The organism is Pseudomonas sp. E315 (assembly GCF_055406205.1).
The window spans coordinates 57,464-115,134 of the sequence record NZ_JBUZPJ010000016.1; the positions used below are offsets into that span (position 1 = coordinate 57,464).

General features: G+C 57.0%; 43 protein-coding genes (2 of these 43 running past the window's edge). 25 read left to right on the forward strand and 18 right to left on the reverse strand.

Annotation, left to right across the window (positions count from 1 at the left end; translation table 11 throughout):
* A protein-coding gene (locus tag ACZRJQ_RS19280; RefSeq protein ID WP_463979921.1) for a non-ribosomal peptide synthetase crosses the window boundary here: on the forward strand, positions 1-12,468 show its 3' portion. The gene continues 546 nt to the left of window position 1, outside the view; 12,468 of the gene's 13,014 nt are visible here — the last part of the coding sequence; its start codon lies off the left edge, out of view; its stop codon occupies positions 12,466-12,468.
* Between the two features lie 40 nt (positions 12,469-12,508).
* On the opposite strand, the gene ACZRJQ_RS19285 is transcribed toward ACZRJQ_RS19280, so the two are convergent.
* The 4 genes from ACZRJQ_RS19285 to dsbD all read right to left on the reverse strand — a co-directional run bounded on the left by ACZRJQ_RS19285 (position 12,509) and on the right by dsbD (position 16,518).
* The gene (locus ACZRJQ_RS19285) at positions 12,509-13,018 is read right to left on the reverse strand and encodes a hypothetical protein (protein WP_463979922.1); all 510 of its coding nucleotides are present in this window, start codon (positions 13,016-13,018) and stop codon (positions 12,509-12,511) included.
* Between the two features lie 132 nt (positions 13,019-13,150).
* Complete coding sequence (dsbG, locus tag ACZRJQ_RS19290; protein ID WP_463979923.1) at positions 13,151-13,927, reverse strand: thiol:disulfide interchange protein DsbG; 777 nt, start codon at positions 13,925-13,927, stop codon at positions 13,151-13,153.
* Positions 13,906-14,778: a TlpA family protein disulfide reductase gene (locus tag ACZRJQ_RS19295; protein WP_463979924.1), complete on the reverse strand. Its 873-nt coding sequence runs from the start codon at positions 14,776-14,778 to the stop codon at positions 13,906-13,908. The genes dsbG and ACZRJQ_RS19295 overlap by 22 nt, the downstream gene beginning before the upstream one ends.
* A complete protein-coding gene (gene dsbD / locus ACZRJQ_RS19300; RefSeq protein WP_463979925.1) occupies positions 14,779-16,518 on the reverse strand; it encodes a protein-disulfide reductase DsbD in 1,740 nt (579 codons plus the stop codon). It abuts the gene before it with no gap.
* A gap of 161 nt (positions 16,519-16,679) precedes the next feature.
* Here dsbD and ACZRJQ_RS19305 point away from each other — a divergent pair, with 161 nt between their 5' ends.
* The 4 genes from ACZRJQ_RS19305 (at position 16,680) to ACZRJQ_RS19320 (ending at position 20,914) form a co-directional block, all read left to right on the forward strand.
* The gene (locus tag ACZRJQ_RS19305) at positions 16,680-17,360 is read left to right on the forward strand and encodes a response regulator (RefSeq protein WP_463979926.1); all 681 of its coding nucleotides are present in this window, start codon (positions 16,680-16,682) and stop codon (positions 17,358-17,360) included.
* Positions 17,357-18,688 (forward strand): ATP-binding protein, encoded by a 1,332-nt coding sequence (locus tag ACZRJQ_RS19310; protein WP_463979927.1) that lies wholly within the window; start codon positions 17,357-17,359, stop codon positions 18,686-18,688. Before ACZRJQ_RS19305 ends, ACZRJQ_RS19310 begins: the two co-directional genes overlap by 4 nt.
* Before the next feature lie 524 nt (positions 18,689-19,212).
* A complete protein-coding gene (locus ACZRJQ_RS19315; protein ID WP_463979928.1) occupies positions 19,213-20,610 on the forward strand; it encodes a diaminobutyrate--2-oxoglutarate transaminase in 1,398 nt (465 codons plus the stop codon).
* An 82-nt stretch (positions 20,611-20,692) separates the two neighbouring features.
* Positions 20,693-20,914 carry an MbtH family protein gene (locus ACZRJQ_RS19320; protein ID WP_463979929.1) on the forward strand — a complete coding sequence of 74 codons (222 nt, stop codon included), beginning with the start codon at positions 20,693-20,695 and terminating at the stop codon, positions 20,912-20,914.
* A 309-nt stretch (positions 20,915-21,223) separates the two neighbouring features.
* Here ACZRJQ_RS19320 and ACZRJQ_RS19325 read toward each other — a convergent pair whose 3' ends face one another.
* The 9 genes from ACZRJQ_RS19325 to ACZRJQ_RS19365 all read right to left on the reverse strand — a co-directional run bounded on the left by ACZRJQ_RS19325 (position 21,224) and on the right by ACZRJQ_RS19365 (position 27,937).
* The gene (locus tag ACZRJQ_RS19325; RefSeq protein WP_463979930.1) at positions 21,224-21,394 is read right to left on the reverse strand and encodes a hypothetical protein; all 171 of its coding nucleotides are present in this window, start codon (positions 21,392-21,394) and stop codon (positions 21,224-21,226) included.
* A gap of 367 nt (positions 21,395-21,761) precedes the next feature.
* The gene (locus ACZRJQ_RS19330) at positions 21,762-22,670 is read right to left on the reverse strand and encodes a metal ABC transporter solute-binding protein, Zn/Mn family (RefSeq protein WP_463979931.1); all 909 of its coding nucleotides are present in this window, start codon (positions 22,668-22,670) and stop codon (positions 21,762-21,764) included.
* Positions 22,671-23,570, reverse strand: coding sequence for a metal ABC transporter permease (locus ACZRJQ_RS19335; RefSeq protein WP_463979932.1), 900 nt, complete (start codon positions 23,568-23,570; stop codon positions 22,671-22,673).
* Positions 23,570-24,322 carry a metal ABC transporter ATP-binding protein gene (locus ACZRJQ_RS19340; protein WP_463979933.1) on the reverse strand — a complete coding sequence of 251 codons (753 nt, stop codon included), beginning with the start codon at positions 24,320-24,322 and terminating at the stop codon, positions 23,570-23,572. The genes ACZRJQ_RS19335 and ACZRJQ_RS19340 overlap by 1 nt, the downstream gene beginning before the upstream one ends.
* Entirely contained in the window at positions 24,319-25,263 is a 945-nt protein-coding gene (locus ACZRJQ_RS19345; protein WP_463979934.1) for a metal ABC transporter substrate-binding protein, read from the reverse strand. The genes ACZRJQ_RS19340 and ACZRJQ_RS19345 overlap by 4 nt, the downstream gene beginning before the upstream one ends.
* Positions 25,264-25,297: 34 nt before the next feature.
* Positions 25,298-25,852, reverse strand: coding sequence for a DUF6162 family protein (locus tag ACZRJQ_RS19350; protein WP_463979935.1), 555 nt, complete (start codon positions 25,850-25,852; stop codon positions 25,298-25,300).
* Entirely contained in the window at positions 25,849-26,193 is a 345-nt protein-coding gene (locus ACZRJQ_RS19355; RefSeq protein WP_463979936.1) for a hypothetical protein, read from the reverse strand. The genes ACZRJQ_RS19350 and ACZRJQ_RS19355 overlap by 4 nt, the downstream gene beginning before the upstream one ends.
* Positions 26,193-26,732, reverse strand: a complete 540-nt coding sequence (locus ACZRJQ_RS19360) for a thiamine pyrophosphate-binding protein (protein WP_463979937.1) — start codon at positions 26,730-26,732, stop codon at positions 26,193-26,195. Before ACZRJQ_RS19360 ends, ACZRJQ_RS19355 begins: the two co-directional genes overlap by 1 nt.
* Positions 26,729-27,937 (reverse strand): PepSY-associated TM helix domain-containing protein, encoded by a 1,209-nt coding sequence (locus tag ACZRJQ_RS19365; protein WP_463979938.1) that lies wholly within the window; start codon positions 27,935-27,937, stop codon positions 26,729-26,731. Before ACZRJQ_RS19365 ends, ACZRJQ_RS19360 begins: the two co-directional genes overlap by 4 nt.
* Before the next feature lie 621 nt (positions 27,938-28,558).
* Between ACZRJQ_RS19365 and ACZRJQ_RS19370 the strand changes: the two genes are divergently transcribed.
* The 12 genes from ACZRJQ_RS19370 (at position 28,559) to ACZRJQ_RS19425 (ending at position 46,309) form a co-directional block, all read left to right on the forward strand.
* On the forward strand, positions 28,559-29,533 hold the full coding sequence (locus ACZRJQ_RS19370) for a WD40/YVTN/BNR-like repeat-containing protein (protein ID WP_463979939.1): 975 nt from the start codon (positions 28,559-28,561) through the stop codon (positions 29,531-29,533).
* 10 nt (positions 29,534-29,543) lie between these two features.
* Entirely contained in the window at positions 29,544-31,970 is a 2,427-nt protein-coding gene (locus ACZRJQ_RS19375; protein ID WP_463979940.1) for an efflux RND transporter permease subunit, read from the forward strand.
* Positions 31,971-32,102: 132 nt separating this feature from the next.
* Positions 32,103-33,347, forward strand: a complete 1,245-nt coding sequence (locus tag ACZRJQ_RS19380) for a helix-turn-helix transcriptional regulator (RefSeq protein ID WP_463979941.1) — start codon at positions 32,103-32,105, stop codon at positions 33,345-33,347.
* 101 nt (positions 33,348-33,448) lie between these two features.
* A complete protein-coding gene (locus ACZRJQ_RS19385) occupies positions 33,449-34,216 on the forward strand; it encodes an SDR family oxidoreductase (protein WP_463979942.1) in 768 nt (255 codons plus the stop codon).
* A gap of 27 nt (positions 34,217-34,243) precedes the next feature.
* On the forward strand, positions 34,244-35,077 hold the full coding sequence (locus ACZRJQ_RS19390; RefSeq protein WP_463979943.1) for an SDR family NAD(P)-dependent oxidoreductase: 834 nt from the start codon (positions 34,244-34,246) through the stop codon (positions 35,075-35,077).
* 182 nt (positions 35,078-35,259) lie between these two features.
* Entirely contained in the window at positions 35,260-36,297 is a 1,038-nt protein-coding gene (locus ACZRJQ_RS19395; protein ID WP_463979944.1) for a Rieske 2Fe-2S domain-containing protein, read from the forward strand.
* 315 nt (positions 36,298-36,612) lie between these two features.
* Positions 36,613-37,635, forward strand: a complete 1,023-nt coding sequence (locus ACZRJQ_RS19400) for an AraC family transcriptional regulator (protein ID WP_463979945.1) — start codon at positions 36,613-36,615, stop codon at positions 37,633-37,635.
* A gap of 145 nt (positions 37,636-37,780) precedes the next feature.
* The gene (locus tag ACZRJQ_RS19405; RefSeq protein ID WP_463979946.1) at positions 37,781-39,829 is read left to right on the forward strand and encodes a type VI secretion system Vgr family protein; all 2,049 of its coding nucleotides are present in this window, start codon (positions 37,781-37,783) and stop codon (positions 39,827-39,829) included.
* Positions 39,816-40,703 (forward strand): DUF4123 domain-containing protein, encoded by an 888-nt coding sequence (locus tag ACZRJQ_RS19410; protein ID WP_463979947.1) that lies wholly within the window; start codon positions 39,816-39,818, stop codon positions 40,701-40,703. Before ACZRJQ_RS19405 ends, ACZRJQ_RS19410 begins: the two co-directional genes overlap by 14 nt.
* Positions 40,700-44,104 (forward strand): toxin VasX, encoded by a 3,405-nt coding sequence (locus tag ACZRJQ_RS19415; RefSeq protein ID WP_463979948.1) that lies wholly within the window; start codon positions 40,700-40,702, stop codon positions 44,102-44,104. Before ACZRJQ_RS19410 ends, ACZRJQ_RS19415 begins: the two co-directional genes overlap by 4 nt.
* A complete protein-coding gene (locus ACZRJQ_RS19420; RefSeq protein ID WP_463979949.1) occupies positions 44,097-45,152 on the forward strand; it encodes a DUF6708 domain-containing protein in 1,056 nt (351 codons plus the stop codon). The genes ACZRJQ_RS19415 and ACZRJQ_RS19420 overlap by 8 nt, the downstream gene beginning before the upstream one ends.
* A 107-nt stretch (positions 45,153-45,259) precedes the next feature.
* Complete coding sequence (locus tag ACZRJQ_RS19425) at positions 45,260-46,309, forward strand: DUF6708 domain-containing protein (protein WP_463979950.1); 1,050 nt, start codon at positions 45,260-45,262, stop codon at positions 46,307-46,309.
* An 82-nt stretch (positions 46,310-46,391) separates the two neighbouring features.
* Here ACZRJQ_RS19425 and ACZRJQ_RS19430 read toward each other — a convergent pair whose 3' ends face one another.
* Both ACZRJQ_RS19430 and ACZRJQ_RS19435 read right to left on the reverse strand, forming a co-directional pair.
* Positions 46,392-47,447 (reverse strand): permease, encoded by a 1,056-nt coding sequence (locus tag ACZRJQ_RS19430; RefSeq protein WP_463979951.1) that lies wholly within the window; start codon positions 47,445-47,447, stop codon positions 46,392-46,394.
* 77 nt (positions 47,448-47,524) lie between these two features.
* Positions 47,525-48,301, reverse strand: coding sequence for an IclR family transcriptional regulator (locus ACZRJQ_RS19435; RefSeq protein ID WP_463979952.1), 777 nt, complete (start codon positions 48,299-48,301; stop codon positions 47,525-47,527).
* A 171-nt stretch (positions 48,302-48,472) separates the two neighbouring features.
* On the opposite strand from ACZRJQ_RS19435, the gene ACZRJQ_RS19440 reads away from it, so the two are divergent.
* The 4 genes from ACZRJQ_RS19440 to ACZRJQ_RS19455 are packed head-to-tail and all read left to right on the forward strand — an operon-like array spanning position 48,473 to position 51,979.
* Positions 48,473-49,234 (forward strand): ABC transporter substrate-binding protein, encoded by a 762-nt coding sequence (locus ACZRJQ_RS19440; RefSeq protein ID WP_463979953.1) that lies wholly within the window; start codon positions 48,473-48,475, stop codon positions 49,232-49,234.
* A 59-nt stretch (positions 49,235-49,293) separates the two neighbouring features.
* Positions 49,294-49,950: an amino acid ABC transporter permease gene (locus tag ACZRJQ_RS19445; protein ID WP_463979954.1), complete on the forward strand. Its 657-nt coding sequence runs from the start codon at positions 49,294-49,296 to the stop codon at positions 49,948-49,950.
* A complete protein-coding gene (locus tag ACZRJQ_RS19450) occupies positions 49,947-50,693 on the forward strand; it encodes an amino acid ABC transporter ATP-binding protein (protein ID WP_463979955.1) in 747 nt (248 codons plus the stop codon). The genes ACZRJQ_RS19445 and ACZRJQ_RS19450 overlap by 4 nt, the downstream gene beginning before the upstream one ends.
* Positions 50,690-51,979, forward strand: a complete 1,290-nt coding sequence (locus tag ACZRJQ_RS19455) for an NAD(P)/FAD-dependent oxidoreductase (RefSeq protein ID WP_463979956.1) — start codon at positions 50,690-50,692, stop codon at positions 51,977-51,979. Before ACZRJQ_RS19450 ends, ACZRJQ_RS19455 begins: the two co-directional genes overlap by 4 nt.
* A gap of 41 nt (positions 51,980-52,020) precedes the next feature.
* Here the strand turns inward: ACZRJQ_RS19455 and ACZRJQ_RS19460 are convergent, their stop codons facing one another.
* Both ACZRJQ_RS19460 and ACZRJQ_RS19465 read right to left on the reverse strand, forming a co-directional pair.
* Entirely contained in the window at positions 52,021-52,245 is a 225-nt protein-coding gene (locus tag ACZRJQ_RS19460; protein ID WP_463979957.1) for a YgdI/YgdR family lipoprotein, read from the reverse strand.
* A 14-nt stretch (positions 52,246-52,259) separates the two neighbouring features.
* Positions 52,260-53,180 (reverse strand): LysR substrate-binding domain-containing protein, encoded by a 921-nt coding sequence (locus ACZRJQ_RS19465; protein WP_463979958.1) that lies wholly within the window; start codon positions 53,178-53,180, stop codon positions 52,260-52,262.
* A gap of 132 nt (positions 53,181-53,312) precedes the next feature.
* Between ACZRJQ_RS19465 and ACZRJQ_RS19470 the strand changes: the two genes are divergently transcribed.
* Positions 53,313-54,248, forward strand: a complete 936-nt coding sequence (locus ACZRJQ_RS19470; protein ID WP_463979959.1) for a DMT family transporter — start codon at positions 53,313-53,315, stop codon at positions 54,246-54,248.
* A gap of 8 nt (positions 54,249-54,256) precedes the next feature.
* On the opposite strand, the gene ACZRJQ_RS19475 is transcribed toward ACZRJQ_RS19470, so the two are convergent.
* Positions 54,257-54,937, reverse strand: a complete 681-nt coding sequence (locus tag ACZRJQ_RS19475) for a histidine phosphatase family protein (RefSeq protein ID WP_463979960.1) — start codon at positions 54,935-54,937, stop codon at positions 54,257-54,259.
* 262 nt (positions 54,938-55,199) lie between these two features.
* Between ACZRJQ_RS19475 and ACZRJQ_RS19480 the strand changes: the two genes are divergently transcribed.
* From ACZRJQ_RS19480 to hutU, 3 genes are all read left to right on the forward strand, one after another.
* A complete protein-coding gene (locus tag ACZRJQ_RS19480) occupies positions 55,200-55,904 on the forward strand; it encodes a YoaK family protein (RefSeq protein WP_463979961.1) in 705 nt (234 codons plus the stop codon).
* Positions 55,905-55,984: 80 nt separating this feature from the next.
* Entirely contained in the window at positions 55,985-56,737 is a 753-nt protein-coding gene (gene hutC, locus ACZRJQ_RS19485) for a histidine utilization repressor (protein WP_463979962.1), read from the forward strand.
* Between the two features lie 316 nt (positions 56,738-57,053).
* Positions 57,054-57,671, forward strand: partial view of a urocanate hydratase gene (gene hutU, locus ACZRJQ_RS19490; protein ID WP_463979963.1) — the start only. It continues 1,068 nt past the right edge of the window; only the first 618 of its 1,686 coding nucleotides appear in the window; the start codon lies at positions 57,054-57,056; the stop codon falls past the right edge of the window.

A 57,671-nucleotide genomic window follows, 5' to 3' on the forward strand; every position in this document is an offset into this window, starting at 1 on the left:
GGGGTGCAGGTTACCCACGGCAACCTTGTGGCCAACGAACAGTTGATTCGCCGTGGCTTTGGGATCGACCTCAACCCCGACGACGTGATTGTCAGTTGGTTGCCGCTGTATCACGACATGGGCCTGATTGGGGGGTTGCTGCAACCGATATTCAGTGGCGTACCCTGCGTGCTCATGTCCCCGGCGTATTTTCTGACTCGCCCGTTGCGTTGGCTCGAAGCCATCAGCGAGTACGGTGGCACCATCAGCGGCGGGCCAGACTTCGCCTATCGTTTGTGCAGCGAGCGAGTGAGTGAAAGCGCTTTAGCCGGCCTGGACTTGAGTCGCTGGCGCGTGGCCTATTCGGGCTCCGAACCCATTCGTCAGGACACCCTTGAGCGCTTTGCTGAAAAATTTTCGGCGTGTGGTTTTAGCGCCAACAGTTACTTTGCGTCTTACGGTTTGGCTGAAGCCACGTTGTTTGTTGCCGGCGGCCGGCGCGGCGCTGGTATTTCAGCCTTGTGTGTGGATGAACTGGCGCTGGCTAACCATCACATTGTGGTGGGCGAGGGCAGTCCGGTAATGAGTTGTGGCACGGCTCAGCCTGAGCACGCGGTCATGATTGTCGATGCACAAAGCCTTGCGCCGTTACCGCCAAACCGTGTCGGTGAAGTCTGGGCTAGCGGGCCGAGCATTGCCCACGGTTACTGGCGCAACCCTGAGGCCAGCGCGCAGACGTTTGTCGAGCATCAAGGCTGCACGTGGTTGCGCACCGGCGACTTGGGCTTTATGCGCGAAGGTGAGGTGTACATCACGGGTCGGCTTAAAGACCTGTTGATCGTGCGAGGCCAAAATTTATACCCGCAAGACATCGAAAAAACCATCGAGCGAGACCTTGAGGTGGTGCGTAAAGGGCGGGTGGCTGCGTTTGCAGTCAATGTCAAAGGTGAGGAGGGGATTGGGATTGCCGCTGAAATCAGCCGCAGCGTGCAAAAAATCCTGCCGCCCGAAGCGCTGATCAACGCTATTCGCCAAGCCGTGGCCGACGCCCACCAGCAGGCGCCAAGCGTGGTGGTTTTGCTCAACCCCGGCGCGCTGCCCAAAACCTCAAGCGGCAAGCTGCAACGTTCAGCCTGTCGCAGCCGACTGGCTGATGGCAGCCTCGACAGTTACGCCCGGTTCCCGTCCGAGACAGCGGCTCAAGCCCCAACCGATTCGGCCCAGGGCGTCAGTGAGCTTGAGGCGTTGATTGCCTGTGTCTGGTGCGAACATTTGCAGGTTGAGCAAGTGGCTGCCGATGACCACTTTTTCTTGTTGGGCGGTAACTCGATTTTGGCCACGCAGGTCATCGCCCGTTTGCGCGAAGAATTGAAGCTCGAACTGAGCCTGCGCGTACTGTTTGAAGCCCCCACCCTGAGTGCGTTTGCCGCGCAGGTAGCCGCGTTGAAACAGGCGGGCGGCGAGGAGGTGCAAGGTCACATTACGCGTCTGAGTCGGCACGGCGAACTGCCGCAATCGTTGGCGCAAAACCGCTTGTGGTTTATGTGGCAACTGGACCGACAAAGCAGTGCTTACACCATCCCCGGCGCGTTACGTCTGCGTGGTGAACTGAATGAAGCCGCCTTGTGCAGCAGCTTTGGGCAGTTGGTTGAGCGTCATGAGGCATTGCGAACGCGCTTTTACGAACGCGAAGGTCAGGCGTTGCAGCGCGTCGATGAAGCGGCTGATTTTGACCTGCAAGTGATCGACATCAGTGACCTGCCTGCCGATGAGCGTGAAGCCCGTGCGCAGCAGATTCGTGAAGCCGAAGCACGCACCCAGTTTGATCTGGAAAACGGCCCGCTGTTTTGGGTCACACTGGTCAAGCTGGATGATGAAGAACATCAGCTGCTGCTGACCATGCACCACATCATTGCCGATGGCTGGTCACTGAACCTGTTGATTGAAGAGTTCTCGCACTTGTATGCGGCGGCGTGCCTCGGTCAACCCATAGAGCTGACGCCGCTGGAGCTGCAATACGCCGACTACGGCACTTGGCAGCGCCAATGGCTGGCGCAGGGCGAAGCTGAGCGACAACGCAATTACTGGACGCAGCAACTGGGCGACGAGCACCCTGTGCTCAACCTCGCCACTGATCACCCGCGCCCCCTGAGCGAGCAGCGCAGCGCCGCACGCTACAGCGTCAAACTGGATGCGGCGCTCAGTGCCGCTGTGCGTCAAGCCGCGCAGGCCCACGACGCCACGCCCTTTATGTGGCTGCTGGCCGCGTTTCAAACCGTGCTCTATCGCTACAGCGGCCAGCGCGATATTCGTGTGGGAGTGCCCAGCGCCAACCGACCGCGGCAGGAAACCCACGCCATGCTGGGCTTCTTTATCAATACGTTGGTGCTGCGTGCCGAGCTGGACGGGCGCTTGCCCTTTGCCGAGCTGGTGCGCCAAATCCGCCAAACCACGCTGGACGCCCAAAGCCATCAAGACCTGCCCTTCGAGCAACTGGTCGAGGCTTTCCCTCAGGCGCGCGAGCACGGTTTGTTTCAAGTCATGTTCAACCACCAACAACGCGATCTCAGCGCCTTGCGCCGTCTGCCGGGGTTGATCGCCGAGGAGCTGGAATGGCACAGCCGTGAAGCCAAGTTCGACTTGCAACTGCACAGTGAAGAAGACCGCCAAGGCCGGTTGAAGCTGTCATTTGACTACGCCGATGAGCTGTTTGAGCGCAGCACCATCACGCGTCTGGCCGAGCACTTTGTCAGCTTGCTGCAACAAGTGTGCGCAGACGCCAGCGTGGCCTTGGCGGACGTGAATGTGCTGACATCCGAGCAATCAGGTGAGCAGCAACAGTGGAGCGCAGCGCCGTGCTCCCCTGCCGAACAGTGGCTACCGAACTTGCTTGAGGCCCAAGCACAGCGCACGCCCCATCAGATCGCGCTGATGTGGGACGGCGGCAGTCTCGATTTTGCCAGCCTGCACGTTCAGGCCAACCGCTTGGCCAACTATTTACGTGATAAGGGCGTCGGCCCGGACGTGCCCGTGGCCATTGCGGCTGAGCGTTCGCCGCATCTGTTGATTGGCTTGCTGGCGATCCTCAAGGCCGGAGGCGCTTATGTGCCACTGGACCCGGACTACCCGCCAGAGCGTCTGGCGTACATGTTGCAAGACTGCGGTGCGCCCTTGTTGCTGACCCAAAGCCATTTGCTGGCTAGCCTGCCGAGCGTCGATGGCATCAGCGTGATTGCTATGGACAGCCTCAAGCTTGACCGTTGGCCGAGTCATGCGCCGGGGTTGCATCTACACGGCGACAACCTGGCTTATGTGATTTACACCTCAGGCTCCACTGGGCAGCCCAAAGGCGTTGGCAACACCCATGAGGCCCTCAGCGAACGTTTGCAGTGGATGCAAGCCACTTATGAGCTGGATGCCAGTGACGTGCTGATGCAAAAAGCGCCGATCAGTTTCGACGTGTCGGTGTGGGAGTGCTTCTGGCCGCTGATAACCGGCTGCCGCCTGATATTGGCCGGGCCGGGTGAGCATCGCGACCCGCAGCGTATTGCGCAATTGGTGCAGCAGTTTGGCGTGACCACGCTGCACTTTGTGCCGCCTCTGCTGCGCCTGTTTATTGATGAACCCCTGGCGCAGCAGTGCGCCAGTTTGCGTCGACTGTTCTCGGGCGGTGAGGCCTTGCCTGCCGAGTTGCGCAACCGGGTGTTGCAACAGTTGCCGAACGTGCAGCTGCATAACCGTTATGGCCCGACCGAGACGGCGATCAACGTAACCCATTGGCATTGCCGTCACGAAGATGGCGAGCGCTCGCCAATTGGTCGGCCGTTGGGCAATGTGCTGTGCCGCGTGCTCGACAACGATTTGAATTTGCTGCCTGCTGGCATGCCGGGTGAACTGTGCATTGGGGGCATTGGGCTGGCGCGTGGCTATGTTGATCGTCCGGGGTTAACCGCCGAGCGCTTTATCGCTGACCCGCTGGGAGCGCCGGGTGCGCGCTTGTATCGCACGGGTGATCAGGTGCGTTGGAGCGCCGATGGCGTGCTGGAATACCTCGGGCGGCTTGATCAGCAGGTCAAGTTGCGCGGTTTTCGCGTCGAGCCGCAAGAAATTGAGGCGCGCTTGCTGGCGCAGCCCCGGGTGGCACAGGCGGCGGTGCTTATTCGCGACACCGCGGCGGGGCCGCAATTGATCGGTTATTACACGGCGCCCGATAGCACGCTGGCGCAGGATGAACACAACGCACAGCTCAAAACAGCACTGGCCGCCGAGCTGCCGGAGTACATGGTGCCCGCCCAGTTACTGCGCCTTGATGCCATGCCGTTGAGCCCAAGCGGTAAGCTGGATCGTCGCGCCTTGCCCGAACCTGTGTGGCAAGTGCGTGAGCATGTTGAGCCCAACACCGAGCTTGAACAGCGTATTGCGGCGATCTGGCGAGAAGTGCTGGGGCACACGCAAATCGGCCTGCGCGATGATTTTTTTGCCTTGGGCGGGCATTCGTTGTTAGCCACGCAAATCGTTTCACGAGTACGTCAAGCCTGTGACGTTGAGCTGGCGTTGCGCACCTTGTTTGAGGCCAGCGAGCTGGGCGCATTTGCTGAGCAAGTCGCGCTGATTCAAGCAGCTGGTCAGCGCAACACTCAGCTCGCCATCAATTTAGTCGACCGCAGCCAACCCGTGCCGCTGTCGTACTCCCAGCAACGCATGTGGTTTTTGTGGCAAATGGAGCCCGACAGCCCGGCCTACAACGTCGGCGGTATGGCGCGGCTCAAAGGGATGTTGGATGTGGGGCGCTTCGAGGCGGCATTGCAAGCCTTGATCCTGCGCCACGAAACCCTGCGCACCACCTTTCCGAGCGTTAACGGAGTGGCCTGTCAGAAGGTCCATCGCGAAACCGGGCTGAACATGGCGTGGCTCGATTTGAGCGCACTTGACCCGACAGCCTGCGAGCAGCGCTTGCAAGCTTTGGCCGACCATGAAGCGCACACCCCGTTTGATTTGGAGCGCGGCCCGTTACTGCGCGCGTGCATGGTTAAGGCTGGGGAGCGCGAGCATTACTTTGTGTTGACCTTGCACCACATCGTCACCGAAGGCTGGGCGATGGATATTTTTGCCCGCGAATTGGGCGAGCTGTATGAAGCCTTTCTTGATGATCGCCTGTCACCCTTGGCCCCACTGGCGGTGCAATACCTGGACTACAGCGTGTGGCAGCGCCAGTGGTTGGAGTCGGGCGAGCGTCAGCGTCAGTTGGATTACTGGACCGCCAAATTGGGCCACGAGCACCCGCTGCTCGAATTGCCAAGTGACCGACCACGGCCTTCGGTGCAAAGCCACAAGGGCGGGTTGTACCGCTTCGACCTCAGTGACGAACTGGCCGCACGGGTTCGGGCATTTAACGCCGAGCACGGTCTGACCTTGTTTATGACCATGACCGCGACACTGGCTGTGCTGCTCTATCGCTACAGCGGCCAAACCGATCTGCGCATTGGCGCGCCTGTGGCCAATCGGATCCGCCCTGAAAGCGAAGGGCTGATTGGGGCGTTTCTGAATACCCAAGTGCTGCGCTGCGAGCTGGACGGGCAAATGCGCGTCGGCCAATTGATTGAGCAAGTGCGCCAGACCGTGATCGAAGGCCAGTCCCATCAAGACTTGCCATTCGACCATTTGGTTGAGGCGCTGCAACCCCCGCGCAGCGCCGCTTACAACCCTCTGTTTCAGGTGATGTGCAACGTGCAGCGCTGGGAGTTCCAGCAGCGTCGTCAGTTGGCGGGCATGACTGTTGAGTTTTTGGCTAATGATGCACGGGCCACCAAGTTCGACCTCAATCTGGAAGTGACCGATCTGGATCACCGACTTGGTTGCTGCCTGACCTACAGCACTGACCTGTTTGATGAGCCGCGCATCGCCAAAATGGCCGATCACTGGCGCAATTTGCTTGAGGCGCTCTTGGGCGACCCGCAACAGCGCTTAAGCGAACTGGCATTAATGAGCCCGCACGAGCAACAGGTGCTGCTTGATGGCATGGCTCCTTCGAGCGCTGAGCACAACCTTGACCTGTGCGTTCATACGTTGTTTGCCGAGCAAGCGCGTCTGCGCCCTGAGGCCATTGCCCTGACTTTTGCCGGGCAACACCTGAGTTATGCCGAACTCGACAATAGCGCCAATCGTCTGGCCTGGATGCTGCGCGAACGCGGGGTTGGCCCACAGGTGCGTGTCGGTTTGGCGCTGGAGCGCTCGCTGGAAATGGTGATCGGCTTGCTGGCGATCCTCAAGGCCGGTGGCGCTTATGTGCCACTGGACCCGGAATACCCGCTGGAACGCTTGCATTACATGATTCAGGACAGCGGTATCGGTTTGCTGTTGAGTCATAACGCGCTGTTTGACGCATTGGGCGAACTGCCCGCAGGCGTGGCGCGCTGGAGTCTTGAAGACGATGGCGCCGGGTTGGACGCTTACCCATCGAGTGAACTGCCCTTTATCAGTCTGGCGCAACATCAGGCGTACCTGATTTACACCTCAGGCTCCACTGGCCAGCCGAAGGGCGTGGTGGTGTCCCAAGGTGAAATCGCCATGCACTGCCGTGCGGTGATTGAGCGTTTTGGCATGCGCCCGGACGATTGCGAGCTGCACTTTTATTCGATCAATTTCGATGCCGCCACCGAGCGTTTACTGGTGCCGTTGTTGTGCGGTGCTCGGGTGGTTTTGCGTGCGCAAGGACAGTGGGGCGCAGAAGAAATCTGTCAGCTTATAGCCGAGCAACAGGTCAGCATTTTGGGCTTTACCCCCAGCTATGGCAGCCAGTTGGCGCAATGGCTGGCAACCCGGCAGCAGACCTTGCCCGTGCGCATGTGCATCACCGGTGGCGAAGCGCTGACGGGCGAGCATGTGCAGCGTATTCGTGAAGCTTTCAGGCCGAGTGTGTTTTTTAACGCGTATGGGCCGACCGAGACGGTGGTGATGCCGCTGGCCAGTCAGGTGCCCGAGCAGCTTGAAGCGGGCGCAGCCAGTGTGCCCATCGGGCAAGTGATTGGGGCGCGAGTGGCGTACATTCTCGACGCTGATCTGGCGTTGGTGCCGCAAGGCGCCACGGGTGAGTTGTACATCGGCGGCGCCGGTTTGGCGCAGGGCTATCACCAGCGCCCGGGCATGACCGCTGAACGCTTTGTCGCTGACCCTTTCGCATTGACGGGTGGGCGCCTTTACCGCACGGGGGACTGGGTACGGCAGCGTGCCGATGGCCTGGTTGAGTACGTGGGGCGAATTGACCATCAAGTGAAAATCCGGGGTTTTCGCATCGAGCTGGGCGAAATTGAAACCCATTTGTTGGCGCACCCGCAGGTGCGCGAGGCGGTGGTGCTGGCACTGGACATGCCGGGCGGTAAGCAATTGGCGGCGTATCTGGTGTGTGATGCCGCGCAGCAAGAGGCCGCGCAACAGGCCCTGTTGCGTGAAGCGCTCAAGGCTCAGCTCAACGCGCAACTGCCGGACTACATGGTGCCCGCGCACCTGGTCCTGCTGACCAGCATGCCACTGACCGCCAACGGTAAGCTGGATCGCCGCGCTTTGCCCGCGCCCGACCCCGAGCTTAATCGCCAACACTATGTGGCCCCCAGCACCCCTTTAGAGCAGAGCTTGGTGGGCGTTTGGTGTGAGGTGCTAAACCTCACTCAAGTGGGGCTGAACGACAACTTCTTCGAACTGGGCGGCGACTCGATTCTGTCGATTCAAGTGGTCAGCCGAGCCCGGCAGTTGGGCATTCATTTCAGCCCGCGTGACGTGTTTCAGCACCAAACGGTGCAGGCACTGGCCAGTATTGCCACGCGCACCGAACAGACCCACGCCGAGCAAGGTGTGCTCAGCGGCGAGACGCCCCTGACGCCCATTCAGCACTGGTTCTTCGAAACCGATATGCCGCACCGTGAGCACTGGAATCAATCGTTGTTGCTTGAGCCCACTCAGCAGCTTGATCCGTTGTTGCTCGAAACAGCCTTGCAGGTGTTGCTGGAACATCACGACGCCTTGCGTTTGAGTGTTGAGCAAACAGGCGGGACGTGGCGCGCGCAGTACCGCGCACCCACTGATCAAACTCTGTTATGGCACGCGACGCAATTGGACGCTCAGCAATGCACCGCGTTGTTTTCCGACGCCCAGCGCAGCCTTGACTTGCAACACGGCCCCCTGTTGCGCGCCGTGCTGGTAGATGGCCCGCACGACAAACAGCGCTTGCTGTTGGTGATTCATCACGTGGCCGTGGACGGTGTGTCCTGGCGAGTGTTGCTTGAAGATTTACAAACGGTGTATCACCAACTGGCTGCGCAACAACCCGCCAAACTGGCGAGTAAAACCAGCGCCTTGCGAGCGTGGGCGACGCGTTTACAAGCCTATGCGAGCAGCGATTCATTGCGCCAAGAACTTGGCCTGTGGCAGCAGCAACTTATTGGCCCCGACGCCGAGTTACCCTGCGATCACCCGCAGGGCGCACGGCAAAACCTGCATGGGCAAACGGTCAGTGTGAGTTTGAGCGCCGAGCACACGCGCCAACTGCTGCAACACGCGCCGAGCGCTTACCGCACGCAGGTCAATGACTTGCTGTTAACTGCGCTGGCGCGGGTGATATGCCGTTGGACGGGGCAGGCTTCGACGCTGGTTCAACTGGAAGGGCACGGTCGCGAAACGATGTTTGACGAGATCGATCTGACGCGCACTGTCGGCTGGTTCACCAGCGCTTATCCGTTGCGTTTGACCCCGTCGACCTCGAACGAGCAGGGCGCTTCAATCAAGGCCATCAAAGAGCAATTGCGCGCCGTGCCGCACAAAGGGCTGGGTTACGGCGTGTTGCGCTACCTCACTGACAGCGCCACGCGTGAGGCACTGGCATGCTTGCCGCAAGCGCCGATTACGTTCAATTACCTTGGTCAGTTTGACCAAAGCTTTGCCAGTGACGCACTGTTTCGGCCATTGGATGAGCCGGTGGGCGCGGCCCATGATCCACAGGCGCCATTGCCTAACGAGTTGAGCATCGACAGTCAGGTCTATGGCGGCGAGTTGGTGTTGCGCTGGACCTTCAGTGCCGAGCGCTACAACCCGCAAAGCATTGAAGCGTTAGCCAAGGCTTATCAGGTCGAACTGCAAAGCCTGATCGAGCATTGCGTGAGCCCCGAAGCGGGAGGCCTCACGCCGTCTGACTTCCCGTTGGCCAAGCTCACTCAAGCGCAGCTCGATGCCTTGCCTGTGGCCGCTGGGCATATTGAAGACGTGTACCCGATGACCCCGATGCAAGAGGGCATGCTGCTGCATACCCTGCTGGAGCCGGGTACGGGGCTGTATTACATGCAGGATCGTTATCGCATTAACAGCGTGCTCGACCCACAGCGTTTTGCTCAGGCTTGGCAGGCGGTGGTCGCTCGGCATGAAGCCCTGCGTGCCTCGTTCTGCTGGAACGTGGGGGAGGACATGCTGCAAATCATCCATCGCCCAGGCAGCACGGCGGTTGATTATCTGGACTGGAGCGCCGAGCCCGAAGACGGCCACGAAGAGCGCTTGCAGGCGTTGCTCAAACGCGAGCGTGAAGCGGGGTTTGATTTGTTGAGCCAAGCTCCGTTCCACCTGCGCCTGATTCGTCTGGGCCAAGCGCGTTACTGGTTCATGATGAGCAACCACCACATCCTGATTGACGCTTGGTGTCGCTCGCTGCTGATGAGCGATTTTTTCGAAATTTACAGCGCGCTGGGCGAGAGCCGCAGCCCGCAACTGAGCACGCCGCCGCGCTATCGCGATTACATCGGTTGGCTGCAACAGCAAAACTTGCAACAGGCCAACGACTGGTGGCAGCGCAACCTGCAAGGTTTTGAACACACCACGTATATCCCCAGTGACCGACCGTTTTTGCGCGAGCATGCAGGCCAAAGTGGTGGCATGTTGGTGGGGGATTGCTACACCCGACTTGAGGCGTGCGATGGCGTGCGGCTGCGTGAACTGGCGCAACAGCACAAGCTGACCATCAACACCTTTGCGCAAGCGGCGTGGGCGTTGGTGCTGCGCCGGTTTAGCGGGGAGCGCGACGTGTTGTTTGGCGTGACTGTGGCGGGGCGTCCGGTCGAGTTGCCGCAGATGCAACGTACCGTTGGGCTGTTTATCAACAGCGTGGCGTTGCGTGTGCGCATGCCGGATGACGGTCAGGCCCTGAGTGTGCGCCAGTGGCTGAGCGATTTGCTTGAACGCAACATGGAACTGCGTGAGTACGAATACTTGCCGTTGGTGGCGATTCAAGAACGCAGCGAACTGCCCAAAGGCCAACCGCTGTTTGACAGCTTGTTTGTGTTTGAAAACGCGCCAGTGGACATGTCGGTACTTGATCGTGCGCAAAGCCTGAATGCCACCTCGGACTCGGGGCGTACTCACACCAACTTCCCGTTAACGGCTGTGTGTTATCCCGGCGATGACCTTGGTTTGCACCTGTCTTATGACCAGCGCTTCTTTGAGCACAGCAGTGTGGAACGCCTGCTGAGTGAGTTTAAACGCTTGTTGTTGGCCTTGATGGACGGCCTCAATGGCGACATGGCCGAGCTGCCATTGTTGGGTGCCGGCGAGCAACAATTTTTGATTGAGGGCTGTAATCAGAGCCAGCGTGAATACCCGCTGCAACACAGCTACGCCGAGCTGTTTGAGGCGCAGGTTGTGGCGCATCCGCAACGCATTGCCGCCAGTTGCCTGGATCAGCGCTGGACCTACAACGAACTGAATATGCGCAGCAACCGTTTGGGCCATGCGCTGATAGAGGCGGGTGTTGGGTTGGATCAACCCGTGGCGGTGTTGGCGGAACGCGGGCTGGACTTACTGGGCATGATCATCGGCAGTTTCAAAGCCGGGGCAGGTTACTTGCCGCTGGACCCGACGCTGCCAGGTTCGCGTCTTAATCGCATTATTGAACTGAGTCGCACGCCGTTGTTGGTGTGTACCCAAGCGTGCCATGAACAGGCACAAGCCTTGCTCGATGAATGTGGCTGCGCGACGCGCCCCCGCTTGCTGGTCTGGGAGCAGGTTCAAGCGGCTGCGCTGGCTGAGCACAACCTGCAGGTCTACAGCCAGCCCAATAACCTGGCGTATGTGATTTACACCTCAGGCTCCACCGGCCTGCCCAAAGGGGTGATGGTCGAGCAGCAGGGCATGCTCAATAACCAATTGAGCAAGGTGCCGTATTTGCAGTTGAGCGAGGCGGATGTCATCGCACAGACGGCCTCCCAGAGCTTTGATATTTCAGTGTGGCAATTTCTTGCCGCTACGCTGTTTGGCGCTCGGGTCGACATTGTGCCCAACCTCGTCGCCCATGATCCGAGCGCGCTGCTGGCGCATGTCAACGCACAAGGCATCACGGTGCTCGAAAGCGTGCCGTCGCTGATCCAGGGCATGCTGGCGCAAGAGCGCATTCACCTGCACGGTTTGCGCTGGATGCTGCCAACAGGCGAGGCAATGCCTCCCGAACTGGCTCAACAATGGTTGCTGCGTTACCCCGAAGTGGGTTTGGTCAATGCCTATGGCCCGGCTGAATGTTCAGATGACGTGGCGTTCTTTCGCGTCGATCAAGCCTCAACCCAAGGCAGCTATTTGCCGATTGGTACGCCGACTGACAACAACCGTTTATACCTGCTCGATGGCGCGTTACAACTCGTGCCGCTGGGTGCCGTCGGTGAGCTGTGTGTGGCCGGCACGGGCGTTGGACGCGGCTATGTCAGTGACCCGCTGCGCACGGCCACAGCGTTTGTGCCTAGCCCTTTTGGTACTGCGGGCGAACGTTTATATCGCACCGGGGATTTGGCGCGCCGCCGTATGGATGGCGTGTTGGAGTACGTGGGCCGTATCGACCATCAGGTCAAAATCCGTGGTTATCGCATTGAGCTGGGTGAAATCGAAGCGCGACTTCACGAGCAACCGGCCTTACGCGACGCAGCCGTCAGCGTGCAAGAAGGCCCCAACGGGAAGTATCTGGTGGGTTATGGGGTGGCTGTGCAATCAGCCCTCAACTTGAGCGAGCAGTTGGACCAGATCAAACAGCGGCTGCGTGCGCAACTGCCCGAATACATGGTGCCGTTGCATTGGCTGTGGCTTGAACAACTGCCGCTCAATGCCAACGGCAAACTGGATCGCAAAGCGCTGCCTGAGGTCGCAATTGGCCAACTACAGCGCAACGGCTACCTAGCGCCGCGCACCGAGCTGGAACACACCTTGGCCGATATTTGGGCGCAGGTGCTCAACGTTGAGCAGGTGGGCATTAGGGATAACTTCTTTGAGCTGGGCGGACACTCGCTGCTGGCCACCCAAATCGCCTCACGGGTGCAGAAGGTTTTGCAGCGCAACGTACCGCTGCGGGCAATGTTCGAATGCAGTTGTGTTGAAGAACTGGCGCTGTACATCGAGGGGTTGCAAAGCAGCGAAATCAACGAGGAAAAAGTCGATCGGTTGAGTGATCTGATGGCAGAGTTAGAGGGCTTATAAACGAATGCCGCCGTGGCTGGAGTGTCACGGCGGCATCAGGTTATTCGTCTGATTTGATGAGATAGACATTGTCGAGATAGGACGGGCCCATAAGGCCATCGGCATCACCGGAAAGGGCGATGGCTATGTATAAAGAACGAACCCCTTGCGGGATATCAAACTTGCTCTCAAAGGTCTTTGTTCTTGAACCAATGACTCCAACTCCTTGGCTTACGATGACAGCACCATTGAGTTCTAGTGTTTGATAGAGACACGTCCAAGCCACTACAGGCCGTAGTTCTGGATCTAGAGATGCGTTGTCTGGGGCAATGCAACTTAGACCAAATGTATAGTGTCCTGGCCCGACGTCAGCGGAGTTGAAGATGCTATGGCCATTTTCAATGTACGCCCCGACTTTGGCGTGCCAGCTACCGGCGTACTGCACGACATCCACTTGGCCCATGTTTATTTTCCAGGGCGCTAATACTCCTGTTTCGAAATCGCCATTTGGGACGAAGTTAGGGTTCGCCTGTTTTGTTTTTTTGCCCGTCGACGATGGTGTTTGTTTCACAGAGGTGTTCCTCAATTAATGCGAATCAAGGTGCGCGATGTGTCACAACCACTATGAAATTGTTCAATGTGTGTCGCTACTGATAGAAATACCAGTAGCGACGAGTGGGTAAGTGTTGTCAGAAAGCAATGATTACTTCGGCCCCAAAATTTTCACCAATTTGTCCGGCGACGGCGCGCCTTGTTGCTGTTGCAGGTTGCCTTGTTCGTCGAGGTAGAAAATGGCCGGGGTGGCGGACACGTCTAGGTCAACCATCAGTTGTGCGTTGGCATCAAGCTTGGTTTGAATGTTGGCCGGAATCTTGTTCAGTGGTTTGAGGGCACTGCTTTTGCCCGCTTTTTCGTGATCATGCAGGGCTTTTTGCGGGTCTGAGGCTGCTAGCAGCGCTGCAGATTTTGCCGGACTGTCTTCGCGGATGATGCCCACCATGATATGGCGTAGTTGCACTTTGCCTGCCTCTACCCAAGGGCGCGCCTGCTCCCAGAACATGTTGCAGTACGGGCAGTTTGGGTCGCTGAACAGATAAACGATACGCGGTGCATCTTTGTTGCCATCGGCGATCCAGTTGCTCTTTTCAAAATTGGCCCACACTTGCTTGGCCATCGGTTCGTAAACCAGTTTTTGTAGAGGCGCCAGGCTCAGGTCATTGCCCTCAGCGTCATACAGATTACCGACGATCACGCTCTTGCCGTCCGCAGTCAGGTACAAGGCCATGCCTCGGTTTTGATACTGCGCGGCGTACCCGCGCATACCGCTTGGGGCGTCGAAGCTGCCCATCACCTTTGCACCCTTGGCCTCGATTTTCTGGATTGCAGCAGGCAATTCTTCGGCGTGTACAACAGCTGATTGCAACAAGGCTGCGCCAAGCAGGGTGGTCATGCTCAGGTTTAACAGAGTGCGGTTAAACATGTTTTTGAATTCCTTGCAGGGTCGGCCTGTTGAGCCGACATTGAGTTGTGTTGATCAAAGCTTTCAAGTGCGCGTGCCAGACTGGCTTCTGATAGCTCGCCCAAATGGCTGGCTAACAAGCGACCTTCAGCGTTATAGAAAAGGGTGGTTGGCAGGGCCATAGATCCGACTTTTTGTGCCAGTTGGCCGCCGCTGTCGAACAATACGTTGCTTAGGTTAAGCCCTTGGGTTTCGAGGAAGGTGCTGACGCTTTGCATGCTCTCGCCTTGATTGACGAACAGAAAGGTCACGTTCTGATGCTGGTTTTGCGCCTGTTGCAGCACAGGCATTTCTCGACGACAAGGCGGGCACCAAGTGGCCCACAGGTTGATCACCAAGGGACCGCCTTGATAGCTGCTCAGTTGCACTGACTCGCCACTGGCGTTGCGCAATACCAATTCGGGTAATCGGGTGCCTTGCTCGTAGAGGTTGGAAGACACGCTGGCCAGTAACCAAAACGCCAGCCCGCTGAACAAGCCCCACCCCAAAGGGCGACGTAACCCCGCACGTTTCCAGCCCCATATCACGGCCCCCAGCACCACAGCCAGTAACCCTGGCCAGATCAGGAAACCACCATCGCGCAAATCGAGCATTTTCAGGGGCGTGTTTTGAAAGTAGCGCCAATAGGCGATCACAAAACCGACGCGTGCGGCGAGCAGCCCCAGTAAAAACAGGCTGAACAGCACTGACTCAGGGTTTTCGCCGCCACGTTTGGCTACCCGCCAACCCACCAGCGTCGCCAAGGCGAGGGCCAGTATCAACAGCAGGTGGTTAATGGCCAAGGCAAACGAACCGATGGTCAGGGTGAGCATTTAAGGGGTTTCCCGAGTGACGTTCCAGTTGTTTAAAAAAGTCTCGGCGTTAACTTCGCCGGTGATCCGCTGCCCGCGACGTTCGACGCCATTGGGGCCAATCCAGATGAAACTGGGCGGGCCGGGGACTTGATAGCGGCTGAGCAATTCGCGGCTGGCGACAGTATCGGCGGTCACGTCAAGACGCAACAGGCGTACGTCTTGTAAGGCCTGCATAACCTGAGGTTTGGCGAACACTTGCTTCTCCATGACTTTGCATGACACACACCAGTCAGCGTAGTAATCGAGCAACACCCATTGGCCCTGCGCCTGGGCACTGGCCAGTTCCTGCTCCAGGCTGGCGGGGTCTTTGAGGGTGATAAAAGCATCATGCGCAGTGCTGGAGCTGCTGCCCGCTACCGTTTTGGCGGTGTACACCTGCAAGGGTTGCCACAGCTCGGTGCCACCGCCAGCGGCGCCCACCAACAAGGCGCTGCCCCATAGACCTGCCAACAGGCTTAATGACGTGAACAATGCTTTGGCGCGCCGTGCTGTTTGCGCACTCAGCCACACAGAGCTGGCCAAAATGATCAGCAGCACGCCCCAGAGGCCCACCCACAACGATTCGTCCAAAACCGGCCGAATCAACAGCACCGCGGTGCCCAGGAACAGGAAGCCAAACAGGCCTTTCATCAGGTTCATCCACGCGCCGGGCTTAGGTAGCAAGCGACTGCCGACGGTCACCAGTAGCAACAACGGCATACCTATCCCGATGCCCATCACAAACAACACCAAGCCGCCTTCAATCGCGTTACCACTTTGGGCGATGTAAAGCAGAGCGCCCGCCAACGGTGCGGTCATGCACGGGCCAACCAGCAAGCCCGACAACGCACCTAGGATACCTGCACCCAGCACGCTGCCGCCTTTGCGTCCACGCCCGGCTGTTTCAAGGCGGTCACGCAGGGCCGGAGGTAATTGCAATTCAAAAAAGCCGAACATCGGCAGCGACAGCACCACGAACAACGCGGCGAAACTGCCCAGTAACCATGGCTGTTGCAGCAACGCTTGCAAGTTGGCACCCAACAGGGCGGCTAAAACGCCCAGACCTGCATACACCAACGCCATGCTGATCACGTAACTGCCTGCGACCGCAAAGCCGCGCCCGGCGCTGGCGCCACTGCCGACCACTAGCCCTGCCAGAATGGGCAACATCGGCAGTGAGCAGGGGGTGAACGCCAGCAGCAGCCCTAAGCCGAAGAACAGCAACAAACTCCAGCCCAAAGAGCGTTGCTGCAAACTGGCTGCCAGTGACTGGTCTTGTGCTTGCGCTTGAGCTGCAACAGGCGCGTTGCCGCCTAACTCTACGATCTGGCTTTGTGGCGGGTAGCACAACCCCGCATCGGCGCAGCCCTGCCAGCTCACTTTGACTTGCCCGCTGGCGCCAGCGGGAATTAGCAACTCAACACTCTGGCGGTACACCTGGGTGGCACCAAAAAACTCGTCGCTGTGCGCTTGCCCTTGAGGCAACGCGGGCTGGTGGGCAGCGTCCAGCCCGTCAAATTTGAAGCGCTTCTGATACAGGTAGTAGCGGTCGGCGATTGTCCAGTGCAGACGGGTTTCGCCTGATGCCAAGGCCTCACTGCTGAACACAAATGCTTTGTTAGCGGGCAAGAAATCAGCTTGGGCGAAGGGGTCGCCGGCGGTCTGGGCCTGAGCCAGACCGGCAACACAGGCCAGTAGCAGGGTAATCAGAAGACGCATGAGTGAACCTTGGGCAAATACAAGTGGCGCAACAGTGCGAGTGTGCGATTAACCGATCATTAACCGATGCGCCGCAAGCTGGCTTACTATCAGCCGGGTCGCGGCATAATCGGCCCTTAATCTCATCACTCTTTAATCGGCATATTTACGCGGGTATCAGCATGCACGTACTGGTTTGCGAAGACGATGAACTGATTGCCAGCGGCATTGTGGCCGGGCTGACAGCTCAGGGTATGACCGTCGAGCATGTGAACACTGCCAGTGCGGCGCGAGCCATGCTCAAAGTGGCAGAGTTTGATGTGATGGTGCTCGATTTGGGGCTGCCCGACGAAGATGGCCTCAAATTGCTGCAACAGTTGCGTCAGCAAGGTTTTGAACTGCCGGTGCTGATTTTGACCGCGCGAGACTCCGTCACCGACCGCGTAGATGGCTTGCAAGCCGGAGCAGATGACTACTTACTCAAGCCGTTCGACTTGCGCGAACTTGCTGCCCGTTTGCACACCTTATTGCGCCGGGTAGCGGGGCGCAGCGTTAACCTGATTGAGCACGGCTCATTGAGTTATGACCCCAGCAGTCGTGTCACGCTGCTAGGCGGTCAACCCGTGGACTTATCCCGCCGCGAGCAAGCGCTGCTGCAAGCCTTGCTGCACAACCGAGGCCGGGTGTTATCCAGCGAACAACTCAAGGACAGCATCTACGGTTTTGGCGACGAACTGGAGAGCAACGCCCTGAACGTTCATATTCATCACCTGCGGCGCAAGCTGGGCAATGGCATCGTTGAAACCGTGCGCGGTCTGGGTTATCGCCTTGGCCCTGCCGATGGTCCAGAGCCCAACCCATGATGAGCCTGCGCCTGCGTTTAAGCCTGACCATCGGCTCGGCGTTTATCCTGATTTGGGTGCTGGCCGCCGCGTGGATGCTGAGCGACCTGCGTCAGCAAATGATGTTTTCCCTCGACCAGCGATTGGTGGCATCTGCCCGCATGGTGGCGGGCTTGCTGGAGCAATTGCCGCAACTGCCGGTGAAAGGCGAGGGCACTCACTTCAATGCCGAGCAGTTGACCATTCCGGGCGGTATGGCCTGCCAAGTCAGCTCGTTGCGCGGTGAGGTGTTGGCCCGCAGTCACAACAATCCTGAGCAGCCGATGCAATCGTTGGCCGCCGGTTTTCATGACCAGATGATTGATGGTGCTGCTTGGCGCACCTTCACACTGGATCGCGGTGATGTGCGCATTACCACAGCGGATCGTCAGGTTGAGCGCGAGGCGCTGAATTTGTCGGTGTTACTGGCTGCATCGGTGCCTGTTGGCATGGCGTTGATGGTGTGTTTATTGCTGTTGTGGCTGGGCATCGGCCAAGGCCTGATGCCGCTTAATCGCATGCGCGATGCTTTGATGCGTCGTGATGCGGACTCGTTGCAACCCTTGCAGATAACCCCGTTGCCCAGCGAATTGAAGCCCTTGCTGGACTCGCAGAACCAACTGTTTGCGCGCATCGCCAAAACCATCGAGCGCGAACGACGCCTGACCGGCGATGCGGCCCATGAACTGCGCAGCCCGCTGACAGCGATCAAAACGCACCTGCAAGTGGCCCGCATGACGCAGGGTGAGGCTCGTGAACAATCGCTGGCCCATGCCGAAGCGGGCGCTGATCGCTTGCACCGCACCCTTGAACAACTGTTATTGCTGGCGCGGGTGGAAGGCAGTTTGTCGTTTGACGACGGAGTTAACTGCTCGGCTGAGCAGGTGGCGCAACTGGCCATCCACGATACGGCTTATAGCGGCCGAGACCGCATCCACTTACACGTGCCTGACGATCTGCCAACCACGCCACTGGCCGTGCCTTCGGTCTTGGCCATTGCTGCGTTACGCAACTTGTTGGACAACGCATTGCGTCATACCCCAGCAGACACTGAGGTTGAGTTAACGCTACAACTCAAGGGGGCGGGTGTCGCGTTCACGGTACGTGACCACGGCCCCGGCATTGCAGCCGACACCTTGCAACACATGACTCAACGCTTCTGGCGCAACAGCAACAGCAAGGGTTGCGGCCTGGGGCTGGCGATTGTTCAGGCCATTGTTGAGCGCTGCGGCTGTGAACTGACATTCGACAGCCAGCCAGACGGCCTACGCGCCCAGTTGCGCATGCCGCTGCAAGTTACAACTTTATAGGGAGGCTGCTGTGGTCATGCGCAGTTCAAGGGGCGCAGGTACATTGCGCAGGGGGCACTCCTAAGGGCTGCTACGGCCTCTTTGTCGTTGAAGGTAAAGGCAATACCACGCTGGCCCCGATAACATTACGCTCTCCCAGCAAGGCGGTCAGTGACACGACAGCCGTCGGTGACGAGGAAGGATTTGACAATGCCTTTGACAGGGCGGTCCCTCGGGGTGGCCTGAAGTTGGTTGCGATAACTCTGGGAGAAGCCGTCACCGGGCTGTAGAGGGCGTAAACCGCGACTTGGAGTCATTTACCCGCAGTATTTACACATTTGCGTACGCAGAAGTTGTGCAGTTGCCAAAAAAGCTAAATTTGAAAGCTGGGCTTTTTATAGGCCAAGTATTTTCAAATAGACAGCTCATTTTTTGGCGTTTACAGCAGGTTAATCGTCTCTATGCTCTAAATCCCCGAGGCTCTGATGCGTTTCCAAAACAGCAACGTTTTGGTCAATCTCATCCGCATATTGAGGGCCCCGCAAATGTCAGTCGCTACCCGTCTTGTCGAAGACCCCTCGGCTCAGGCCGAAACGCTTTATGAATTCGAAGAATCCCCTCTGCTGGCCCGCCAAAGTCGTCAGGAATCTAATGCGCGCAGCTACCCGCGACGCATTCCTATAGCGCTCAAGCGGGCCAAAGGTATTTACGTGGAAGACGTTGAAGGTCGACGCTTCATCGACTGCCTGGCCGGTGCGGGTACATTGGCGCTTGGGCATAACCACTCGGTGGTTATCGAGGCCATTCAGCAAGTGCTGGCTGACGAGCTGCCCCTGCACACCCTAGACCTGACCACACCGGTCAAAGATCAGTTTGTTCAAGACCTGTTTGGCCTGCTGCCGCCTGCATTGGCCAGCGAAGCAAAAATCCAGTTCTGCGGCCCTACCGGTACTGATGCGGTAGAAGCTGCCTTGAAACTGGTGCGCACGGCGACTGGGCGCACGACCATTGTGTCGTTTCAGGGCGGTTATCACGGCATGAGCCAAGGTGCGTTGAGCCTGATGGGCAGCCTGGGGCCGAAAAAACCCATCGCCGCGTTGCTCAGCAATGGCGTGCAATTTATGCCGTACCCGTATGACTATCGCTGCCCGTTTGGGCTGGGCGGCAAGCAAGGGGTGCAAGCCAATTTGCACTACCTTGAGAACCTGTTCAGCGACCCGGAAGCCGGGGTGCAGTTACCTGCTGCGGTCATCGTGGAAGTGGTGCAGGGCGAGGGCGGGGTGATCCCGGCTGATCTGGACTGGCTGCGTGGCCTGCGACGTATCACCGAGCAAGCCGGTGTGGCGTTGATTGTTGATGAAATCCAGAGTGGCTTCGCTCGCACTGGCAAGATGTTCGCCTTTGAGCATGCGGGCATCATCCCGGACGTAGTGGTGCTGTCCAAAGCAATCGGTGGCAGCCTGCCGTTGGCTGTGGTGGTGTATCGCGAATGGCTCGATACCTGGTTGCCGGGCGCCCATGCGGGCACCTTTCGCGGAAATCAAATGGCAATGGCCGCCGGATCTGCGGTGATGCGCTACCTCAAGCAACACAACGTGGCCGAGCATGCTGCGGCGATGGGCGAGCGATTGAGTGAGCATTTGCGCATGCTGCAACGTGATTTCCCGCAGTTGGGGGATATTCGAGGTCGCGGTTTGATGCTGGGTGTGGAGCTGGTTGACCCAACCGGCAAGCCCGACGCTTTGGGTCATCCGCCAGTGTTTGCCCAATTGGCGCCTCGGGTGCAGAGAGAATGCCTCAAGCGCGGGCTGATTCTTGAGTTGGGTGGCCGCCAAGGCAGCGTCGTGCGCTTCTTGCCGCCGCTGGTGATTACCGCCAGCGAGATTGACCAGGTTGCCGCTATTTTTGGCAACGCATTGGCGGCAGCCACGGCCGGGCGCTAATTCCTGAGGCCCATCAATCGTTTGTTTTATACCCCTGCTGCGCGTGATCGCGCAGCCGGTTCACAACGACGGAGACTCACCCATGAGTTCAGTATTTGACCGAGACGACATTCTTTTTCAGGTGGTGGTCAACCACGAAGATCAGTACTCGATTTGGCCTGATTACAAAGCGATTCCCAACGGTTGGCGCACGGTGGGTAAAAGTGGTCTCAAGCCTGAGTGTTTGGCCTATATCGAAGAAGTCTGGACAGACATGCGACCTTTGAGCCTGCGTCAGAAGATGGATGCGGTGGTGGCTCCTTAATCTGGGGTTGTGTTGGGCGTTTTGGATGGGGCTCAGGGAAGGCTGCGATCTTTTGATCTTTTGATCTTTTGATTGGTCTGGGTACATATCCATTGGGTGCGCAACGGCTTCTACAGGTTCCGCCCTTACGGCGGGTCCCTTTTGGCAAACAGCCCCAAAAGGAACCAAAAAGGCCTTGCCCCAGCGTTCGGCCTTCGCTGCGCTCAGGTTCCCTCGCTCCAGTTCCGCTGCGTGGGCACGCCGTGACGGGCCATCCTTGGCCCTACACGGCTCTCCCGGCTTCCTGCCGGGAGTCCCACTGCGCAAAACCTACACTCGGCCTCCCGAAGGGGCCTGAAGATCAAAAGCCAAAGCCAAAGCCAAAGCCAAAGCCAAAGCCAAAGCCAAAGCCAAAGCCAAAGCCAAAGCAGGAGCAGAAGTGCAGAAGTGCTTTTGATTTAAAAAACCAACTGCGGCCACCCAATATTCCAGCCGGCTCAAAAGCCCCTTTCCAGCCGGCCGAATGGAATCGTTGCGTAGTGGGTAACCCGGCAGGAGCCGGGTTAGCGCTGTAGGGCATGGATGCCCGTACGGCGCGACCCATGGAGCGGCGATGGAATGAGGGAACCTGAGCGCAGCGAGGGCCAATGGAGGGGCAAGACTTTTTGGTTACTTTTGAGGCGTTTGTCAAAAGTGACGCGCCGTAAGGGCGCAACCCGTAGAGCGCCGTGGCGCACCCAATGGATATGTACCCAACCCAACCCAACCCAACCCAAAGCATCAAAAGATCGCAGCCTACAGCAGCTCCCACATTTGGGTCGCGTAGAAAACCGTGGCAGATAAAACGGATATGCACGCAGCCTACAGGTTAATCACCTTGAACCAGCACACTCACAATCGCATCAATAGTACTGTGCAGTTCAGCCACCGGGTCAGCGCCATCTGAACTGACCACCACCAGTTCACTCCCGCCTTCGGTGATGGCAGCTTTTAACGCATCAGAAGGCACGCGATGGTCGAGCACCAGCGGCACCTCATTGTCTTTCAGCGTTTGGCTCAGTGCTTTAAGGGTTTCAGGCGTCCACGGCTCATCACTTTTGTGATCCACGTCCACGCGCTCCAGGTTCAAGCCGCCGATCAAATAATCCAGTCGATCCGACAAGCTGACCACGCTCAGGTTATCGGCTTTGGCCAGTTGCGCTTCGCTGTTGGCGCTGAGTTTGAGCAAGCGCTGTTTGAGTGTTGCCAGATTGGCTTCAATGACGGGCTTAGCCGTTGGCGCCAGTCGTACCAAATCGGCAGCGATCACATCAGCCATTCGGCCCATGTTATTGCTGGTCAACCATGGCTGGCTGTTCAGGCCGTCATGGGAGGTGCCCGGTTGCACTGCGATGCCCGGCAAACTGCCGTCTACAGGGCGGGCAGCGTCCACTTCAACAATACGGATGTTGCTGCGCCGTGCCATTGGGTACAGCGGGTCGTCGCTCCACAGTGATCGCAGGCCAACCACGGCATCGGCGTCTTGCGCCAACGTGTGCAAGGCTGGAGCGCCACGGCCGCTGAAATAAGCGCTTTGGCGACTGCCCGGCAGGTTGGCAGCGGCGGCACGTTGCAGGGTGACGCCGCTGTCGTTGAGCAACAGCGCGCTCAGCCCGTAGGTGATGGGCAGGCTTGCCAAAATGCGTACCGGTTGCGGTGATGTGTCGGCGGCCAGCAACGGGGTGCTCAGCAGGCCGGTGATGGCCAAGGCCAGGGTCAGTTTGCGCACAGTGAACATTTATCCAATATTCCCTTTTAGGCTGGGCACCACGCCGCGGGCGATAGCGGCCATAGCGAAGGCGATACCGGCCACCAGAATGATCGCGGCGCCGGATGGAATAGGCAGGTCGAATACAATCGGCAGCAAGATCCCGCACAAGGTGCTGACCGTGGCGATAAGCACCGAAATCCAGAAAAAACCCTTGAGCGACTGGCTGAGCAAGCGCGCAGCCGCAGCGGGAATCACCAGCAGGGCACCGACCAAAATGGCGCCGATCACTTTGACAGCGGCAACGGTGATCAGCGTGACCAAAATCACAAACAGGTAATCCAGTGTTTTAACAGCCACTCCGCGCACAGCCGCCAATTGCGGATTAAAGCTGGCCAGCATGATGCGGTTGTACAGCGGCAAACTGAGGCCCAGTACCAGCGCACCGACAATCGCCAATACCAGCAGATCGTTGCCGTTTACAGTCAGTACCGAGCCGAACAGTACGTTTTCGAGGATGTGGACGTTGATCTTGCCCGCCAGAATCAACAACAGGCTGGCGCCCAGCGCCAATGACACGGACAGAAACACGCCAATCAGTGTGTCGGGTGCCAGCCCGGTGCGATTGCGCAGGTAGTTGAGCGACACGCCAAATAGCAGGCAGTAGCCAAACAGGCTGCCGTAAGGCCCGGTGTAGGGTTCGCCGAGCAAAATGCCGATGGCCACGCCGGTCAGCGCCGCGTGACCGACGGCTTCAGAGAAAAACGCGAAACGTTTGACCACCACCAGCGTGCCTAAACCGCCCAGCACTGGGCCGATCAGCAACCCAGCGAGCAGGGCGTTGACCACAAAGCCGTAAGCCAGCACTTGCGGCAGATACCCCGCGCTCGCCCAGGCCTGAATCATTAAACGGAAGGCTTCATAGCTCATTAAAGGGCGCTCCCACGGGCCTTGGGATGGGTAGAAAACAAGCTCAGTAAGCGCTCGGGGCTGAGTGTTTGCTCGGGCGGACCATCGAACAGGATCTGACGATTAAGCCCGGTCACTCGCTGCGCCAAGCGTTTAACGGCGGCCAGATCGTGCTCAATCCACACCACGGTTACGCCGCTCTGGCGCCATTCGTTTAGCAATCGTTCAAACACCTGCGCACCGGCTTCATCCAATGCCGACATCGGTTCGTCGAGCACCAGCAATTGTGGCGCGGGGATCAAACCTTGGGCCAAGAGCACTCGCTGACGTTCGCCCCCGGACAACGCGCCCATTCGGCGCTTGCGTTTGTCCTGCATGCCCACTCGCTCCAGTGCCTCGCCGATGGCTGGGGCGACTTTGCGCGACAGCCCCATAAAAGCTGGGCGGCGTTGGCACATGGCAGCCATGAAGTCGTCGACGGTCATGGGCAGGCCTCGGTCAAACTCCAGCGCTTGCGGCACGTAGCCAATCAAACCCGGCTCGCCGGGCCAGCTCAGGCTTAAGCGGCCGTGGTGGGGCATTTGCCCGAGCAGGGTTTTGATCAGCGAACTTTTGCCGCCGCCATTGGGGCCGACCAGCGCATGCACGCTACCTGGGTGAATGGTGAAGCTGACTTGATCGAGAATGCGCGTACGGCCCAGCGTCAGTGACACGTTGTCGAACTCAACACCGGGCCCGATGGTGGTGGCAATCAGATGTTCAGCGGCGCTCATGCTCCAGCCTCCTGAATCGCCTTGACCACGGTATTGAGGTTGCCGGTCATCTCTTTTTCGTATTTGTCAGCGCTGTAGTCGCCGTAGGAAATGTGCGACAGCGGGTACAGCTTGACCCCGGACTCGCGCTGAATGGTTTCAACGTAAGTGGATGGGAAGTCCATCTCGGAGAAGATCACTTTCACATCCAGCTCGCGCAGTTGGTCGATGGTTTTTTTCAACTGGCTTGGGCTGGGCTCGATGCCATGAGCGGGCTCAACCACGGCGGTCACTTCCAGCCCAAACTCGCGCAGCAGATAGTCGTAGGCGGCGTGAACGGTGGCAACCCGCAAGTCTGCGTTGGGGGCTTGGGTCAGCTTGGCCAAGGCGGCGGCGCGCATCTGGCGCAGGCGTTTGCCGTAGGCACGGGCATTGGCGGTGTAGGTTTTAGCGTTGGCCGGGTCGAGCTTTCCCAGTTCGCGGGCGATGTTATTGACCTGAGCGATCGAGGCGCTGATTGACAGGAAGGTGTGCGGGTTGACCACCTTGCCTGCGCCGCGGGCTGCGTTACCCGTCGCTGCCAGCAGAGGGACGTTTTCATTGGCTTCAATGACTGCGATGTCCGGTTTTTCGCTGGCCTCGATCATGCGATCGGCAAAGTCATCGTGGCCCACACCGTTGAGCACGATCACATCCAGGGTGCCGATACGCTTGATATCTTGCGCCCGGGGCTCATAGGCGTGTGGGTTGAAACCGGCCGGAATCAGCGGCACCACTTCGGCCTTGTCGCCGACGATATTGCTCACGTAGCTGTAATAAGGGTGCAGTGTGATGCCGATACGCAGTGGTTTGGCCAGTGGGGCAGCGTCTGTTGTGGCAGCGCTGAGCAGCGGCGACAGGCAAAAGGTGAACAGGCCAGCGAGCAACAATGTGCGGCGGCGCAAAACAGATGAAATGGACATGGCGAGCAGTCTTCTCTCAGGTCAAGCGATGGGTTCAGTGTCGATGCTGGCGAGTAACGCCGGCGTCAAATTGCGCGACCACTTGCTGCCAGCCGCTCTGACTCAGAGCGCTGTCGCTGAAGTCGGAGGGCGCAGTCACTTCGCTGTTGCGGTTAAGCCACACGTCCGGCTGTGTGCCGACGCGCAATAAAAACGAACCCGCTACTGCCGGGTTCGGGCTGAGGCCCAGATACGCGTTATCGCCCAGCAATTGCCACACATGGCCGCCACGGCTGACCGAACTGGCATCGCTGGCAAAAGGAGCAAAACCTTCAGTGGCCAGCTCAGTCGGCTCGGGCAGGACGTTTGAGTCTTCGCGCAGCAGTTGGATTTCGTCCAGCGTGACCCGCAAGTCGGCGTAGATACCTTGTTCGGCAGCGTTTAAATCACGGCGCGCATCCAATTGATGGGCTGGCACGGATGCCACGTCTTGCGCTTCGTGACGCCAAGCCACCACTGAGCCCGCAACCGTCAGAATCAACAGGCACAACAGCAGCACATACAGGGTTTCATGCCCGGCTCCCGCAGGGCGTACAAGGTGAGTGCTCATGGGGCCTCGATATCGGCTTGGTCAATTTCGACAATGTGGCCGGGGCCTGCATCAAACAGCACGTAAAATTCGGAGGAGGGGCGCTTGAAGGTCAGGGTTGAGTCTGGCCCCAATTTACCGGGCACCAGAATGGTTTCGTCGTAACCGATCACGTCCAGCGTCACCCCCGGCGCGCCGCTGCCATCCGAGAACCCGCCCGTGCAGCGGATTTGCTCCCCTTCAATCTCTGTGCATTCGCACATGGGGTTGTGCGCCAGTGCCTGAGTGCTAAGGCCCATCAAGGCAATAAACCCGGTCGCCAAGACACGGCGCACGGGGTGTTTGAACACGCGTGAAGTCATTACTTGCCTCCTCGTTGGTTCAACCAGGCCACGGTTGCCGGTGAAGCCTGGCTCAAGGGAATGGATGCCTGGTGCATGGAGCCGTCCCACCCTTCAAGGGTGATCCACAACTCGGCGTCTTCTTTGGTGCGCGGCGGGATCGGTACGGTGGCGCCCATGCGATAGGGCGTGCCGAAAAAAATCACACCGGCGGCACGCAAACTGCGAGGTTTACCGATGCGCAGGTAAGTGGCTTTGACCTGCTCAACGCAGGTGTCACACAGCGCCGCGTTGAAACTCTTCATATAGCCTGCCGGGCCGTCAGGACGCGGCGCTTCGTCACGCAACTCGGCCAGTTGCAGGCTCCACGGGCCGACTTGCACGGTGTCTATCTCGCGCTCACCGAGCCCGCTGTCGCCCCTAAACAACGAGGCTTCGGCAAAGTACTTGGGCATAAACCCCAGCGGTACGAGTAACAGCAAAATGTTCAGATGAAAGCGCCATTTATGCCACCACTGGCTCAGGGCAGAAGCGGGCGGGGCCGTCGTTGTCTTGCTCATACATTGGCCTCGCAAGGGGTTTCTGGGCGGGCGATTGGCGCGGGCACTTTGGTCGTGCGGGCAGGTTTGTTGCTGCGCTTGAGGGCATTAGCGGTGGCCAGCGCTGTGCGTTTGGTCCAGATCAACAGACCGCTGAGCACCATCATGCTCAGGATCAACCCGAAGAAAAACCAGATCAGCTTGACCCACAGCCCGCCGAAATCACCGGTGTGCAGTGGGCGCATGGACTCGGTCACCAGCTCTAGCCCGGAACGGTCGGCTATCATCCGTGAGCCTTCAATTGCGCCGTTGTAGGGGTTGATATCAGCAGTTTGGAACAGCAAGGGGTACCAGCCGGGGCCTCCGACTTCGATGTGGCCGTAGGCATTGCTTGGCAGGCTGACAAAGCTGGCTTCAAGGCCGGGGATATTCTCGGCTGCGATCTTGACGGCTTGATCCAGACTGATTTGTGGCGCGGGTTTGCCATCCGCCATGATCGGGACATCCTGGCGCGCAACCACGGGTGGGTTACCTGCGGTAGAGATGGAAATCTGGTTATCGAACATGAAGGCCTGAATCAAAAACCATAGCCCGGTGATTGAAATCACGGCAATAAACCAGATCGACCAGATGCCGCACAAACGATGAAAGTCGCCCCAAAAAATACGTGCGCCGTGTTTAAAGCGCAGGTTGGGTTTAAAAAAGCCCTTCCAGAATTTTTTGTACACCACCAACCCTGTCACCAAAGAGGCCAACAGCGGCAGGCCGAGAAATGACACCAAGTACCAGCCCCAGCTGTAGCCATTGGTGAACGGCACCAGCCACCAGCCATGCAGGGCACGAGTGAATGCCTTGAAATCGAAGCTCGGGCTCTCACCCTGAATAGCCCCGGTGTACGGGTTGACGTACAGCGAAGGTGAGCGGCCATCGGGGTACACCACGTCGGCTACCAGCGCGAAGTGGGCTTCATCGGGGCGGCTGATGGATTGCACGGCGAGCTTGGGTTCGGCGGTATGAATGGCCGTCAGCACCTGCTCGTAGGTCAGCAGGGGCGCATCATCCGAAGGCTGAGTGGCACGTGCTTCTGGGGTGGCTAGCCACACAATCTCCTGGCTGACCACGGCCAATGTGCCGGTGACGCACACAATCAGCACAAAGAACCAGATCGGCAGCGTTAGCCAACTGTGAACCAAAAACCAGAGCTTGGAGCGGGACTTTTTGGACATGGGGAACGGCAAACTCGCGGTTGAGCGGGTGTTAATCGCCATTGAGAAGCGATTGCTTATCCATGTAGGACGGATGAGTGGGGTAAAACCCTAACCTTGAGTTGTAAATAAGTGTTTCATGGGGCGAGGCTGCTTGCGCAAGCGTAGCCACCCTCAAATCAGGTTTTGCTTTTGATCTATAGGCCCTTCGGAAAGCCGTACGCTGGGGCACGAATGTTTTTGTCCCTTATACGGTTGTTCCTCCGTGTGCTTATCTGTCACCTCTGGTGTTCGACTCCACCACTTAAGGGGTCGAAGTTGCTTGGTAAAAGTGACCCACCTTAAGGGTTCAACCCCTAAAAGGCCGTGACACATCAAACCGATATGTACGCCAAAAGATCGCAGCCTGCGGCAGTTCCCACATAAGGCGTGCCTTTCTGAGGCCAGTAAATCCTTGCTTCTTTTATCCCTCCATCCGGGCTAGGCCGTTTGGACGATGTGTGTGTGACCGCTCAGTCCGATGATCGAGCGCAGGTTCTAGCCGCTTGCCAGACGAGTCGCTCAGGACACACAACACAATAAGAAGAGGACTGGCCGCATGAAATTCGTCCAGCAACTGAACCTTGCAGCGAGGCATCAACCATGCGGGCAATGATCGGATATCTGGTTTGCCTGATCGTGGCGGTAACCATCGCATTTACCTTCACCCCTCATAAAACGTCAGATGCTGCCCCGGCCCAGTTGCGCCCGGATCGCTTGCAGATCAACGCCATGCTGTACCTCGATAAACGGGTGGTGGCGGTGGGCGAACGCGGCAATATTTTGCTGAGTGATGATCAGGGCCTGTCCTGGCAAGCCGCGACAGTCAATCCGCAACGTGATTTGACCCTGACCTCGCTGGTGGAGCTGGCCGATAAGAGCCTGTTGGCTGTCGGCCATGATGGCTGGATTTTGCGCTCGCAAGACAAAGGTGAGCACTGGGCCGAAGTTCGCCATGACAAAGAACTCGGCGAGCCTTTGCTGGGAGCCTGGAGCGCAGGCGGCACGCAGGTTCAGGCGTTTGGCAGTTTCGGTAAGTTTTATCAATCCGATGACGATGGCCGTACGTGGCAGTCCACGCCCCTGGAAGTCGACAGCGCCCACCTCAACAGCATGGACGGCGGCCCGGAAGGGCGGCGCATGCTGGTCGGTGAGCAAGGGTTGGTGATGCGCAGTACGGATGCCGGGCAGCATTGGCAAACCCTGCCGGCGTTTTACAACGGCTCATTATTTGGTGTGGTGCGTTTAAGCCCCGAGCGTTGGGTGGCTTACGGCATGCGCGGTCATGTATTTGTCACCCAAAACTTTGGGCAAAGCTGGGATCAGGTGCCAGTCGGTAATCAATTGCCTCTTTACGGCCATGCACTGTTGCCCAATGGCGGCGGGCTGTTGATCGTCGGGGCGGGCAGTTCGATGGTGCGTCTTGATGGCAACGGCCGGCTGGTCAGTGCAACACGTTTGTCAGGGCTGGGCACATTGACGTCGGCCGTTTTAGTCGGCTCACGGCGCTTGTTGGTAGGCGGTGAGCGCGGTGTGTTCCAGGGTACTGATGGCAGCGTTGCTGCTCTTGGCAAGTGAGAGGCACGCAATGAACGCTGACAAAAGCTTGGTTACCCGTCTGGTTGAACGCACTGCTGATTTGTTGATGGGCTGGCGCAAGGGGTTGCTGGCACTGTTTGTCTTGTTGACCCTTGCATTGGGCTACAGCGCCACCCACACGCAACTCGATCCGGGCTTCAATAAGCAGATTCCAGTACGCAACGAGTACATGGTCAACTTCCTCAACTTCAGCCAGTACTTCACGGGCGCCAACCGTTTTTTGGTCAGCGTCAAATGGAAGGGTGAGGGCGACATTTATAACCGGGCCTTTCTTGAAACCCTGAATAAAGTCACCGATGACGTGTTCTTTATTAATGGTGTTAGCCGCGCCAGCGTCACTTCGTTGTTTACGGCGAATGTGCGTTATATCGAAATCACTGAAGACGGCTTTTTTGGTGATGTGGTGGTGCCGCCACGCTTTACCGGCTCGGCAGATGATTTGTCTCAAGTGCGCAGTAACGTGGCGCGCTCCGGGCAAGTCGGGCGGCTGGTGGCCAATGATTTGAAGTCCTCGATGGTACGCGCTGACTTGCAGGATTTAGACCCGCAAACGGGCAAGTCGGTGTCTTACGCTGAAGTCGCCAAGCGGTTGGAGGACATTCGCGCCAAGTACAGCAACGACAACATTGAAATCAACATCGTCGGCTTCGCCAAATTGGTGGGCGATGTGGTGGATGGCTTGAACACAGTGATCGGCTTTTTTGTGATTGCGTTTGTGATCACGGGCGTTTTGCTGTGGCTGTATTCACGTTCGTGGCGCTTGACCGTGGTGGCGCTGTTGGTGGCGTTATTGCCGGTGGTGTGGTTGCTGGGGTTGTTACCACTGCTGGGGTTGGGGATCGACCCGATGTCGATTTTGGTGCCGTTTCTGATTTTTTCGATTGGCGTGTCCCATGCGGTGCAAATGACCAACGCCTGGAAGCAGGACGTGCTGGCAGGAAACACCTCAGTGCAAGCGGCCCGTAGCGCATTTTGCAATATTTTCATTCCTGGCTCGTTGGCGCTGCTGATGAACGCCTTGGGCTTTGGCGTGATCATGTTGATCGACATCCCCATCGTGCATGAACTGGGGGTGACGGCGTGTATTGGTGTGATGCTGATGATCATTACTAACAAACTGATGCTGCCGATCATCTTGTCGTATCTGAACCTTGAACCCCGCGTTTTAAAACAAGGGCTCAAGGCACAAGCCAAGCACCAATTGTGGTGGCGGTTGTCGGCGCTGGCCGAGCCAAAACCTGCGTTGGCGGTGTTTGTGGTCAGCTTGCTGCTCTTAGGTGTGGGCGCTTACAAAGCACGTGACTTGGCTGTTGGCGACATCGGCATGGGCGCACCGGAGTTACGGGCCGACTCACGCTATAACCTGGATAACCAGAAGATCATCAGCAGTTATTCCATCGGTCTTGATGTGATGTCGGTGTTCGTTCACGTCAAAGGCATTGAAGAAGCGTGTTTGGCGCCACAGGTGATGCGGGCGATTGAGTCGTTCGACTTTCAGATTCGCAGTGTGACGGGTGTGCAGTCGGTCCAGAGCGTGGCCGGAATGAGCAAAAACGTGATTGCCGGTAACAATGAGGGCAATCCGCGCTGGTCGGCAATTCCAGGCTCGGAGCGCGGCTTGAGTCAAGGGGCCCGCGCCTATCTGCCGGATGATGGTTTGGTCACTGAAGGCTGTCAGCGCATGCAGATTCTGGTGTTCCTTGCCGACCACGAAGGGCCGACTGTGGCTCATGTGGTGAATGAAACCAAGCGCATCATCGCCGGGCTGCAAACCCCGAGCGTGCAATTTTTGATGGCGGGCGGCAACGTGGGGGTAATGGCGGCATCCAACGATGCGGTCAAGCAGGCCGAGGTGGTGATGCTTGCTGCCTTGTTTGGCTCAGTGGCGCTGTTTTGCTGGCTGACGTTTGGTTCATTCCGGGCGGTGTTGTGCATTTTGGTGCCGTTGGCGATTGTGGCTATTTTGTGTAACGCGCTGATGGCGACCTTGGGCATTGGCCTGAAGGTTGCCACCTTGCCGGTCATGGCGCTGGGCGTCGGCGTGGGGGTCGATTACGGCATTTATTTGTATGAGCGCATTCAGCATGAAATGGCAGAGGGTAAAGACTTACGCCATGCGTTCTATCAGGCCATGTGTCAGCGTGGAACGGCAGCCGTGTTTACCGCTTTGACCATGTCGATCGGGGTGTGTACCTGGGCATTTGCACCGCTCAAGTTTCAGGCGGACATGGGCGTATTGTTAGCGTTCATGTTTTTGGTCAATGTGCTGGGCGCGATCTTTCTGCTGCCAGCGTTGGCGGCCTGGTTCAATCTGGGGCGGCCTTTGGTCAAGGTGCGCGAGCAGGCAAAGGTCACGCCAACCGGGCATTACCCGCTTAAGCAAAGTGTGGCCGCCAAGGATCTTTCAAACCGCTGAAATAGGGCGCTTAACCCGCTTGTGCGAAGGCAGGCATATAGACACACTGAGGCGCTGTTGTGCGTGCTTGCTAGTTAATAAGAACAATAAAAGGGTCGGCCTTTGAGCCATGCCCACTGCGAGGAACCGATCATGGAACCAGTGACGTTGAATCATCAAACCTTGGCGAGTCTTGGGCTGGAGTTGTCTGACTACGATCAAATGGTCGGCAGTTTTTACGACGGTGCTTTAGATCCAAAAGTCATGGGGAAAACGCTGTGTGCTGTACGCACGATGTTTCAGGCCAATTACGCGACACTGATTCTGCGGGTGCCGGATCAACCCGACATGGGTTTGATGATTGTCGCCGGTGATATTGAAGGCGAGGGCGAGCTGACCTATCAGACTTACCCGCAAGCCAATACGCCTTTTTCGGGGCAGGCTTTGGATCAGGTATTTACCGTAGAAGACCTGATGAGCGAGTCCGATTGGGTCAACTCGGCTTACTTCAAAACTTACTGTTCTTGGCAGAACGTCTACCACGTGATGGGGGCCGATATCTCGACACCCGACGGCGGAAAGCTGCGTTTTCGCCTGACTCGCGCCAAAACCGCGCCCAAATTCTCCACTGCCGAACGCGCCCTTTGCAGCATGTTTTTGCCGCATTTACGCCGCGCCTTGCACATGCACAACCTGCTTGATCGCAGCGAGTCCATGAGCGAGTTGTACGCCCAGGCCATCAGTCGCTTGTCGGTCGCAACCATCGTGCTCGACGAAACCGGCAAGGTGTTGCGCCTAAACCCGGTGGCCGAAGAAATCCTCAGCAGTGCCGATGGCTTGAAACTGGTGGGCGGCAGGCTTGAGGCGACTTACCCAAGTGATAACCGTGAGTTGCAACGCTTGGTCAAGCACGCCTTCAGTGCAGAAGTTCGCGAAGGTGGTGTTACGGCCGATGCCATGTCTGTCACTCGCCCTTCGGGTCAAGTCAGTTTGGGGGTGGTGGTCGAGGCCATTCCTTCGCTTGAGTGGGCCGAAGGCAAGAGCAAGCCGGCAGCGGTGGTGTATATCCGCGATGCGGTTGGCAAGTCGCTGGCCAGTGAGGTGGTGACTAAACAGCTGTTCAACCTGACCAAGGCCGAAACGGCGCTGGCGATGGAGTTGGCCAACGGTTTATCCCTGGAAGAAGCCGCCGAAAATCTCAATATTCGACGCAACACGGCCCGCGCCCATTTGCGTTCGATCTTTTCCAAGACCGGCGTACGTCGCCAGACCGAACTGGTAAGGATTCTGCTGAACAGTGTGGTTGCGTTGGGAAAGCCCAAGTGCGCCTTGCGAGCAACTGACTCAGTGATTGTGCCGGCGCCAAAATTGGCACGCCCGATACGTAAAACCGCTTGAGCGCAGGCGGGACTATTGCTGGCTGAACGCAACGCTAAAACGTGGCGTTCAGTTAAATGTTAGTCAGGCCATCAGGGGCCTGCATCCTCAAGGGAAGTCTTATGCCAGTTACAGCTGTCAGTGGTAGTGCGTCAGGGATCGGTGCGGCCGTGTGTGCCGTATTGCGCGCGGCGGGGCATCGGATCATCGGAATCGATCGGTCAAATGCTGAGGTAATTGCCGACTTGTCCACCCGAGATGGGCGCCAAGCCGCTGTGGCGCAGGTACTTGAACAGTCGGGCGGCGTGCTCGACGGCTTAGTGTGCTGCGCCGGACTCGGCGTGACCGCGCCTTCGAGCAGTTTGTTGTTGGCAGTCAACTACTTTGGCGTCAGTGAACTGCTTGATGGCCTAGCCGATGCCTTGGCCAAAGGCGAACACCCGGCGGCATTGGTGATTGGCTCGGTGGCGGCAACGCAGCCGGGTGCCGATCAACAGCCGATGGTCAAGGCCCTGCTGGCCGGTGACGAATCCCAGGCATTAGCGTTGGCCAACGCACTCGGGCAACCACACATTGCCTACGCTTGTTCCAAATATGCTGTGACCTGTGATGCGCGCCGCAAATCGGTGCAGTGGGCAGCCCAAGGTATTCGTCTGAATGTGATCGCGCCGGGGGCAGTGGAAACACCGTTGCATCAAGCGGCCAAGGACGATGCCCGCTACGGCAAGGCTGTCAGTGAGTTTGTCGCGCCTTTGGGCCGTGCCGGGCACCCCGAAGAAATCGCCCAAGCGGTGGCTTTTCTACAATCGACTCAGGCCAGCTTTGTCACGGGCAGCGTGCTGTTTGTGGATGGCGGCATGGACGCAATGGTTCGTGCTCAGCATGTGTAATGGCCGGTTAACCCTTAAGGAATACCCATGAACAAAGTGGCATTTGTGACCGGTGCCAGCCGTGGCATTGGTCGTGAAACGGCGCTGGCCTTTGCGCGCGCAGGTTTTGATCTGGCGATCAGCGCCCGCAGCCTGGGCGAAGGCGAGCAGCATGCTCACGGTTTACGCAACCCTGACGGCACAGCGTTGCCCGGCAGCCTCAACGGCACAGCTGCGGCGATTCGTGAACTGGGCCGCAAGGCGCTGGTGGTGCCTATGGACTTGCTCGACAGCGACTCAGTCATGGCCGCCAGTGCGGCGGTGTTTGCTGAATATGGCCGGGTTGATGTTCTGGTCAACAATGCGATCTACCAAGGCAGCGACCTCAATTCACCGTTTATGCAGTTGCAGCCCGAGACCTTGGAACGCGTGTTTCAAGGTTATGTTATGACGCCGTTTTTGCTCACGCGGGCTGTGGTCGACGGCATGTTGGCGCAGGGCGGCGGGGTCGTGATCAATGTCACATCCGGCGCCGGTGAAACAGACCCGCCCGTGGCGGCGGGCAAAGGCGGGTGGGGCTATGCCTATGGTGCGGGCAAGGCCGTGGTTTCGCGCTTGTCGGGTATTTTGTCAGTGGAGTTGGGCGAACAGGGCATTCGTGCTTTTACCCTCAACCCGGGCGTGGTGACCACCGATGCGTTACGCGCCACCATTGGCGAGAAGGGTGTGATTGCCTTGCGTGCGGGCTCGGCCCCGCCCCACGTGCCGGCTGCCGTGATGGTGTGGTTGGCGACCCACGATGCGGCCGTCGATCACCAGTGCAAAACCATTCATTGCCAGCCCTTTGCGCTGGAACACGGCATTGTTGCTGACTGGCGGTGAGCCGGTTTTGAGGCTTCAGTGCGCGGCGCCCAAGTTGTTTCAACAGGCGCCGCGCAAGTTTGTGCTGCACGCAACGTCAGTGCACAGACCCGCCTAGTCCAAGTGAACGATGAGTTCGCCTCGTGGCTCGGTGAAGATCACTCAGGCAGGCGCCCCAGCCCTTAACCTGAGGAATAATAAAAATGACTAAACTCGCAGAAATCCACGTCGAAAATGCGCTGGCCCCACGCTTTGGTCGTGGCTGGCATTGTTTAGGCGAGGCGGACGAATACCGTGATGGCAAGCTGCATACCCTGAATGTCTTCGGCTCGCGGCTGTTGGCGTTTGCCACCTCAGCAGGCGAAATCAGTGTGTTGGATGCCCATTGCCCGCACATGGGGGCTGACCTGTCCCAAGGCACCATTGAGAACGATCGCGTGGTGTGCGCCTTTCACCATTGGCAATACGACGCCAGCGGCAAATGTGTGGAAATCCCTTACTGCAAACGGATCCCGCCCAAGGCCAAAACCCGCGCTTGGCAAACCTGCGAAGTGAACAGTTTGCTGTTTGTGTGGAACAACCCCGAAGGCAAACCACCTGCTGACGACGTGGTGATCCCGCATCTGCCCGAGATGGACAGCGACGAGTGGCTGCATTCTTGGCACATGGACAAGTTGATCATCAACACCAACCCCCGCGAACTGGTGGATAACCTGGTCGATGCTCAGCACTTTGGGCCGGTACATGGCACACCCACCAAGTACTTTCACAATATTTTCGAGGGCCACATTGCCCACCAAATCTTTCATGGCGACTCTGAACGTTTGGGTGGCGACTTGGTGGCCGAGTCGGCGTATTACGGCCCCGCCACGCACCTGACCCGCATGCGTGCGATGTTTGATGGGCAAGAGATCAACTCAATTCTGCTCAACTGCCACGTACCCATTGGCCCAAACAGTTTCGAACTGCGTTTTGGCTGCATGGTGAAAAAAGTCCCGGGCTGGACCGATGAACAAAACGAAGCACTGGCAATCGATTACGTGCAACGTAATCGCGACTCGTTTTATCAAGACGTCGATATCTGGACCCACAAAGTACGCATCAACAATCCCGTACTGGCTGAAGGTGATGGCCCGGTTTACCAACTGCGTGAGTGGTATCAGCAGTTCTTTACGGATGAGGCCAGCGTGCCGGCGAGCATGGCCGAGCGCCGTGAAATCACGACCGTAGACCACCGCTGATTGACGAGCCGGGTGAAAAACGCGCCGTGCCAATGACCTAGCCCCAACGTTAACTGTTGAGGGGCTGTCAGGGTGCGGCGACGTTGCGTTAAAGGTTGATCTGGCGAAAGACAGTTCCCTTCAAGGCCGTTTTCGCTTCCCGGTGCCTGTGTTTTGGGCGCCGGGTTTTTCTTCGTCAGGGGCGTTGCCATCGGTTTGTAGCGTTGCTTTCGCAATACATCCAGTGCCGGGCCTATATTCAACATTGCTGGCTTTTTGAATCGTGCTGCTTAAGATAGCCGACAGATAAAAACCAGCAGGCTTGGACGAAGGCTCATGTTGAACAAAGACACCATCTCCATTCATCTGGTACGTGAGGCCCTGCTACAGAGCTGTGCGGCAGGCGAGGCAACGGATGAAATTCTGCACAAAGTAGGTATTGCCCCGGCGTTGCTTGAGCAGTTGGATGCCAGAGTGCCTGCCAGCGCCTATGCGCGCTTATGGCGGTTGTTGGCGCGGCGTCTTGATGATGAGTTTTTTGGCATGGACCCTCGCAAGCTCAGGGCTGGCAGCCTGGCGTTTATGTGCCGCTCGGCAATGGCTCAACCCACTCTGGCGCTGGGGCTTGAGCTGGTGTTGGGCTTTGTGTCGTTAATGCTTGAGCGATTGCCTGCCAAACTGGTCCGCCAGCAAAGCGTTGTGGAAGTGGTCTTGCATGAGCCTGATGACGAACCCAGACGTGCCTTCACCTACTTCACGTATTGGATGATTGTGCACGGTGTGGCCTGTTGGCTGGCGGGGCGGCGAATTCCGATTCTAGCCATTGAGTTGCGCTGTGCGGCGCCGAGCTATTGCGAAGACTACGAGGTGATGTTTTCCGAAAACCTGCGCTTTGACCGACCGCGTACGCGCATGGTGTTTGCAGCGGATTGCCTGGATGCGCCGATCAAGCGCAGCCCGCAAGAGTTGCAGCGTTTTCTGGCGCAGGCCCCAGCCAACATCTTGGTCAAGTACCGTGACCCGCAAAGCTTGGCCAGTCAGATCAAGCAAGACCTGAGACAGCTGCCTGCTGCGCAATGGCCTGAGACACAAGGGTTGGCGCAGGTGTTGTGTATGTCCGCCTCGACCTTGCGCAGGCGCTTGGCTGAGGAAGGGCACACCTATCAAGGGCTCAAGGATGGTGTGCGCAAGGAATTGGCCATTGGTTGGTTGGCCGAGCCGCAACTGAGTTTTGCCGACATTGCTCTGAGATTGGGCTTTGCCGACACCAGCTCGTTTTACAAAGCGTTTCGTAAATGGTCCGGCACCAATCCGGGGCATTACCGCAGCTTGATTTTGGAAGAGGCGCAGCCCTTGTAACGCGAAGGGAGCAAACAAGTACGTTTCCTCTTGTTTTTTAGGAATGCTCCTACACGTGCGATTCAGTCCTATCCGTTAGCGTTCACCTCTTTTCTTTGGGGCCACCTTTTTCTAAAGCGTGGCCTTTTTGTTTGAGGAGCCACGGATGCTCACGCCTGCCCGATCCCCCCGTTTCAGCCTTGCCATTCACGCCACGCAACATGCGTTTCATGTGCTCGGATTCACGGGCGATGAAGCCATCAGCACCCCGTATGCGTTCGATGTCCAGTTGGTCAGTGATCGCGCTGATCTGGATATTGAAGCGTTGCTGCATCAGCCTGCCTTTTTAGCCTTTGATGAGCAGGGTTCAGGTGTTCACGGGCAGATCTCCCGCATTGGCATGAGCAGCCCTGGCACACGGCTGACTCACTATCATCTGACGCTTGTGCCGTCTTTAACCTACTTGGGTTATCGCACTAACCACCGCATTTTTCAGAATATGACCGTGCAGCACATCATCGAGAAGCTGCTTAAAGAGCACGGCATTCTCAGTGACGCCTACCTGTTTAGCTCATTCTCGACCTACCCACCTCGGGAATACTGCGTGCAATACGGCGAGTCCGATTTGCACTTCATTCAACGCCTGTGCTTTGAAGAGGGTTTTCACTACCACTTTCGGCATTCTCCCGACGGTCATGTGCTGGTTTTCGGCGATAAACAGCAGGCGTTTACCGGGTTGGAACATCCAACACCTTACGTACAGCGCTCAGGCATGGTGGCTAAACACGCCGCTATCAATCGCTTTGAATTGAGTCTGCACACCCAGACCAATCACACCGCCCACCGTGATTACGATTTTGAAAAAGCCAGTTGGACGCTACAAGCCAGCCGTCGCGTTAAACGCAACGAACCCATACTCGAAAGCTACACCTACCCCGGCCGCTTCAAGCAAACGGCTCACGGCGAGCGCCACAGTCAGCGCGCTTTGGAGCACCATCAAACGGGCTATCAACAGGTTAATGGTCACAGCGATCAACCAACCTTGCGCAGCGGTTACTTGTTGACCATGACCGAACACTCGACCCCGGCATGGAATACCGACTGGCTACTGACCCACGTCCATCACGAAGGTAAACAGCCGCAAGTGCTGGAAGAGTACGCACCCAGCGTGCCGTCGAAAAACGTGGACGGCTTTACCCAAGGCTACCGCAACACCTTTAGCGCCATCCCCGAGGACATGACCTACCGCCCACAAAAGGTTTTCGACAAGCCGCGCATGCTCGGTAGCCAAACTGCTCGTGTGACCGGGCCTGCGGGCGAAGAGATCCATTGCGATAAATTCGGCAGGGTTCGGGTCAAGTTTCATTGGGATCGCAGCGCCATCGACAACGACAAAAGCAGCTGTTGGCTGCGAGTGGCCTCAAGCTGGGCGGGCGATCATTTTGGTGCGATGACACTCCCCAGAGTGGGTATGGAAGTGTTGGTTGATTATCTGGAAGGCGACCCGGATCAGCCGATCATTGCGGGGTGCCTGATCAACAGCCTTAACCCGGCGCCCCTCGATCTGCCCGCCAATAAAACCCAAAGCGTACTGCGCAGCCGCAGCACACCGGGCGGGGGCGGCTACAACGAACTGCGCATCGAAGACCGCAAAGGCCAGGAGCAAATCTACCTGCATGCCCAGCGTGACATGGAGCAAATCGTCAAAAACGACAGTCGCCTGCAAGTGGGGGGTGAGCACCGAACCCTCATCACCGGCAACAGCGTGACGGTGCTTGAAGCCCAAGATCAACGCACCGTCACGGGCGATCGAAAAACGCAGCTCAACGCCAGCGATCACTTACAGGTGGCAGCCAGCAGCCACACCCGCGTGGGGCAAGTGCTGGTCGCTGAGGCGGGGCAAGACATTCATGTAAAGGCCGGCGCGCTTGTGGTGCTGGAGGCGGGTTTCATGATCACCCTGATGGCGGGCGGCCAACACTTGGTGATCAGCGCGGCGGGTATCTATAGCAGCAGCCCGATTTTATTAGGTGGCGCGCCCATGCCGGCGACGCCAGCGGCTCCGTTGTTGCCGGGAGATTTACAGGCCTTACAGAGCCCGGAGATAGAGCCCTCCACTCAATGGTTGGCGTTGAGCGAAAAAAAGCCTGCCTGCCCGCAGTGCGAAAAATTCAAGAACACCGATCTTCAAGAGAGTGCCCATGCTGACGTCTGAATATTTACCGAATCAACTGCCTTGGCATGACCACGCTTATTTATTGCTGGACGGTGTGACGGTAAAAAACCTGCTGGCCAACACTCGTCAATGGTTTGGTACGCAGGATGTTCAGGTGCTGTACGCAACCACGCCGTTGACATCTTGCAGTGACCTGTCGCCGTGTTTGATCACCCTCAACGGGCGGCATACTCCCGGCCTTGAGCATTACTTCGGTCATCTGTCTGAAGAGTGGGGCTATTTGATTTTCAGCCAGGCGGGTTCTTTCGACGTCATCCGTCACTTGCGCTTATTACTCAACGCCGAGTACCAGCCGCAGGGTCAAAAAGTATGGTTGCGGGTGGCTGATCCGGCGGTGATACACGCCATCTTGGGCCACGCCACAGTCACGCAACATCCAGAAGTATTTGGCCCGATAGATCGGGTGGTACTGCCTGATGTGATTAACAACACCTGGCAGCAACACACGCGGCCCGGCGACGTGGCACCAGCCTTTCTTCAATCGCCTTATGCCCTGTGTGAAACCCAACAAGCGCTGCTTGATGGGGTGAGCTTTAGGAGCGCCCTTAAAGTGCTCGCGAAACACCTGCGGGCCAAGTTCCCTAACGCCAAGGCTGAACTAACGGCTGAGGCACGCTGGCGATGGATTGGCGAACTGGCAAGCCGTGCTTACGAGATGGGTTTTAGCAGTGAGCAGCAGATGTGCCTCTTTGCCAACGTATTTTTGTTGTTGGGTGAGGACGTGTTATTGCGCCACCCCGATATCGCTGAGTTGATGACTCAGCCTTCGGCATTGCCCCCTTCGTCGCGTATCGAAAAGGCCGCCGAACTGGCGCTCTCTCGAAGCGACTACTGGGAGGTACATCGCCCATGACGCTCCCAAATCCTAACCATATTGATTTAAATCGCAGCGATGCCAAGTCAGGTCTGGGCGTTTGCCCGTTGCGCAAAACCAAGGTGCAATTGCTGGCGTTGCGTTATGGATTGGTCGAACGTCTTGATCCCGCCGCGGCGCTGGCCATGCCGTACCAACCAACCTCGCGCCCGTTGGGTATTCGCTTGATGCGTGACGGCTGGTTGTATGTGATCGACAACACCAGCGGTTACCTGCATGAATACCGGGTGCAGAGCGGTGTGGTCAGCCAGTTTATGTGGCAAGGCAACGAAGCCAGTCAAAACCAGCGTCAAGGCATGGACACACAACATGCCTTGCTGTTCTCACGCTTAGCCACGTTGCACGTTGCCTACAGCGAAGTGCAGTGGACGGCCTACAAATGCTCAAAAATGATCGACAGCCGTGCCGAGCGTGATCACTTCATGCAAGTGGTCGACCTGAGCGCCGCCGATTGCATCAAAGGCGGGTCGCACCTGCTCACCCCAGCCCAAGCCAAGCAGTGGCTGGCGGAGGTGGCCGAGCAGCCATCAACTATCGCCCCGATCGAAGGGATGCACCCCGAAGAAACGCTGGATTACGTCTGGGAAGACCAGTCGCTGTACCAAAGCACCCACATGGCGGCGGTCAAACGCCAACTGCTGACAGCCTATGAACACGACCATTTGTATCTGGTGTTTAACGACACGCTGGGTGTGATGCGTGATCTGGCTCAGGAGCAAGACACCGTAGTGGGTTGGGTCGACGAGTGGGTGGCCAAGGAGCGTCAGGAACTTAAATATCTGGTGGGCAGCTACATTGAAACCTTGATGGTGCTCAACGATAAAACGGCGTCGAGCACCGGCGTCAGCGCCAAACTGTTCGATAAAACCACTGCGCAACAGCGTGAGGCGATCTATGACTACTTGAATGCGCGTAACGCGCTCATCGGTATGCCGAGCAGTGCTAGCCCCGAAAAGGCCTATTACCCCGGTCATGGCTTTGACCCCAGCACCCGCAGTGTCCGGCAAACCATGCACGATAAAAAGCAAGCCATGCACGACGCCCTCGGCGAGCCGTTGTATGCCGAACTGGAAGACGACATTGAAACCTTGCAAGACCATAGCCATGCGGCCTTGCAAGGCAAAGGGCTTGGCGCACGAGGGATTCACGACTTGGTACGGCATCAGGAAATGACCGCCTACCTTGAAGCTGAGCGGGTACATATCAAGCGCTGGACTGAGCGGCTAGACCGCATTACTGAAGACCGTACACAACTGTTCACGCAGGGCGAACTTCATCGCAGCCTGTGGTACTTCGACCCCAAAATTGAAGACCAACTGCAAGCTGCGCTTATTGCGGAACACAACTGTGCGCGCGACCTGTGCCGTACTGATGAAAGTCTTGATGCCGTGGGTGAATACCTCCACAAGCACCCGTACTACATCCTCCCAGCGTTCAGCAGCCGCCTGGACTTGGCCTTCATCAACAGCAAGGCGGCGGACCTGGTCAAGTGGCTGGACGATAACCATAGCGCTGAGCAAAACATTGCCACCGCGCAACTGCGTTTGACGCAAGTGCAGCAACTGTTGGGGCAACATTGGGCCAATAGCTTGGCCTTGAGCCCCGAGGTGATGGTTAACAGCCAGTTGGTGCAAGCCGCGTATTCACCGGCTTCTGCCCTGCGAGTGGAGCGCTGGTTGGTCAAGCTGCAAAGCGACCTGAACGGCCCGGCCCTTAAGGCCCACCTTGATGCACTCAAAACCTACAGCAACCGTGCCCAACGGTTGGCGGGGTTGATGGCTTTGGAACACGAAGGCGCCACCTTGCGAGTCGCCAGTGTGCAAGATGTGCAGCAGTTCGGGGCCACGCTGGCCAAGCTCAACGTGCTGATGACCAACGAAGACACCTACCAATACAACCGTGACGTATTGCGCAAAGACAGCAAACGCAAAATCCTTAGCGAGCAACAGCGTGCCGAGGCCAAGGTGCAATCGGATCAGTACCACCACCTGCTGGGCAACACCCGAAAAGAGCGGGCGGCACTGGTCAAACACCTTCAGGCCGGTATCACCATCACCAGCGACCAAAGCGCCGGCTTTATCGGACTCCAACTCAAACTCAATGGCCAGCAACAGACGTATTTAAACGACGAAATCCACCGCCTGCGTTCAGGCGTTAGAGGTGGATATGGCGAAGGCAGCGCTGGATTGACGGTGTTTAAAAGTGGTTGGCTGCCGCTGGCGTTGATGCTGTGGCAAGCGCAGACGTTGGGGGAGGCTTGGAGGGAGTGGAAGAAGCAGGCTGGAACTAGAGGGATTAAAGAGGTTTTGATTCTTGCAGGTGCAATCTCAGGTATGGCCTCATCTGCTTTTTCTGTTTATCAAAGCGTGCATGTTGGGCTTGTAGATAAGGCATTTAAGTCTGTACTGCTAAGTAGTGGCAGCGAAAGCGGGATGTTATTAGCGGTCAAAATGGGTAAGTTAGGATTAGGCTTAGGAGCGTTGATCGCTCCGTTGGCTTTTGTGGGCGCGCTAGGTACCTCGTTAAATAACTTCAATAAGTGGACTAACGCTATTCGTACAGGCGATGCTGGAGAAAAAGCAGGGGCCTTTATAGCGCTGACAGGTGATACAGGTAATACCGCAGTAACGGGGATGCAAACCGGCAAAATGATTAAAGAGTTGCTGCCGGTGATAGCGTCTTTTAAATACGGGGTAAAAGCGGCCAGTACAGCCTGGGTAGCGGGAGGCAGTCGTTTTTTAATTTATGTTGCTCGTTCTACGCCATGGAGTTTGGTTGCTACGGCACTGAGTCTTGGTGGTGAAGCCATCTACAACTATTACAACCTTGATGATCATCAACGCTGGTTAGCCCACTGTTGCTGGGGGCATGACGACCAGCATTGGAGTTGGCCCGAGCATGCCCAGTTGTTGGCAGAAACTACCCTACGCCCTGTTATTACTGATGGGGGGCTTACTCACCCGTCTAATGAGGTTGAGAAAGTACGCACTTTGGTACTGAGCTTTCCGGGCCTAAGCAAGCGAAGTCTGGCTGAACATCCGATTCGATTTACAGCGCTATGGCGGCGAGACAGTATGGCCGAATTTGTCGACGTGGGGAGTGATGTACGCGATAAATTGTGCCTTGTGGGTAATAACCCTCTGACGTTACAACTCAATCTGCCTTATGAGTGGTGTGGCACTCAGTCTTTGCTGTTAATGCGTTTGTCGGTGCAGCCGGAATTGGCCAATGCCCCTCTTAAGCTCAAGGATAAATGCCTTTATTACCGAATTCCTTTGGATTCAGGTACGACCAGCCCTCCTATCAAGGGTGTGGTGGGCGTTGCATTTATTGGCAATGAAAAAGGCTATGAATTGAAGATGGAACATTTAAATGAGTGACCCCAAATACAATCGCTTGCCGCATGCCGGGGATTTTGAAAGTGTAAATGGCACAGAAGCGTTTTATCTGGCGCCTAAGCCTTTGCCAACAGGTTCAGCAGCGTTTAGTGGACAAGGTATGCATCATGATGTGAATGATGTTTATCTGGATTTTGCCCCCGGACAACGGGGTATGGAGTTTGCGATCAGGGTTTCATTCGGGTCAGTTATGAGTATGACTATTTTTTTTCTGTTAATCGGGTTAGGACTTGGAATTGAAGATCACATTAGTCGTGGAGCACCAATTTTTGAAATCTTGATAACGCTGATCATTCCAAATTACTACATGTGGGGCTTTCTTATAGTTCTGATACTTATGTATGGTATTCCCTTCAGCCGAAGCATTAAACAAATAACTACTCGGCCCCCCGTTCGCTTTAACCGCCAACGCCGCGAAGTGGCTCATGTGAGTAAAAAAGGCGAACCGCCTTTAATCGTCCCTTGGGAAGAAGTTATTGCCTGCGTCACCGTCAGCAACGTCATTACTGAATACGCGGTGATGCCCAGTGCTTCGTTGATAATTGGCCTGCGCGATAGCAGCAGTGGTGAAGTGGTGCGGCTGACCATCTCTACCGGCCATTTAAGTTTGGCAGTGAGTGAGTGGGAGGCGTTGCGGGTGTATATGGAGGAGGGGCCGTTAGCTTTGCCCACGCCGTTGTTGATGGACGAAGAGTTTCAGGAAGGCACCGTGGCGCACTTTCATATGTGCCGCGAGCTGTACCGAGAAATGCACTCGTGGCCGGTGTATGCCTTTGGTTTTTTAACCATCCAGTTTTGCAGCGGCTGGACGTTACCGTGCCGCTTTTCGGAATGGATCAACACCCGCCCGAAGGCGGCCTTCCCTGAGTCGATCCGCGAATGGTCCAAACCCTTGCCCGCCGAACAACATGCACAACCGAGTGCCGAGTTAGTGCAACAAAGTGCCGAATTACGCTTGGCGCTGAGCCAAGGGCAAAGCCTGCTGGATTACTACAAGGTCAAGTTCGCCGGGCCTGAGCCCACACAATGACAGGCGCAGCCATTGTGTAGGCGTGAGCTTACTCCTATAGGTCATAAATGGTGGGGTTACATATATGAACAATGAAAAAGGCTATGAATTGAAGGTTGAGCATTTAAATGAGTGATCCAAAATACAACCGCTTACCGTATGCCGGGGATTTTGAAAGTGTAAATGGCACAGAAGCGTTTTATCTGGCGCCTAAGCCTTTGCCAACAGGTTTCGCTGCGCTTAGTGGGCAAGGTATGCATCATGACGTGAATGATGTTTATCTGGATTTTGCTCCTGGGCTACGGGGTATGGAGTTTGCGGTCAGGGTTTCGGTAGGGGTGGTTATAGGGCAGGTCATTTTCTTTACGTTGCTTAACGTTTTTTTAGCGGGTAGTGCTTACTATTATGGTTGGCCATTCTGGAGTAACTTGCTTGAAAATGTACTTAATCCATATATGTGGGGCTTTCTTGGCATCATCATGCTTATGGTAGGTATTCCCTTCTACCGAAGCATTCAGCAAATAACCACCCAACCCCCCGTTCGCTTTAACCGACAACGCCGTGAAGTGGCTTATGTGAGTAAAAAAGGCGAACCGCCTTTAATCGTCCCTTGGGAAGAAGTTATTGCCTGCGTCACCGTCAGCAAAGTCATTACTGAATACGCGGTGATGCCCAGTGCTTCGTTGATAATTGGCCTGCGCGATAGCAGCAGTGGTGAAGTGGTGCGGCTGACCATCTCTACCGGCCATTTAAGTTTGGCAGTGAGCGAGTGGGAGGCGTTGCGGGTGTATATGGAGGAGGGGCCGCTCGCCTTGCCCACGCCGTTGTTGATGGACGAAGAGTTTCAGGAAGGCACCGTGGCGCACTTTCATATGTGCCGCGAGTTGTACCGAGAAATGCACTCGTGGCCGGTGTATGCCTTTGGTTTTTTAACCATCCAGTTTTGCAGCGGCTGGACGTTACCGTGCCGCTTTTCGGAATGGATCAACACCCGTCCGAAAGCGGCTTTCCCTGAGTCGATTCGCGAATGGTCCAAACCCTTGCCCGGCGAACAACATGCACAACCGAGTGCCGAGTTAGTGCAACAAAGCGCCGAATTACGCTTGGCGCTGAGCCAAGGGCAAAGCCTGCTGGATTACTACAAGGTCAAGTTCGCCGAGCCTGAGCCCGCACAGTGACAGGCGCAGCCATTGTGTAGGCGTGAGCTTACTCGCGATTGATGACTTCGCGAGCAAGCTCGTTACAGGAGTGTGGTGGTGCTTAAAGCAGCCACATCCCGATCAAACCACTGACGATGCCAACCAGCATGGTCATCAGTGCCACGCTAACCAGCACACGAGCGTCGAAGTCTTTGCGCAGCATCAGCAACGACGGCAGGCTCACACTCGGCAAGGTCATCAGCAGAGCTACCGCAGGAGCAGTGCCCATCCCCAACGCCATCATGGTTTGCACAATCGGGATTTCAGCAGCGGTCGGGATCACAAACAATGTGCCCACTATGGCCAATGGCACCAACCACATCAGGCTGTCACTCATGGCGCCATCAACATGGGGGAACAACCACACCCGGGCAGCGCCCAGCAACAGTACGGCCAGTAAGTACACCGGGATGGTGTTCCAGAACAGTTGCCACAGGGTGCGGCCCCAGCGGCTGAAAAAATTGTGTTGATCAATGGTGCTGGCATCAGACACGGCATCTTGCGCCGCCTGCGGAATGCTTTCCGGGCGTGAGATGCGTTGCGCAATCAGCGAAACCCCCAGCACCAGCACGATACCGGCCACCAAGCGCAGTGCGCTAAAACCCCAGCCGAGCACAAAGCCCATGAACACTAGCGTTGCGGGGTTGAGCACCGGGTTGGCGATCCAGAAGGCCAGTGCGGCCCCTACCGATACGTTTTGGCGACGCATGCCTGCGGCAACGGGGGCTGCGCAACAGGTACACATCATGCCGGGCAGGGCGAACAGGCCGCCGCGCAGGGTCGAGCCAAGGCCCGCTTTGCCAAACAGGCGCAGCAGCCAGTCACGCGGGATCAGCACTTGAATCAATGACCCCAGAATGACTGCCAGCACGGCGGCTTTCCAGATCGCCAGGAAATACACCTTGGCGTAGGCCAGCGCGGCAGCTACTGGCTCACCCTGATTGTCGTTGAGGATTGAAGCGCCAATGCTGTGGTTGTCTGCAGCGACAAAAGCTTTGAAGTAGTAAGGCGACCATTTGACGTAGTACAGGCCAATACCGGCGATCAGCAGGAACAGAAGGGGTTTCCACCAGAATGACCAGCCTCTTGAGGATTTGGCTGAGGAAATACTGGACATAAACAGTTACCAATCGCAGAGAAATAGCGGCGCATCATACCTGAGCACGGGGGGCCGTGCTCAACGGGTGATAGAGCCTAGAGCGTCCTGATGGAGTTAGTAATGGCATGTGCGCATTGGATGACAGAAAAGGCCATTTTTTGTTCGGCTTCTTCGATGGTCCAGCGGCTGCTGGGCGCGACCACATGCACCGCAGCAACTGGCAGCCCATTGCTGCCAAAAATGGGGGCGGCGAGGGTCATGTCACCCAAAAACATCTCTTGCGCATTGGTGGCGTAGCCCTGTTTTCGACTGTTTTGGATGCGAGCAAAGATCGCTTGCGGGTCGGTCAAGGTGTATTGGGTGTGGGCTACGATTTCACTGGCTTTGAGCGTGGCATGCACTTCGTCATCAGTGAGGCCGCTGAGGTAGGCTCGACCGCCGCCGCTGCAATACATGGGCATGCGGCTGCCAATCGGCATGTGCAGTGGAATGTATTTGGTCGCGGAAAAACGGGCGACAAACACCATTGACAAACCGTCGGGCTCGGTGAGGTTGACGGTTTCGCCGGTGGTTTGGTTTAGCTCGGCCAAGTAGGGGTTGGCCACATCGACCAAGATATCGGCGGCTAAGTAGTTGAAGCCGATTTCCATCACCTTGGGGGTTAACTGAAAGCGACGACTTTGCGCATGTTTGCGCACGTAACCCAGTTCTTCGAGGGTGTGGATCATACGTTGGGCAGAACTTTTACTGATGCCTGCCACTTGAGCGATGTCAGCCAGGTTCATGGTGCGACGTGCAGCCCCAAAGCTCCGCAGTACGGCAAGCCCTTTTTCCAGCGACTGGTTGAAAAGAGGGTTGTTGTGATCACTCATGGGCATCCTTGGCTTTATCTAATGCTATAAGTATCGATAAGCGATACTTATAAATCTCTTTACGATTTGAGTAAATTGGTTATAGTCGATAGCGAGTTTTTGCACCAGAGGGTGCAGGGCTGTTTTAACGTGTCATCCAGATAATAAAAGCGACTATAAGGGAGATTCGCTATGCAAAAACGCTTTCAAGTGCTCACGCTTATTTGCGCAATAACCGCCGGCCTGATGGGATCAGCCAGTGCTGTTGCAGAGCCTACGTACAAGATCGGTGCGACCGCCACAGGCATCCCTTTTACATTTATTGATGTAGATACCCAAACTACGAAAGGCATGATGATTGATGCTGTCGAAGCCATCGGCAAGGCCGGAGGTTTTGAGACTGAAATCGAGCAAAGCCCTTTTGCAGCGCTGATTCCTTCGCTGACCTCCAACAAGATCGATCTGATTTCGGCTGGCATGCTCAAAACCCCGGCGCGTGCGAAGGTCGTGCAGTTTTCCGACCCTATTTACAGTTATGGCGAAGGTTTGATCGTCAAGGCTGACGATGACACTGCGTACAAGACCATGGATGACTTGAAAGGCGAAGTGGTCGGCGCGCAAATAGGCACGGCGTTTATTGAAGCGTTAAACAAGCATGGTGGGTTTAAGGAAGTGCGCAGTTACGACTCCATTCCTGACATGATTCGTGATTTGTCGGTGGGGCGAATCAAGGCCGCGTTTGGTGATGGTCCAGTCATCGCTTACCAGTTAGCGCAAGGTAAAGGCCCAAAAGTAAAACTGTCGAGCACCTATGTGCCGGTGGTGATTGGTGATGTATGCGTGGTGATGCGTAAGGGCGACGACGAAAAACTTGCCCAGGTCAACAAAGGCATCGCAGCAATCAAGGCTGACGGCACCCTGCAAGGCATCATAGAGAAGTGGAACCTCAACTGATAATCCTGCGGCTCCAGCCATGCTGCGGGCCGCCTCATAAGATGTTTCGCAGGTAGCCTATGTTTCTCCAGGATGCGTTGGACTTTCTCCCTCTGTTGCTCAAAGGGGCGGTGGTCACTGTGCAGGTCACTGTGGGATCGTTCGTCCTCAGCTCACTGATCGGCCTAGTCTTCGCACTGATGATGGTGTCCAAAGTGCGCGCTGTCGCGTTGTTCGCCATTGGCGTGGTCAACGTGATCCGTGGTCTGCCCATCATCGTGCAGTTGTTTTATATCTATTTTGTATTGCCCGAGTTTGGTATTGAATTCAGCGCCATGCAGGCAGGTGTGGTGGGGTTGGGCATCGCCTATTCGGCGTATCAAGCCGAAATTTTCCGGGCTGGCATTCAGGCCATTGATCATGGTCAGATCGAAGCCGCCGAATCGATTGGCATGCGCGGCATGATGATCATGCGTCGTGTGATCTTGCCCCAAGCCTTTCGTATTTCTCTGCCGCCCTATGGCAACACGATGGTGATGATGCTTAAGGACTCGTCTTTGGTGTCCACCATTACCGTGGCCGAGATGACGCGCCAGGGTCAGCTGATTGCCTCGTCAACTTTCGAAAACATGACGGTCTACACCTTGGTGGCGCTGCTGTACCTGTCCATGAGCTTGCCGCTGTCATTTGCCTTGCGCCGCCTGGAAGCGCGTCTGACCAGACGGAGAGCCGCATGATTGAACTCAAAGGTGTTCACAAAGATTTCGGCGGTGTGCCGGTGCTTGAAGGTATTGATTTGCAAGTGAATCAAGGAGAAGTGGTGTGCTTGATTGGCCCGTCCGGTTCGGGCAAATCCACTTTGCTGCGCTGCATCAATGGCCTTGAAAGTTACAACCAGGGCGAGATATGGGTCAGCGGTCAGCGGGTGGATCGCCACAGCAAAAGCATTCATGAGATCCGCACTCATGTGTCGATGGTGTTTCAGCGGTTCAATTTGTTCCCGCACCGCACGGCTCTCGAAAACGTGATGGAAGGCCCGATTTACGTCAAGAAGCAGAGCCTGCAAGCGGCGCGTAAGCAAGCTGAAGCCTTGATGGAAAAGGTCGGCCTTACGCACCGCATGAATGCTTATCCGGACACGTTATCGGGCGGCCAGCAGCAGCGTGTGGCGATTGCCCGTGCGTTGGCGATGAACCCTGATGCCATTTTGTTTGACGAGCCTACCTCGGCCCTTGACCCGGAACTGGTGGGCGAGGTGTTGACGGTGATGCGCAAGTTGGCTGACGAAGGTATGACCATGATTGTGGTGACCCATGAAATGGGCTTTGCCCGCGATGTGGCAGACAAGGTGTGTTTTTTACACGGTGGCCAAATAGTCGAATCCGGGCCTGCGCAAACCGTACTCAGTGCCCCGCAACACCCGCGCATGCAAGAGTTTCTGCGGCGTTTGCTTAATCAGACTGCTGAGGTGCAGGCATGAAGGCTCCTTCGACCACTCAATTGCCACCGTCACTGTGGTCTGCCACGGCACTCCCCGGTGCAATGACACCGCCGTTGAGCGAAAACAAACATGTGGATGTGGCAATCGTCGGCGCGGGTTACACCGGGCTGGTCACCGCCTTGCGTCTGGCTGAAGCGGGCGTCAGCGTGTGCGTGCTGGATTCGGGCGAGCCCGGCTGGGGGGCTTCGGGGCGCAATGGCGGGCAGGTGATTCCTGGGCTCAAATATGACCCCGATGAGTTGATCGAAAAATTCGGCGTAGAGCGCGGCGAGCGGCTGATTGAAACCGTAGGCGGTGCCGCAGACGAAGTTTTTTCGCTGATTCGTCAGTACAGCATTGCCTGTGACGCCAAGCGCAGTGGTTGGATTCAGCCAGCGTGCTCCAGTGTCAGCATGAAGACCCTCGAAAGCCGTGCCAGCCAGTGGCACAAGCGAGGTGTGCCTGTTGAGCTGCTTGATCGCGAGGCGGTCATCCAGCGCATAGGCACGCAAAACTATGTGGGTGGCTGGGTTGACCCGCGTGCTGGTAGCTTGCACCCGCTCAACTATGCCCGTGGCCTGGCCAAGTCTGCGCTGGGGCGTGGGGTGACGATTCACAGTCATAGCCGGGTCAAACAGCTGCGTCGCATTGGTTCGCAATGGCAGTTGACCACCGCACAAGGTTGCACTGTCAATGCCGAGCGCGTGGTGCTGGCCACCAATGGTTACACCGACGACCTGTGGCCAGGGCTGCGCCAAACCTTGCTGGCCGCTAACAGCTTTATCATTGCAACGCGGCCGCTTTCGGCGCAGTTGCGCAAAACCATCCTGCCGGGCGGAGAGGTTTGCTCGGACGCGCGGCGCTTGCTGTTGTACTTCAAACAAGATGCGCAGGGGCGTTTGCTGCTGGGCGGCCGCGGGCCTTTTGCCGAACCGTGCAGGGCCAGTGACTGGGGGCATTTGGAAAGATCGCTGGTGATGTTATTCCCGCAGTTAGCCGGGGTGCCAATCGAGTATCGCTGGAGTGGGCGCATCGCCCTTAACCAGAGCGTGATGCCGCAGTTGCATGAGCCGCAACCGGGGTTGTCGATTTTGCTGGGTTACAACGGTCGTGGCATTGCCATGTCAACGACCTTGGGCAAGCACCTTGCAGCCCGTATCTCAGGGGCGAGCCATGAATTTCCGTTTCCGGTAACCCCGATGCGCAGCATCCCGTTCCACAGCTTGCAGCGGCTGTATCTGGCAGCTGGCATTAATTACTACCGCTTACTGGATGCCATGCATTGATCCACGCTCAGCCTGAGTGTTCAGGCTGAGCAGGCGTTTTATCAGTCGTCGGTTTTGATGGTTGCCACATCATCTGCCTTTATCTTGATGTGCTTGCCCGCGATGTCCACAAACTCGTAAAAACCGTCCTGATTTTTGGTTTTTGGCATGTCTTTGGTCAGGTATTGCGTGCCGTTTTGCAAGGTCACTACGCTGGGTGAGGCACAGCCCGCGAGCCCCAGCAGCGCTGTCATGATCACAGGTAAGCCAATTACTTTGATGTTCATGCACGATCCTTGAATTATTTGAAAATAAGCGTGTGATCGCGCTGGCCTTGATTGAGCAGCCAGCGCTGAAAAATGGTTGCAGCCTCAGACAGCGTTTTATGCCGAGAGTGCGCTAGGTAGTCGGCATTTCCGGTTTTAAATTCGAAGGTGCCAACACGCACCAGTTCGCCGCTATCGATTTTGTCTCTGACCATAAAGTCCCACCCCAACCCAACCCCCATACCTTGAACGATAGCCTGATAAGCCAGCGTGATTTGGTTGAAGGTCAAACGCTGGGGGTCAGCGGCATGTTGCAGACCGAAATGCTCAAACCAGTCGCGCCAGTCAATGCAGTTCCAGCCAGATGAGTCCAACTCAATCAAGGGTAGGGCTTGCAATGCTTGAGGGGTGTTGACCTGAGGCAAACTCAGGTTGGGACTGGCCACCGGGTAAACCGTCTCGGCAAACAATGGCTCGGCGCTCAGGGACGACCAATGACCGCTGCCATACAAAATCGAGAAGTCGTAATCCCCGGCAGTGGACTCGTCCATATCGTTACTGGCGCGGATATTAACCGTGATGGCGGGATGCGCGGTGTTAAACGCGAGCAAGCGCGGGAACAGCCAAAATTGCGCCACAGCGTGAGTACACAGCACTGTGACGGCATTGGGCGCATGGGCCACTTTGATGCGATTAACACTGTGTTGCAGATGCTCCAGCACGCCACTGACTTCGGTAAACAGGCTGGCCCCGGCAAGGGTCAGCATGATGCCTCGCGCCTGACGTTCAAACAGCGCGAGCTTAAGGTTGTCTTCTAGCGCCCGGATTTGTTTGCTGACAGCACTTTGGGTCACGCACAGTTCGCTGGCCGCGCGAGTAAAACTGCGATTTCGTGCGACGGCTTCAAACGTGATCAAGCTGTCCAGTGGCGGCAGATGTTTGAGGTAACGGCTCACGGCAATCTCCCGGTATCAGGGGCGTATCTATAAGCCATTCCACAGTGGAATGCCAGCATGCCAAATGATCTTTTGTGATGGTGCGACACAGTGCCTATTCTTGGCTCAAATTGAACTGCCGGAGAGTTGGAGATGAAGCGCGGGATAGTCTATGCCGGCATGGCAGGTGCGGTCTGGGGGTTGGTGTTTTTAGTGCCCAAGTTGTTGCCTGAGTTCAGCCCGCTGTTGCTCAGTTGCGGGCGTTTCATCTTGTATGGCACGGTGTCGCTACTGCTGGTGTTGCCACATGCCAGGCGTTTGCTCACGCAACTGACGGGCCGAGACCTGAGGACGTTGATTAAATTCGCGCTGCTGGGCAACCTGATTTACTACATGCTGTTGGCCGCTTCGATCCAGTGGGTGGGCATCGCCGCAGCGTCTTTAATAGTGGGTATTTTGCCCCTCAGTATCACGTGGCTGGGCCGACGCGATGCTGGCGCGGTGCCTTTAGTCAGATTGGTCTGGCCGTTGTTGCTGGTGGTGGCAGGCATGTTGTGCATCAACCTTGAAACTTTACTCGACAGTTCGGTGCAGCAACCGCTGGCCGACAAAATGTTGGGTATCGCGTGTGGGTTCGGCGCATTGCTGTGCTGGAGCTGGTTTGCCACTGAAAACGCACGCTATTTGAAACACAGCACGTTCAACAGTGGCGAGTGGTCGAGCTTGTGGGGTGTGACCACTGGCGTGCTCGGGGTTTTGATCTGGGGCGCGGCCAGTGCGTTGTCGTTGGACGCGGTGACGCTTGAAGTCAGCGACCAGCGCTGGCAGATGTTCTGGCTGGTGAATCTGGCCTGCGCCGTGCTTGGTTCCTGGTTTGGCAATCGCATGTGGAATGCTTCATCCCGACGCCTGCCGTTGACCCTCAGTGGGCAACTGATTGTGTTCGAAACACTGTTTGCGCTGGTTTACGGCTTTGTGTATTTGCAACGCTTGCCGACTGTGTTGGAAGCCTTGGCCGTGACCCTGTTGTTGGGCGGGGTGAGCTGGGCGGTGCAGCGTCATGCGCCGCGCCCGCCCTGTGCAGCCTAACGGGAGAATCAGGTCGGGCAAGCTTTGGCGCCGTTGTTCAAACCCTGCTTATCAATGCGGCTGAGCAAGGTGGCCTTGCCGTCTTGCCAGGTCAGGGTCAGCACATATAAAGAGTCGAAGTCGGTACCCGGCCAGTCTTCGCTGAGGGTGACTTTTTGGCCAACGGCCTTGCGAGCGACGCTGTTGATCAGCTCCGGCAAATAGCCGTGGGACCACGCGGTGTAAATGATTGCGTTGTGGTACTTGTCGTCGGTCAACTCTTTGGCCAGCGCTCGGGTGTCGTTGGCCGAGAACTCCAGATTAATCGGCAAACCGAGTTTGATCGCGCTGGGGTTGATGGTCATCATCGGTCGCACGTAACTGTAGGCATCGTCATCGGCGCCTTCTTCGACTTGTCGTGACGGATTAGCGGCAAAGATGTAATCAGCCTTGCCATATTTGTGCGGCAGCAGAGTCGCCAGATCAATCGCTCGATTCAACCCCTGGCACGTCAGTTGGCCCAAGCCATCGGCAGGCTTTTCGGCATGGCGCATAAACACCAGCGTTTGTACCCCGTTTGCCGGTTGGGCAAACGCGTCTTCAACGTGGGATGACACACCCACCGCCCCTGCAATCAACAACAGTGGGAGGGCGGCCAGTGCGTAAGGTTTGAGTCGGGGAGTGATCTTGAAGCCTTTAGGCTTGGGCATTTTCTGTGGGTGTCCGTTGATGCTGACCTGTTTCACAACGTAAGGCTGTGTGTGAGCAGTGTTCCTTGTCGTTAGCGCACCACGCGTGCCTCTCGTCCCTGAGCAAAGTCACTATTAGACGCCTTTTTTGAAAATGGTTCGCTTTCACTTTAGTGGCAGGATGTTTATCGCGTTTTTGACAGGCGTGGCCGTGGCAACGCTGGTCAGCTGGCATGCGATTGGCCATCATTGCTGCGCATTCATTTTCATGAGGGCTCGTTCAATGCTTCCTGCACCGCTTAAACGTGTGAATAACCCCTTGCACCTGCGCATCCGTGCCTGGCGTGGGCGCGTAGGGCTGGGGTTGGTCGCAAGTCTGTCAGTGCTGGCGGGTATGACCGACGCCATCGGTTTTTTGGCGACCGGCGACTTCGTTTCGTTTATGAGCGGTAACACCACGCGCTTGGCAGTGGCCATCGGCCAAGGTGATATCAGCTTGATCGTGAGATTGACCTTTGCCGTACTGGCATTTATTGCAGGCAATACCCTCGGGATCTTGCTGGGGCGTTGGGGTGGGCGGCGTGCTTTACCGCTGATGTTGGGGATTACCGGGCTGTTGTGTGCCGCCGCGTTGCTGCCGTTTGATTCGCAAGTTCCAGCGTTGCTGGCGGCTATTTTGGCAATGGGCATGCTCAATGCAGCAGTGGAGCAGGTTAATGGCCTGCCGGTCGGGCTGACCTACGTCACTGGAGCGTTGTCGCGCTTTGGTCGTGGTTTGGGCCGCTGGTTGTTGGGCGAACGTCGCAGTGGCTGGCGGGTGCAATTGGTGCCGTGGGCCGGGATGTTGTTGGGCGCGGTTGTCGGTGCGCTGCTGGAGGCGCAGTTTGGGGTTAAGGCCTTGTTGTTCAGTGCAGGCTTTGCTGCGGTGCTGGGTGGGGTGTCGTTGAAAATCCCTCGGCGTTGGCAGCGCGATTACATGCCGCGTTAATCGACCATTCTTCTGCAGGCCTGCGGCGGGTAAACTGGCGCCGCGCCTACTCAGGGCATATCCAATGAACAGGAGTCGTTGTGTCCAAGACTGTCGATGACCATTCACCCTTAGAATCGTTTTCTATCGAAAGCCCTGCGCCTTTGTACGCGCGGGTCAAACAGGCCATTGAGCAGAAGATTCGCTCCGGCGCCTGGCTACCCAACTCAAAACTGCCGTCCGAGAGCGAGCTGCTCAATGTGTTGGGCGTGAGCCGCATGACCATCAACCGAGCGTTGCGTGAGCTGACCATCGAAGGGTTGCTGGTGCGCATGCAAGGGGTGGGCACTTTTGTCGCTGTGCCAAAAGGGCACGCGGCGTTATTTGAAATTCATAACATTGCTCAGGAAATTGCCGACCGAGGACATGAGCATCGTTGTGAGGTGATTGTGCTGGAAGAGGTGGGCGCCAAATCGACTTTGGTTTTGCCGTTTGCATTGGACGGCATTAAGCGCATTTTTCATTCGGTGATGGTCCATTACGAAAATCAGGTGCCGGTGCAAATCGAAGAACGCTTCGTCAATGCCGAGATTGCCCCTGAGTACTTGCAGCAGGACTTCACCCGCATCACCGCATACGCCTACTTGATGCACATTGCACCGCTGACCGGAGGCGAGCATGTGGTGGAGGCCATTCATGCCAAGTCGGCTGAATGCCGTTTGTTGCAGGTCAAACGTAATGAGCCGTGCCTGTTGATTCGTCGGCGAACCTGGTCGGCCAAAGGGATCGTGGGCAGTGCGCGTTTGGTGTATCCGGGGTCGCGTTATCGTCTGCAAGGTCAGTGCGGTAATTAGTCAGCAGTTTTAAGCGGGGGCGATGTGTTACCCGCGTTACTTTTGGTGCATTTTGTTACCTTCTTGCCGCCATGTGCACAAAATTGCGGCAGATTTATCTCGTGAAATTTCCTTTTAAAGCGTTTTGTTAAAAATCATTAAATTTTTAACTTTCTGATTTAAAACAATTATTAGTCATTTTGTCGGCCTCGGCGTGCTTGGCATCGTTCGTGTTGGCCCTTCACTTGCATTCACTTGTACATACAGGTTGGTATAAGTGCGCAGATCGCGCATCACACCTTATGTCGTTGATGTCATTTGATGAAGGAATCCCTGCATGACTGCCCCCAATAATCGTCACCGCGAAGGTGAAATCCGTGCGGCCCGTGGCACTCAGCTCACCGCTAAAAGCTGGATGACCGAAGCGCCACTGCGCATGCTGATGAACAACCTCGACCCCCAAGTGGCCGAGAACCCCACTGAGCTGGTGGTGTATGGCGGTATTGGCCGGGCGGCACGTAACTGGGAGTGCTACGACAAAATCGTCGAAAGCCTGACCCACCTTAACGACGACGAAACCCTGTTGGTGCAATCGGGCAAGCCTGTTGGCGTGTTCAAAACCCACAGCAACGCGCCACGGGTGCTAATCGCCAACTCCAACCTGGTGCCGCATTGGGCCACGTGGGAACACTTCAACGAACTCGACGCTAAAGGCTTGGCCATGTATGGCCAGATGACGGCGGGTAGCTGGATCTACATCGGCAGTCAGGGGATTGTGCAAGGCACGTACGAAACCTTCGTCGAAGCCGGTCGCCAACATTACAACGGCAGCCTCAAAGGCAAGTGGGTGCTCACCGCAGGTTTAGGCGGCATGGGCGGCGCACAGCCTTTGGCCGCGACCTTGGCAGGTGCTTGCTCGCTGAACATCGAATGCCAGCAAAGCCGCATCGACTTC

Excerpts from the sequence above, each read along its gene's own strand:
- ACZRJQ_RS19335 (WP_463979932.1), bottom strand. The coding sequence starts at position 23,570 with ATGAGCTATGAAGCCTTCCGTTTAATGATTCAGGCCTGGGCGAGCGCG.
- ACZRJQ_RS19350 (WP_463979935.1), bottom strand. The coding sequence starts at position 25,852 with ATGAGCACTCACCTTGTACGCCCTGCGGGAGCCGGGCATGAAACCCTG.
- ACZRJQ_RS19420 (WP_463979949.1), top strand. The coding sequence starts at position 44,097 with ATGAGTGACCCCAAATACAATCGCTTGCCGCATGCCGGGGATTTTGAA.
- ACZRJQ_RS19355 (WP_463979936.1), bottom strand. The coding sequence starts at position 26,193 with ATGACTTCACGCGTGTTCAAACACCCCGTGCGCCGTGTCTTGGCGACC.
- ACZRJQ_RS19380 (WP_463979941.1), top strand. The coding sequence starts at position 32,103 with ATGGAACCAGTGACGTTGAATCATCAAACCTTGGCGAGTCTTGGGCTG.
- ACZRJQ_RS19425 (WP_463979950.1), top strand. The coding sequence starts at position 45,260 with ATGAGTGATCCAAAATACAACCGCTTACCGTATGCCGGGGATTTTGAA.
- ACZRJQ_RS19435 (WP_463979952.1), bottom strand. The coding sequence starts at position 48,301 with ATGAGTGATCACAACAACCCTCTTTTCAACCAGTCGCTGGAAAAAGGG.
- ACZRJQ_RS19340 (WP_463979933.1), bottom strand. The coding sequence starts at position 24,322 with ATGAGCGCCGCTGAACATCTGATTGCCACCACCATCGGGCCCGGTGTT.
- ACZRJQ_RS19405 (WP_463979946.1), top strand. The coding sequence starts at position 37,781 with ATGCTCACGCCTGCCCGATCCCCCCGTTTCAGCCTTGCCATTCACGCC.
- ACZRJQ_RS19305 (WP_463979926.1), top strand. The coding sequence starts at position 16,680 with ATGCACGTACTGGTTTGCGAAGACGATGAACTGATTGCCAGCGGCATT.
- ACZRJQ_RS19365 (WP_463979938.1), bottom strand. The coding sequence starts at position 27,937 with ATGTCCAAAAAGTCCCGCTCCAAGCTCTGGTTTTTGGTTCACAGTTGG.
- dsbG (WP_463979923.1), bottom strand. The coding sequence starts at position 13,927 with ATGTTTAACCGCACTCTGTTAAACCTGAGCATGACCACCCTGCTTGGC.
- ACZRJQ_RS19460 (WP_463979957.1), bottom strand. The coding sequence starts at position 52,245 with ATGAACATCAAAGTAATTGGCTTACCTGTGATCATGACAGCGCTGCTG.
- ACZRJQ_RS19395 (WP_463979944.1), top strand. The coding sequence starts at position 35,260 with ATGACTAAACTCGCAGAAATCCACGTCGAAAATGCGCTGGCCCCACGC.
- ACZRJQ_RS19370 (WP_463979939.1), top strand. The coding sequence starts at position 28,559 with ATGCGGGCAATGATCGGATATCTGGTTTGCCTGATCGTGGCGGTAACC.
- ACZRJQ_RS19315 (WP_463979928.1), top strand. The coding sequence starts at position 19,213 with ATGTCAGTCGCTACCCGTCTTGTCGAAGACCCCTCGGCTCAGGCCGAA.
- ACZRJQ_RS19410 (WP_463979947.1), top strand. The coding sequence starts at position 39,816 with ATGCTGACGTCTGAATATTTACCGAATCAACTGCCTTGGCATGACCAC.
- ACZRJQ_RS19310 (WP_463979927.1), top strand. The coding sequence starts at position 17,357 with ATGATGAGCCTGCGCCTGCGTTTAAGCCTGACCATCGGCTCGGCGTTT.
- ACZRJQ_RS19415 (WP_463979948.1), top strand. The coding sequence starts at position 40,700 with ATGACGCTCCCAAATCCTAACCATATTGATTTAAATCGCAGCGATGCC.
- ACZRJQ_RS19445 (WP_463979954.1), top strand. The coding sequence starts at position 49,294 with ATGTTTCTCCAGGATGCGTTGGACTTTCTCCCTCTGTTGCTCAAAGGG.
- ACZRJQ_RS19295 (WP_463979924.1), bottom strand. The coding sequence starts at position 14,778 with ATGCTCACCCTGACCATCGGTTCGTTTGCCTTGGCCATTAACCACCTG.
- ACZRJQ_RS19375 (WP_463979940.1), top strand. The coding sequence starts at position 29,544 with ATGAACGCTGACAAAAGCTTGGTTACCCGTCTGGTTGAACGCACTGCT.
- ACZRJQ_RS19330 (WP_463979931.1), bottom strand. The coding sequence starts at position 22,670 with ATGTTCACTGTGCGCAAACTGACCCTGGCCTTGGCCATCACCGGCCTG.
- ACZRJQ_RS19345 (WP_463979934.1), bottom strand. The coding sequence starts at position 25,263 with ATGTCCATTTCATCTGTTTTGCGCCGCCGCACATTGTTGCTCGCTGGC.
- ACZRJQ_RS19390 (WP_463979943.1), top strand. The coding sequence starts at position 34,244 with ATGAACAAAGTGGCATTTGTGACCGGTGCCAGCCGTGGCATTGGTCGT.
- ACZRJQ_RS19360 (WP_463979937.1), bottom strand. The coding sequence starts at position 26,732 with ATGAGCAAGACAACGACGGCCCCGCCCGCTTCTGCCCTGAGCCAGTGG.
- ACZRJQ_RS19480 (WP_463979961.1), top strand. The coding sequence starts at position 55,200 with ATGCTTCCTGCACCGCTTAAACGTGTGAATAACCCCTTGCACCTGCGC.
- ACZRJQ_RS19430 (WP_463979951.1), bottom strand. The coding sequence starts at position 47,447 with ATGTCCAGTATTTCCTCAGCCAAATCCTCAAGAGGCTGGTCATTCTGG.
- dsbD (WP_463979925.1), bottom strand. The coding sequence starts at position 16,518 with ATGCGTCTTCTGATTACCCTGCTACTGGCCTGTGTTGCCGGTCTGGCT.
- ACZRJQ_RS19320 (WP_463979929.1), top strand. The coding sequence starts at position 20,693 with ATGAGTTCAGTATTTGACCGAGACGACATTCTTTTTCAGGTGGTGGTC.
- ACZRJQ_RS19400 (WP_463979945.1), top strand. The coding sequence starts at position 36,613 with ATGTTGAACAAAGACACCATCTCCATTCATCTGGTACGTGAGGCCCTG.
- ACZRJQ_RS19470 (WP_463979959.1), top strand. The coding sequence starts at position 53,313 with ATGAAGCGCGGGATAGTCTATGCCGGCATGGCAGGTGCGGTCTGGGGG.
- ACZRJQ_RS19475 (WP_463979960.1), bottom strand. The coding sequence starts at position 54,937 with ATGCCCAAGCCTAAAGGCTTCAAGATCACTCCCCGACTCAAACCTTAC.
- ACZRJQ_RS19440 (WP_463979953.1), top strand. The coding sequence starts at position 48,473 with ATGCAAAAACGCTTTCAAGTGCTCACGCTTATTTGCGCAATAACCGCC.
- ACZRJQ_RS19385 (WP_463979942.1), top strand. The coding sequence starts at position 33,449 with ATGCCAGTTACAGCTGTCAGTGGTAGTGCGTCAGGGATCGGTGCGGCC.
- ACZRJQ_RS19450 (WP_463979955.1), top strand. The coding sequence starts at position 49,947 with ATGATTGAACTCAAAGGTGTTCACAAAGATTTCGGCGGTGTGCCGGTG.
- ACZRJQ_RS19455 (WP_463979956.1), top strand. The coding sequence starts at position 50,690 with ATGAAGGCTCCTTCGACCACTCAATTGCCACCGTCACTGTGGTCTGCC.